The organism is Tenacibaculum sp. ZH5_bin.1 (genome assembly GCF_042865525.1).
Taxonomy (GTDB): Bacteria; Bacteroidota; Bacteroidia; order Flavobacteriales; family Flavobacteriaceae; genus Polaribacter; species Polaribacter mesophilus.
On the sequence record NZ_JBEGIO010000006.1, the window covers coordinates 115,343 to 173,013 of the forward strand.

Sequence of the window (57,671 nt, forward strand, 5' to 3'; positions counted from 1 at the left end):
TTTCTAAATCTTTTAATTGACTTAAATCGGCATTTAAGATGGTGATGTTTTTTACTTTGTCTTTTTCGGTGTTTTTGTAGAATAAAGCTACTGATCTATAAGAGGTTTCTAGTTCTTTTGTTTTTTCTAAGGTTTTCTTAAGATTGTAATTTAAAACACTTTCTATGTTGGTAGATTTTTCTTTTGCAGTATCACACATTGATTCGATACTGTCACTACTTTTAAGAATTTCTAACCAAACAGAAAGTCTGTTTTTTAAGTTTTTTCTTTCTCCTTTCCACTGCTCGTCGTTTAAAAATAGACTTTTTCTAGCTTTTCTTTTTGGGTTCAAGTTAGAGTAACCATCAACGATGTTTTCGATAAAAGAGAAACCACCGTACTCTTTTATGCCATCAATAGCGTTAGCTACTTCTTGACTAGGGGATTGTTGTTTAACTACTTCCGATTGCTGCGTTTTTACTTTTGTAGACATAGCTAATTATGTTTTTTTTGGTTTTATTGTTCGGCTTGCTCGATTTCTTTAATTGACTCTTCTAAAATTTTGATAAAGGTATCTTTTGTTTCAGGGTTACTAAGTGCTTTCATTAGCGCTCTGTTAGAAGATAGTTGTCTTGAAATTCTTAGATACTGGTCTTTTTCTATATCTAGCTTATTTAAAAAAGAGCTATTTGCCTTAATGTTCTCAACATTAAAATCACCTAAATTGTTGAAATTTAAAGATTCTTTAACGTCGGCGCCATTTTCATCGGTGTGTTCAAGATTCACTGAAGGTGAAAACTTCTCGAATACAGCTTCGATTGTGTCTAAACCATAGATAGCTTCGGGGGTTGCAGGAGCTTCGTCGGTAAGTTTTTGGATTAATAAAGTTTTGTTGGAAGAAATGTTTGCGATTGATTCATTAGCATCAACTTTAACTTCATTGCCTCCAATTCCGTAATTGTACATTGCCATAATAATTTTTTTTATTCTGCTACGAATCTATTAAATATTTGATAAAAAAAATTATTTTTACAGAAAAAAATTAAGGAAAAATGAATTATTTGAAGATCCCCCTAGACTTTTCCAGTATAACAAAAAGAAATAAAGAAAATAATAGATTGGGGTGTACACTTGAAGAATCCATAGCTCAACACCTCATGATAATTGCTACTTCAAAACAAGGTGAGGTTTTTGGAAGACCGAATTATGGTTCCGATATTTGGGATTTAGAATTTAACCAATTGGTTAAAATTAATAAATGGGAAGAAAAAGTTAAAGATTCTTTATATTATGCCTTTGTTGAGTATGAGCCAAGACTCAAGGATATTAGAGTTAGTGTAAGGTTATCTGAAATAGATGATGATGCTGAGACTACGGATGTTCATGTAAGAAGAAAAGCAGAAATTAAAGTATTTGGTACAATTATAGAAACCGATGCGCCATTTAATTTTGCTACACTTTTTTACATTAGTCCTTTATCACAATAAAAAAAATAAAAATAGCAATGAGAGACGAATATTTTATGAAAATTAAAAATCGAATGCTATTGCGTTCGATGGAATTATGGGGCATTAAAGATAAAAGGAGTGTAGATCCTATTTTAGACTTGCTTTTACATACTTTTGCTTATGAAATATCAAAATTACACCAACAAATAGATGTTTCAGATAAAGAATTATTAGATAGGTTATCTAGAATTTTGGTAAGTAACAAGTGGTCCTTACCATCACCTTCACATGCTTTATTAAAAGCTCAGCCGGAAGACGATACAACACAATTAAATGTTTCAGATCATTTTTATTGCTCAAAGAGAAGATTTGGAGAAGATAAGTTAGATGTTTTTTTTACTCCAATTATTACAAAAAAGCTAATAAATGCATCTGTTAAATATTTAGGGTACGATGATAAGTTGTTGGTTTGTGAAAACCGATTTGGTAACATGGAGGATGCTCTTTATTTATCTGAAGAAAAGAAAATTAAAGATTACGAACTTTGGTTTGGTGTTGAAATTTTAGATGATTTATTGGAAGAAACTAATAATCTATCTCTTTGTTTTATACTAAAAGATACTTCGCTTTTACCTTTTTTAAAAACAATGAAGGTGTATGATGTTGATGAGAATGAAATGTTTCTAGATAAGGAAGTTTTAATAAATAACAACAAAGAAGTTCACTACTTTGAAGATGTAATTTCTTTTTATGAAGACTGTTTTTATACTTTAAATTTAAATGAGTCTTGTAGACAACAAAAAACAATAAATGAATTATTTGGAGAGCAAACTGATTTTTTTATTGAGCCTGAAGATTTAGATAAAAAGCTTTTATGGTTTAAAGTAAAGTTACCAGAAGTTTTTTCTAGAGAGAAACTACAAGGAATAGAGGTAAGTTTAAATACTTTTCCAGTAGTTAATAGAAAGTTAGAGTATAAACAACATAACTTTAGAAAAAATGGAAGGATCTTATCGGTACTGAGTGAAGGTGAAAACTACTTTTTAAATATAGAAAGTTTAAGTGATGATAAAGGAAATAGTTATAGTAACGTTATAGAAAACTCTACAGAAAGTCTTGAAGGAGGTTATTCTCTCTACTTTGGAGACATAGGAAGGTTTGATACAAGAAGTGCTAAGATGATGTTAAGTAAAACTTCTCAAACTGTAAGAGAAGAGGGTAGTGCTTTTTCTGCTATAGGGTATGATATTATTCAAGCATATTTAGATGATTTGCATGAAAAACTAGATGAGATTGATAAGAAAATTCATTTAGAATTTGGTGAGGTTAATGCAAATAATAACAAAACATTTTTGTTAACCTATCCACATAAAGATGCCTTTAATTATGAATTTCAGTATTGGCTAACTAATGCAAACCACGCAAATGATATTAATACTAGTTATACTTTTAATCAGTATAGAACAGGTAAGTTTATTGATAGTAAAATAAAACTCAAAACAGATACAATAGGTGGGCATATAAGAAAAGAGGAGCACGACAAAATAAATGGACTGCGCTATGGGTTACTTACTAGAGAAAGAATTGTAACTAGAGAAGATGTTAAAAGTTTTATAAACAATAAAATAGGGCATTTTGTTGAGAGCCTTTCTATAAAAGATGGTGTTGCAATATCAAAAGAAAAGAAAAAAGGATTAATTAGAACTACAGATATATACATAAAAACTAAGAGAAAGTTAATTTCTGAAGAAAAACAAAACCTTTTCAGTTATTATCTTGAAAAAGAATTAGAAAAAAGATCAATATCAAATATAACATATAAAGTATTTTTTATAAAAAAATGATAGAAAAAGATTACAGTTCAAGTGCTTTATCAAGCATAAAAAGAGCTAAAAGTATTGCTTACAGAGAAAATCAAAGTACCTATGGTGTTAGTCATTTAATAACATCGCTAATTAATGAACCAACTGGTTTAGAAGAGATTATTGATAGCATGGGTAAAGATGCTAACTATATTCTTGAGTGGTTTGAGGTAATGAAAGAAATGTATAAGTCAACTCCACTAAAAGCTTCTGGAGATGTAAATCCAGACCATGAAGTTGCTAAGGTTTTCGAAGAATCTGAACGTTCAAAAATTAAATTAGGAACGGAAAATATTGATGCCTTATGTATTTTTACAGCAGTTGTAAGAGAGGGAGTTGTGTATTCTGGACAACAAATAGAAACATTAGGTATAACAGAACAAGATATTTTAAATCATTACAATGCTAATACTCCCACTTTTTTAGAATCAAACGTTAAGGAAAATATTTCTGCAATAAGTTCCTATATCGAAGACCTTCAAACAGAAGAGGTAATACAAAAAGGAAACTTAATCTTAGGTAGAGAAAAAGAAGTTCGATTGATTTTAGAAAATTTTGAAAGATCAGAAAGCAAGGGAGTTATTTTAGTAGGAGATTCAGGTATAGGAAAAACAGCAACAGTAAACTACTTTGTAAGAGAATTGAGTAATAGTACAGATGAGTATTTGAAAAGTCACTTAGTATTCAAACTCAATGTCCCAAAATTATTAGCAGTAGCAAGCTCTGAAAATGATGTAAATAAGAAAATATCAGAACTATTTGAGAAATTAGAGTCTATTGATGCTCCTTCCATATTAGTTATTGATGATCTTCATGTATTGCTTGAAAATGCATCAGGAAAAACCAATGCTATTGTTAATATCTTAAACGCTCAATTAAGTGAAGGGCGAATTAATATGATTTTTACAATTAATTCAGATTCATACAGGAAAAATCTTGAAAGACACCCTATAGATGGTAAATTAGAAATATTGAAGCTAGAGGAATTAGGTAGCCTAGAGATGTTAAAGTGTTTACATAGACATAAAAAAAGGTTGGAACTACATTTTGATATTAAAATTTCAGATAGAGCAATTGAGGAATCTATACATCTTTCAAAAAGGTATTTTAAGGAAAAGAAGTTACCTTATGGTGCAATAGATTTAATAGATAAAACTGTAGCAGCTGTAAAGATGAGCAACGCTACGGTATTAACAGAGGTTAGAAAAATAGAAAAAGAGTTTAATGAAGTTAAGGACTCGGAAAAGTTTGAATTTTCAGATTTACAATTAATATACAATACTATTTACAGAAAAGTTAGTGTTATTCAAACCTCAAAAGTTACCAAGTCATTTAATTTAGTATCTGATAATCCAGATTTACAACAAGAAATATCGAAGGTTGATGAATTCTTATCAATGTTAAAAGAGCTAGCTAAGACGCCTATTGATATTGTAAGTGAAATGAATATTGAAGCTGTTGTATCAGAAATTACAGGTATTCCTTTAGGAAAAATTCAAACAGAAGAAAAAGAACGTCTTTTAAATATTGATAAAAAGTTACAAGAAAGAGTTAAAGGGCAGTCAAACGCTATTCAAACACTCTCTGATGCTATTATTGAATCGCGAAGTGGACTTAGTAACCCTAAACAACCAATTGGTTCTTTCTTCTTTTTAGGACCTACTGGAACAGGAAAAACTGAATTAACTAAATCATTAGCAGAGTTACTATTTGATGATGAAACAGCAATGATTCGTTTTGATATGTCTGAATTTAAAGAGGAACATTCAGCAGCGCTACTTTATGGGGCACCTCCAGGTTATGTAGGATATGAAGAAGGAGGGATGTTAGTAACAAAAATTAGACAGCGTCCATATTCAGTAGTTTTATTTGATGAAATTGAAAAAGCTCACAGTTCTGTGTATGATGTTTTTCTACAATTAATGGATGAAGGAGTAATTCATGATAAATTAGGAAGAGAAGGAGATTTCTCTAATGCGATTGTCATTTTTACATCTAACATAGGTAGTCAATGGATTGCTGAGCAAATAACAGGAGGAAAAATTCCGACCTCAAATGAGTTAATAGAGGTAATGGCACAACACTTTAGACCAGAATTTTTAGGGAGGTTAACAGAAGTAGTTCCATTTGCGCCAATAAATCAAAAAGTAGCACAAGATATTTTAGTAATACACTTTAATAAACTAAGAAAGCAATTAGAACAACAAAAACAAATAGTGTTAGATATTTCTGATGAAGCTTTAGAGTTCTTGTCAAAAAAAGGATTTTCTCAAAAGTATGGAGCTAGACCCATTGCAGGAGTTGTAAGAACATACGTGAAAAAGATAATATCTAAAATGATAGTTTCTGAACAGGTAAATAAAGGAGATCATGTACTATTAGATTATAAAAACAATAATCTTGTATGGGAGCTAGTGTAAATGAAAATGATACCGTTATAGACGAGCTTGTTCGTAATATGACATCTAACTTTATAGGTGAGGTTTTTATTGAAGAATTAGAGTTTTTATTAAAAAAAGATGTCTCAGAAGTATTAATTGTGAAAAATCACGGTATGAATACTAGAGCTCAATCTAAAGATGTTTTGTCTATTAATTCAAATTTTATTGCTAAAGACACAGGGTTTGAAGAGAACTTAGTAGTAAATTTAAGTAGAAATAGTATATATCATCAGTTACCAGAAATATTATTTTACCCTCTTTCCTTAGGGGTTAATTCAGATAATAAGAAGGAAGTAGTTGATACAATTCGTAGAAATAGGGAAAAAGAAAAAGGAGATATTAATTTTTTTACACTATTTGATACAGAAATATTTAAAGAAAGAGTTAGGATTAATAATAGAAGCTTAAACTTTTTTTCAGACAAAAAATCAAAACAAAACCTATTAAATATTTTTAAACAAATTATAGGTTTTGATATAGAAATATCAGATGAGTCATTGTATAAACTATTTCTTAATTTATGTAAGTCTGAGTTTTTTAAAGAGAATTTAGTCGAGTTAGAAAAACTAATACAAATTGTTTTAGGCTTAAAAGTAGAGCTTAGTTATATACCTTGTGCTATAAAAGAATCTCCTTTTTTAAGTTTAGGAGATGCTGTTTTAGGAGTTGATCTGGGTTTAAGTGGTGAGGTTTATAGTGAGATAGATGATGTTAAAGTAGTTGTGGTATTAGAAAAAGAAGTAGAAAACTTTAAAGTTTTAGAAAAAAGTGTTTTACAAATAAAGGAAGTGTTAAACTTCTTTTTAATTTCCTCAAGAAAAATTCATATTACTTATAAAACAAACTCTGATCAATCTTTTGTTTTATCAGAAAGATTTTTAGGGTATGATTCATATTTAACTAAATAAGAAAAGAAAAAGTTATGAACATAATAATAGTATATTTTTTAAAATTTCTTTTAGCACCATTAATAGCTATTGTTTCTTTAATGGTATTAAATAACATAGTAAAGGCAAAAAAATCGTTTAATATAAAAAAGGCAATAGTCTTGGTTTTATTGCTAACTATAGTTCTAGTAGCCCCAGTTTTAATTAGTTTATTAAAATATGAATTTGTTTGGGTAGGGTTGATACTCACAGTTTTGTGTTATCTTTTTATAGGTGTGTTTTTCATGCTTTTTCAAAATACAAAGTTTTACAAATCTATAGGCCTAGATAATAAATTCCATACACTATTTTTTGCTTTTATAGTAATGCTTCTTTCAGGGTGGCTGTATTATCTAATTTTTGAAAAAATAAGTAATTTACCTTACGCACTTTGGGCAATGTTATCAATAATTTGGTTTGTGTTACCATTACTATACACAATGTCTTTAGAATACTTTTTAAACATATCAAAACCATTTTATAAAGCCTGGAATGTTTCAGATAATGGAGTTAGTGATATGTATTGGGATAATGTAGACGTTTTTAAATTAATACAAGTAACAGTAAAAATTAAAAGAAATCCAGAAGATAAAAACTACAGTTCTTTTTCAGTAAAGTTACCCATGGAGGTATCAGTAGGTATGTGGTTTAATCGATTTATAGAAGATCAAAACTTTAGATTTCCTGATAGAATGATTGATACTTATTTGGAGGGAGAGCCAATTGGTTGGATTTTTTACACAAACAAATGGTTTAATTTTCCTCTTTTTACAAAAGTCTTAGACGCTGAAAAAGACGGGAAGTTTAATAAAATAAGGAATAAACAAACTATATATATAAGAAGAACTGCATTAAACACCATTGAAGATGAATAAGAAAAATAATAAAATGAATTACTTACCAATAAATTGGACTGACGGAGTAAAAATATCTGCAGAACATTTTTTTAAAAATTATAACAACACAATTGAAACCATAAAAGACTACAATTCGGTTTCTCTTAAAAATTATGAATATGGATTAGTTGATGGAGGAACTAATTTTGAAAACCTACAATTAGATGTTTTAAACGATGGAGATAACTCTTTAGTAATAAAACTGAAATCTTGTAACGCCATCACAGAAAAAGGATACAGGATTATGTATCACCGAGATTTGTATGGGGCAAATTCACCATCAGTAACATTAAAAACATCTGATTTTGATAAAACAGAAAGCGAAGAATTTTATATAATGCTTTCGCTATCTCCATTTGAGTATTTACCAGTAGGTATTCCAGACCCTGAAGTTATACCTTTACATCATCCTAATGTATTACCTAAATTAGAACTACATACACTTCCAGTTTCAAAAATTAATACTAGCTTTTTAAAAGAGCACTTTTTGGTCATAGGAAAGGTGTTATGGACAAATGGATTGTTTTCTATTGATGAAAGTTATGTGCCTCCTGTTGTTAATTTAACATCTAATGAAAGGTTAGAAGGATTTGGAAAAGGGTTATTACAAATGCTTATTAAGTCTAAAAACTATTCGATTAAAATTTTCAAAAAAAATAATGGGCAAAAAAGCAGTAATAAATTAGTAGCCAATACCTTTTCAATTTGCAGTAAACTGCAAGAGTACTACAGTGATAATATTTTTAATTTAGAAAATATTTCTACTAGTAGATCACCTATGTATTTGGTTGATAGATTAGTGGTGTTAGCAAATAAGCTTTCTATTTGCTTGAGTATTATGGATGATAAAGAGAAAGAGCAATTACTACAATATTATTATCAATGGACAGACATTAAGCCTTCTGTTTTCCTTGATGCAATAGTTGATGCTGTAAACGTTAAGTACAACCATATTGAGATAGCAGAAACGTTTGATGTGCTAAATAGGTTTGTAGTTATGTTGGAGCGCGTATTTAAAAAGATGAGTGAACTAGAGTATATAGGACAAAGAAAAGATAATATCGTAATTAATGAAGAGTCTGGAGCGCAATTCAATAGAAATAGAGGTAAAAATAGTACTTGGAGTATAATTGATTAATATAAATTTCTTATGAAAGCTTTAAATCACAAAGAAAGGAGAAAACAAATACTTAAGTTTTTTGCATCATTCTCTTTAACAGCAGTAGTCGTATTCTTTTGTTTATATGTCACTTTAATTATAGCAGAAAAAGGAGTTGTTTTAATTGAGAGTAAACAATCTCATTACAATGAAGTTTTTAAAAAACAAGCTATGTTAAATTTTAAAATGGAAGAGCTTTTTAAAAACCTATATAGTTTAAAAAATAAAAGAAGGAATATTGGAGAGTATAGGCAAATGCAGAAGATTATAACTAACACCAGAGTAGAAATAAGACAAAGTATAGATAGTACAAAAAAAGAAAACAACTATTACAAAATTTACGGTGAGTTTTTGTCTGAAATAAGGAATATACAATCACTTCTTGAAAATTATAACAAAGAAGTTAATACAAGAGAAGCCAATAAAGAACAATTAGAAAAGTGCAGAGAGAAATATAAAGATTTAAATAAAAATTTAAATAAAGAGTAAGCTATGGATAAACATGAGATTTTTTGGGAAAAAATAAGGTTTTCTCTTTTGTTTATAATAATTTCTACAGTAGTGTTTATAATACTAACTAAATTTATATTTAAAGTGCCTGTAGTAGAAAGTAAAGAGCTGCTAAATAGTATTGACGCTTCAGAAGAAATTTTTGATATTCAGGAAGAATACACAAAAAAAATAAAAAATACACATAAAAAAATTCAAGAAATACCTTTTGATGTTATTCAAATTCAGGTATTAGACGAGTTAGATAAGGAAATTCAACAATACAAAAAAATTTATAGAGATAACGATATGAATAATAGATATATATTCGGAGTTCAATCATCAAAAACGCTTAAAATGTTTTTCGATTTGAGTGAAGAATACAATGCTTTAAAAAGGAATAATAAAGTTCTGAAAGAAAATCTAGAAGAATGTAAAGCTAATATTTAAATAAAAGAATATGTCTAATAAATTTAAATTATCAGCTTTAATTTTTATAGCTTTATTAGTATTAATACTGGCCATATTTGCACCTTATAAATCAAGACTCAGTAATTTAGATTTTTACGTGTCTGAATCTAATAGTAACTACCAGTTTGAAGTTGGTGAAAAACTGTTTTTCCTTTTAAATGATACGAGTTTAGTTGAAGGAAGAAAAGTGGTGTGGCATATGGGAAATGGAGATTCTATAGTAAAACCAGGAAATATCGATTATAAATACCGTAAAGAAGGTAAGTATTTAGTATCAATAAAAATAAACGATAAGTTTACTGTTTCAAAACAAATAGGTATAGTTTCTTTACCAAAACTATCACCTAGAGACTCTTTGGTAACATTGCATGGCGTAGATGAAGGTTATGTAGGAGAAGAATTAGTGTTTTTTACCGAGGGAAAAGGAATAAATACCTGGTATTGGGAGTTTGGAGAAACAGGTACAGTTGATGCTTATGAAGAACAAGTAATTTACAGATATAGTAAACCAGGAGACTACAGGGTAAAACTTCAAACAAATACATTAAAATACCCAATATTTCATAATATAAAGATTTTACCAAGATTTGAAAAAGTTGAGGAATTAGAAAAAGTAGACTCTTTAGGGGTTGTGCAAAATGATATTAGAAAAAGACTTCAAGCAATAGCAGATAGCAAGGTTACAGATAGAGGAACTTTTTATAAAAACTTAAATTATATAAAAAATAACTATACATGTAATCAAGCAGAAGACATACTTGTAATTGTTAATGGAGGAAGGTATAATGACTTTTTTAGTTACTGCCAAGGTTTACACTATTTAGAAAATAAGAAAAGAAGCAAAATAATTATAAATAAAGTTGAAATAGATACAATTAAATGTTTCAAAAGATTAAATGTAACACAAAGTTTACTAAGATAATAATGCAAAAAAAAATAACACTTTTTATTTTTTTGCTGTTGCTATATTCCTTCCCTATTGTATCACAAACTATAGGGAAATATGAGAAAGTAAAAGAAGTAAAAACTGATAGGTTTAACTATCTAAAAAAAGCAAAAACGAAGCACGATGCTTCGTTAAAAATGGTCTTTTCAGATAGAGAGGAAAACTCTTTTTATAAAGGACCATATGTGCAAGAAAAGTTTAAGAAAAAAGGATTACTTACTCCGTTGTATGTAATTAATGAAAAAGAAAACTCGTATGAAGTAGTAGTAGCCAACCCAGATCAAATAGGAAAGCCCAAAGGATTGTTTTCTATGTTCTATGGAGATAAGTTTAACTTTAAAGATTCAGAGCAAGTAGAATATTTAGGATGGATTCCTGCAAGTAATGTAATAGAGTATAATCATTCGTTTTTAGAAACATGTAATAATAAACCTATAAAATATAAGGTAGGAACAGATAAAACGTTACGACTTTTTGATTTGAAACCATATATGGAAGTAGACTCTGTAAATGTGTTTAAAGATCCCTTTTTTAGAACAAAGTCAAACAAAAAATTAGTATCCAATCAAATAGTATATCCTTATAAGTATGATGAAAAAGGGAAAGCAGTATTTGTGTCAGATAAACCCGTTTTAAAAGACTCTATTTCTCAAACAGTAGGTTGGATACCATCAAACTTAATTACACGTATTGGACAAAGTCAAGTATATGTTATAAATGACACTGATAGTTTATTGGCAGTTAGTAATAAAGATACAATTCAACTTACAGGTGAAGATGTATTGTCTAAATACTTATATACAGGATATAAAAACTTAAAAACAGATGTTACTAAAGACTTGATAGCTCCAGTACATGTTTGGAATCATGATAAAAATAAACTTATTAATGTAAAAGGAAATAGCTTTTATACAAAAGAAATAAAATTTATGAAAGAGGAGTCGAAGGTAGTAAACTTCCATTTTATTTCTAAAAATGAGGAAAGCGAACATCTAAAAAAAATATTGAACTCATTACAAAGTTTATACATAACCTTATTTCAAGAACCTACTGAAGCTCAATACAGTTTTTCTGCAATTTTAGTCGATAGAAAAGGAACAGCAATATTAGAAAAAACAAGCTCTTTTTCAGAGTGGATTAGCTTTGTTGAATCTTTTATAGAAAGTAATCAAAACAATTTAGCTGTAGAATACGTTGAAAAAACAATGTCTATTCCCAAAGCAGTAAATTATGTAATAGATAATTTTTCAGATGAAAATAAGCGTTTTGAAAACAATTTCTTCATCATTGCTTCAAGCAAAGAAAACACGAATGATATTAAAAGGCAAAAAGATACTTTTTTTGAAAAAATAGCTAAAAAATCACCTAAAATTATTTTTGCACAATTAGACAATAATCAAAGTGTAAGATCTCAGAATTATATATTAGGAAGCAAAGAGTTTTTGTATAAAACAGGAAAATATTATAATGAATTTATCAAGAATTTTATTGTGGATAATGAAATTATAGTAGAAAACAATATCCTAAAAAAGATACCTGCTGATGAAGATAATATTTATGTGTACGATGCTCCAGATAATAGCCTTTTTAATGGAGGCGTTATTTTTCCAAGAATAGAAAGTTCATTAACTCCTCTATCTTTAGAAAAAGCGATAGATACTGTTTTAAAAAGATCTACATTAACAAATAATAAGCTTATATCCTCGTTAAATTATTTTAATAAAAAACTAGGAGTTTTAAGAAGTGAACCAAGCACAACGATAAAAACAAGATATAAAGAGTTAAATACAGACAGCTTACGTCTTTTTCAATTAAGCAGAAACAATTTACATGAAGTATTGTACCAAAAAGTATCATTACTTAACGATAGTATAATAAAAAAAGGCTATGTCTTAGATAAAGATGAAATTATAGAATTAATAGAAAATTATCGCAGCACATTTCCTCAAATGGCAAAACCCATTACAAGAAAAAAGCGAAGAGTAATAAAACGATTGTACCAAAAACAAATAAAAATATTAAACAAAGCTGCCTATAGATATGTTTTAAGTAGAAAAGCAACAATAGCAGATTTATTTTACTTTAAATCAGGAATTCCTTTAAATCATGAAGGATATTACTGTTTAGGAATATATAAATTGCCAAGAAAAAGAGTAGGAAAAAATGGTTTTGAAAAGTTTTATTTTCAACAATATGAAAAAATAGATAAATTAGAGGAATTATTTTTAAAAAATAAGTTGCAAAAAGTAGAAGAAGGTTATAGAAGTGAAGTGTACTTTATACCTTTAGAACTGTTGCCCTAGTTAATAGTTAGGAAGAACCCCGAAAATTGCCTAAAAATGAATGTTAAAGCAAAGCTATTTGTATGTGGAGAAGAACGAGAACTTTTCAATACAAATTTAAATTACAATCGGCTTATTGATTGGAACGGAAAACCTACCTCTGCCTTAATGGGAGGAACCATCTCGGTTACATTTGAATCGCAAATGTATGATGATAGTTTTTTAGAGTGGATAATCGCAGACAGAACCGAAAACAAAAAAATACCATATCCTTTTGACTTATATCAGTTAAGAGACGGTAAAATTGTTTTTTATCAAGATGATTATGACGGATTAGAAATTTTTGAATACAACTTTCAAGATGGTACACTCATCAATTACCATGAAAAGTTTTGTAATCAGTCAGGTATGCAGGTAACTCTAACCATATCTCCAGCCATGCAAGACTACCGATTTTTTAACAACTCTAGCTGGAGTAAGAAAAGTACCACACGTTATATAAAGCACTGGCAAGAAAGTTTTATACCAATAAAAGAAGCTGCACCATACAAAGCTAAAGAAGATACAACACCGCGCTTTACCTGTTATTATACCGACCTTGAAGGTAATAAACAAGCAGAACCACATACAGGAGAAGAAGTGTACTTAGTATTGAAAACAGAAAATGCTATAGGACAAACAATAGATATTGATTTAAGTAACCACACCAAAGATTTTGTATACAACGATAAGGTTATAGAAAACGATATTATAAAAGATTTTAAGGTAACTAGTAGTGAACATAAATTGAAGTTACGTGTAGTTGTTCAACAAGAAGGAGAAAGAGAAGCAATACAAAATTAATTAGCTATGGCAACATTAACCGTAAAACCAAGTAATACTCTGAAAATTAAAACCCAACGAGTAAAAAAAGCTTATTTGGCAAAAAAAGAGATTAAAGGTACTGAAAAAACAGGAGAAACTGAAAGTTATACTTTCAAAGGGAGCAATAATACAAGTACAAAAGCTCGTAAGGAAAAGATAGCAACAATTATTTATAAAAACATTAAGGGAGGTTTACAAAAAAAGCAACAGCAGACAACAGTTGCTCACATAGTAGAGGTACTTAAAAAAGACTCATATACAAAAGGAGATTGTATTGATATTCCTTTAATTCTGCCAAAAATAGAATTTACAAAACTAGCTAATGCTAATTTAGGAGATGAGGTGTATATGGTAGTTGAAACCGAAAATATGGCTAATAAACGCATAAAGTTAAGTTTAAAACAAGCTGAAAAAGATTGTTTAGTAGAAAAAGATAGTTCTATTGTTTTACAACAGGATGGTAAAAAAACTAGTGTTGTAGAAACGTATGTAAGCAGATTTGCAGAGCAAAATAAAAAGAACATATCAAATGCCGAAGATTATAGAAACTTCGCAATAGACGCAGTTACACTATCACCTAAAGAAGAGAAAGATCAGAAAAAATATAGAGAAGCTTTAAATAAAACAACTGATAAAAAAACAAAGTTGTTTATGGTTGTTGATGCAGAACCAGTAGGAGCTTCTTGGAAAGAAGTTTTTTATGATGAGGTATTTGACTTAACACCAAACCAATGGTATTATGGAGAAAAAAATTGGTTTGAGTTACAAGTTTCAGAGAATGCAAATATTTATGAAATTCACTTAGGTAAGAACAAATATGAAAAAATTAAAAGTTTACCAGAAAACAAAAAATTTATTTATAAAATATATAATTCAGGTAAATTATTGAAAACACATGAGCTAGAGGCCAATGAGCACAACTTATTAGATTTTCCAAAAGAAGGAGATAATTGGGGAAGGTATGGATCTAGAGATAAAGGAGGTGATAATTGGATAAATGAAGAAGCTGCAGCTGGTTTTTTTGGGTTTTTATATACACTTAAGAATAAAGGGATTAAAGAGAAAGTTTATTATAATGATATTTCTGCAAATGATAAAAGAAATATAGGGCATAAGACTCATAGAACTGGACATGATATTGATATAAGATATCCAGGAGCAGATAATTCTCCAGGCGGAAAATTATGGGCAGTTTCTAAAAAATATTATAAAACTGAAGAAAAATTTGTAGAAGCCTTGGAAGAAATATTATCCATTTCCATTGACTGGGGCTTTATGAAAAAGTATAATTATGCATACAAGAAAGATATAAAACATACAAAAGGGAAAGCAATTTCCGTGCATCAAGATCATTATCATATAGGATTTAAACGATAAATTATGAAATACATAAAAATAATATTAATCTTAATCATTATATTTTCTTGTAAAAGAAATGTAAAGGAAAAAATATCAAGAGAAAATCTTAAAACTAAAGAAGTTGTAGATGAGAAACAAGTTTTAACTTCTGAAAATGGAAATTATAAATTACCAGAATATTATAATAGAACTTCAAAACTAGGTATAGGATTAGTTAAGACTAAGAAAGATACTTTGTTTTTTAAAAATAGTATTAATAGTTCTTTTCAAAAAGAAAGTATTTATAAGCCTAAATCGATTATTCCAATCTTTTTTAAACCAGATTATAATATTTTTTATACGGTATGTGTCGAAAAAATTAATAAAACGTATAAGATTTTATCAGCGAATTCGAAATATTTTTTTGTTCAAGAAAGAGATTTTGAATTTATTTCTTGGGAAAACTTTTTAATAGAAACAGTAGGGATAGAAAATATGGATTGGGGTAAAAACCCTTTAAGAGAAAAACCTAATTCTAGCTCAATTAAATTACCAGTTAAATCAGAAAATGATTTTGTTATAAATGAAACTCAGGGAGACTGGATTGAAGTAGAAAACGAAGACAAAGATAGAGGGTGGATAAAATGGAGAGAAAATGAAAAACTTCTAATTGAAATATATCTATTAATGTAATCATTAGAATAACGAGAATCTTTGATTGATGGCTTTAATCTTCCGCTCATGATGAAATTAATTGCTGTGATAAATATAAAAAGACATTATGATTCAAGACTATGACAAAAAGTTCATTAAAGAGAAAAAGTAGTTTAATAATACTACTTTTGATAGTTTTTATCTCATGTAAACAAAATAATAAAAGTTTCTCAACTAGAGAAAATATAAAAAATGATACCCTTTTCTTTAAAACAGACAATATTTATGGGGATGAATGGTTGTTTTCTGATAGAGAAAGAGCAAATATTTGTAGAGTTTCTTCAAGAATAAATGATACTCTATTTGAGGCTAAACATTTTATCATAAAAAGTAATAAGCTTTTATCAAAAGGGAGACTTCGAAATATTGAAGGGGCTACACCTTTAAGTTCTAGTTATGAAGGTACTTGGTTTTATTATGGAGATGCAGATATTGGATTATATAAAGTAGGAAATTATAAGAAAGGAATAAAAGAAGGGAGTTGGTATGTGTCTTATGAAGATACCATTCCTGAAATATTTTATTATGAGAATGATAATATTATAGAGTATAATGATAGTATTGAGATTTTTGATGATGGAAAAAAAATAATAGCGAAGGGAAAAGGTGTAAGTAGTAGTGGTTTGCCTAAGAATACATGGTGGTTTTATTTTTTTAATTCTAATATTAAGTCACAAAGAGTTTTTTCAGAAGAAGGCGATAAGGTAAAAGTAGTTTACAGAGACTTTGAAATTACAACTAATAAACTAATTGAAGAAGGAAGTTTTGAAGAGGAGAGATAAGTTAAAAACTACTTAAAAAAGTAACAATGAAACGAATTACATTTTTAATCCTCTCAATATTATTAGTATTATCTTGTAAAAATAATACGTCTACCTCAAAACAAATAGTTAAGCCAAAAATAGAAGAGAATGACTTAATAAAAAACGAAAAAAAGTATGAAAGTAATTGTTTTGAAATTACAAATAGGTTCTTACCACTTCCTATTAAGGGGGGTGATGAGCTAATGACCTTATTAATTGAAAACGATATTGAGTCAGTTGAATATAATTGTGATTTTGATGAAGTTCTAATAAAAAAACTATGTAATACAGATAGTAAGTCATTGTATTTTCTACCTAAAAATGAAAAATTCACTCTTGCTATCTTATCAGATGAGTGCGGAGATAATAATCATTATTTACTATTGTCGTTTAAAAATACTGAATTAGTAGACTACATATCGGTTTACCAGTATTATGAAGAAATGGAAGAGGAGTCTAAGAGAATTATTACTGATTTTAAAGTTACTGAAGACTTTAAAATATCAGTTTGTAAAAAGAAGTTTAAGGGAAGAGATCTTAAATCTGAAATAAAAAAAATGTATGAAATTAACTCTTCAGGAAAGTTTATAGAAATATAGAGTATAAAATTGTTGTTTAAATATAAATACATATCATTTTATATAATAATACTGCATTTTTTTATTAATTGTAAATTAGGAGAAGGACAAACAAATTTAAAATCACCTGATAATATAAATGCTACTATTGAAAATGACTCTATAATAAATATAGATAAAAAGAAGAATGATTTTCAAAAATGTATTGGGAGTATACCTAACTATAGTAAAATTAAACTAGAAAAAAGTATAAGAAATTATACAAGAGAGGATGATTCAGGGTACTTTTTAAAAAAAGATAGCTTAAATATTTATGATAAATGTGTTCATTCTTTTTTTAATAGTAATAAAACAGAACATGATAACGGTAACTTTTTTTATAATATAACAGAGAAAAAGTACTATCCTTTCTTTAAACAGGTAAAAGATGATTACATTACCATAGGAAGTTTTGTCCAATATTATGGAGAAAATGATATTCCAGGAGTTAGTTTTCAGTTAAACATATTTAACCACGATGGAGAACAAATAGATTATTTAATTGTTTATAATCGTTTTAGTTTTGAATTGGTTTTAAAGTACGATTTTATATTTAATGATAAATTATCTGAGATAATAATAGATAAAATAGAAGAAAATTGGCTGTTCTTAGATGAAGAAGGAGAAATAATAGGTGAAAGAGATACTCCAAAAGTAAAAAAAGAAAAAGAGACTTATAAAATTAGTAGTTCAGGATTCATTAAGTAAAATAGCAAAAATAAAAGCAGACAATGACTTAATCAGCAATACAATTTATGTGGGAAAAACTCTAAATATTGGCTCACAACCTAAAAAAGAAAAAACAGGAAATAAAGTGACTTTTAAAAAGTTAAAGTCAGCAAATTTAGGTGATGAAGTTTATGTAGTTGTAAAAACATTAAACTTAGCAAATAAAAAAGTTAGGCTAAATGTAAAGCAAGGAAAAGGGGAGAAGACAAAACTAGAAACTAAAGAAAAAGGTTTAATGTTACAGCATGATAAAGGTACAACTACAGAAGCTGAAGCAGTAGTTGGAGCTTATGCAAAAGATAATAAAATAACCAACAAAACTGATTTTAAAGATTGGGCAATTTTTAAAATAATCTTAGGGGATAAAGATACCAGAAGAGAAAAAGAAGAGTTAGATAAGCTTAAGGATAAAAAGGCATTTATGCACTTATTAGTTGATGCCCACACTCCTAATGATATAAAGGTAGTGTATAATGGAAGAAATCCTGATAAAAACGGAGAACCAGATAAAAGAACTACTCCTAAGTATTGGCTTGATATAGATGGTAAATGGTTTGAGTTGGGGAAACAACAAAGAGCTCCCTGGATGGAGTTTGCAGAACAAGAATATGAAACCTTTAAAGGTATAAATGAAAATAAATCACCATTAAAAGAACTAATCAAAGATTATTATCATAAAAGTACAACATTAGGGAAGTCGCATTACGGAAAGAAAACAGAGTGGACAGATGTAGTATCATGGTGTGCTTCTTTTGTAAATTGGTGCTTTGAACAAACTAAAAACTATAAAGGAACTAATGAAAGTAAAGGAGGAAGTTATAATTCATTAGCCTTTGATTGGACACCAAAAAATTGGGAGAATGGAGAATAATGCGAAGCTTTTTATGGAGCAGTAATAACATTAAAGTATTCCCATACAGCTTTTATAGTTGGTAAAAACACAAAAAAGAATAAGTATGTTTATTTAGGAGGGAATCAAGGAGGTAAGAGTTCAGGAGAACAACAGATTAGGTATGGTACTGTGACTATTGGTAAAGAAAAATCGATATCAAAACCCAAAAATTATAAAGTCACAGATGAAGAAAAAAAGCTTAAAGAAATGACTGTAAATGCAGATGGTTCATTTAAAACAACAAGATAAATATATTATGAAACTCCTATTGTTAATTTTGATTTTTACATTTTTTTCTTGTGGAAAGAAAGGAAAAGAGAGTATAGAAGTTAAAACTTCAAAACAAGTTGAAATAGAAAGTTCTATTGAAAAAAAAGCAAATAAGAATAATTCAGATTGTTTTCAAAGTAAGGACAGTGTAAAAATATCTTCTCTTTTACAAAAAATTAGTAAAGAATATTTAAAAAAGGATATGTCTGAATACTTATCTGAAAATTATATAGAAACATTTGAAAAGTTTCCCAATGAACTTTTTGAACAGGCTTTAAAAAATGATGCTAAGCCAATCTTTGAAATAAAAGAAGATGATGTTGACTGTAACCTATTGCCTGTTTATTATAATTATATGGTTAAGATTATAGATGATGGAGAAGAATACTCTAGTGAAAGCACATTGATTTTTTATTTTATTAAAACAAAAGAGGGAGAGATTTTATTGGAAGGTATGGGGGCAGCTGGTTAATTGTACTATTGCATAGTATGACCTTTGCTTTAAAGTAAGTTAGGGTAACTTTTTATAAAAATTCTAAAATACTTATTTAGGTACAAAATAGGTGTATTATTTTATTACTCACTTAACTAAAGGGTAGACAACTAAACTCGAACATTTTTTAATTTTACACAAGTATATTATTAGTAATTGCTGTCAGTCAATATAAAAAACTTACTATTTTTGTGTAACTGCTAAAAAGAAGAATAAATCTAACATTCTTATATTTTGAAGAAGAAAAAGAGCTACTATAAAATTACAATATGGTAGTAACCAAATTAAAATTTAATACAACTCTTTCTTCATTATAATTATAAACGTGTTAGTAGCAGTTTTTCAATTAAATTTACATGTATGATTTTTAAACTGATATTTAGAAAAAAATTAAAAGAATTAAAAAAGAAAGAACAAGGAATAGAGCTAGAAAGAAACCGTTTAAAAAAAGTTAAGTATTTATTAGATGAACGAGTAGGTAAAGAAGTAAAATGTGTAATAGAAACAACTAATAAAGGTGTAGAAGTGTTAGTAGCAATAAACTCTAAAGAAAACGAAATAGAAGTTTTTGATATTGATACTATGAACACGCCTCCAGTTAAAGAATCTGGGTTATGGGTGAAGATGTGGGACAAAATGAGAAGTAAAGAAGTTTTTTTACAAGATAGAAATGGAAAAAACAAGGGCTTCGAAGAAGTTGCAATGATGCATTTATTTAACTTGATTGATAAAGCCACAAAAGAAAAAGTTAGTTGGAAAGTAAAAGATATTAAAGATTATAATGATAAAGATAAACTCATTACTTTATATGAAAATATGGGGTTTAAAATAAAACACTTTTCAAAAGCCCAATAACTTTAAAGAGCGTAAAGTCAATTTAATCAGTAGTAGTCTTTGTTTAGCTAAGATTGTTAAGGTTCCTTGAGAAAATACTTTAAGAAAAGTAACAATTTATTTACATAAAAATTTGGTAGTAAGAAAACTATAGTATAAATTTACACCACACAAGGCAATATTTGTTATCTTCTTTCTTCTTTTAGAATGGCGCCAAAAATAAAAAAAGAGAAGGTTTTATATTGTTTAAAGCTTTCTCTTTTTTTATTGAGAAAGCTCTAAAAAGTATTTTAAAATTAATTATTAAACCCAAAAAAAAGAAACTATGGGATCATTTAGAGCAAGTTTCGAATTCGCAGGAAAAGAATTCGACGTATTAGAAGCTGAGTACAGCTTAAACAGAAACACAGACACAAAAGGTAAGCCATCTTCAAGTGTAAACGGAGGAAGAGTTACTTTAACTATTGAATCTACATCAGATACTTCTGTTATCGAGGCAATGGTAAATAGCCAGTTTAAGTCTGTAGATGGAAAAATTGTTTTCAAGAAAACAGATGAAGATTCAAAAATGAAAGAAGTAGAATTTAAAAACGCTTACATCGTTTACTTCAAAGAAGAATTAGATGTAAACAACGAAATTCCAATGAAATTAACAGTTACTTTCTCAGCTGAAGAATTATTAATTGGTAACGCTAACTTAGATAACCGTTGGCCAGTAGCTTAATGAGAAGGACTAAATAACATTTAGTTTTATATAATTTATTTATTAAAGACCTTCTCTTTATTACAAAGGAAGGTCTTTTTTTGTTTAAAAAATAGCATTGAAAATTATTCTAACAAAGAAAAAATACCCCCATGCATAAGATAAAAGAAGAAGCATTAGATAAACAAATTACTATAGATGGTAATTTTGTAAAGAGCTATAAAACAATTACAATAAACCAATTCTTATACCAACACCATACTTTTGAAGTCGTGGTAGACATAGAAACTGTAGAAGAAGCAGGAAGTTACACCTTGGAAAAATCAAAAGAATGGTTAGGAAAACAATTAACAACTAATGTTTCTGGTAAAGCATTTATAGGTGTTGTGTTAGATGTGTCAATGCGCCATAATGAAATAGGTTTACACGGTGAATTAATACTTAAAGGGTTATCTCAAACAGTTTTACTAGAAAATGGAAAACAACAGAAATCTTGGCTAGAAAAAGATTTGGCAAGTATTATTTCAGAGATCATGGATACTACCGCTATAAAAAACAAGATTAATCCAGCATACACTTCAGTAATTCCTTACCAATGCCAATACGCAGAGAGCGATTATAAGTACCTACAAAGATTAGCATATCAGTATAATGAATGGTTTTATTTTGATGGAGTAGACGTTATTTTTGGAAAGCCAGAATCACAAGGTCAAAAACCAATAGAGCTAGAATATAGTAAAGACTTAAAAGAGCTACAAATAAAAACGAAAACGTATAATCCTACTTTAGCAACTTATAGTTACGATTCATTAAATGATCAGTTTTTTGAAGGAGATTTAAAAGTAACTAACGAAGGATTAAACGATTTAGCAAATACAGCACTTAAAGCATCAGAACAAGTTTATAAAGAAGTAAAAGACTTTGGTGTAAGTGATGTGTTTTTACAAGACAAATCATCATTAGATGAGTATTTACAAAAACGATTACAAGGGTTAAGTGCAGGAGGTAATGTGCTTAAAGCAAGTGGAGGAGCGAAAGGACTAAGTTTAGGGAGCGTAATTAAAGTAAGTGCAGCAAAGTATGACGAAGGAAAATATACTGTAAAACAGTATGGAGAATATATTATAACACAAATAAGCCACTTTGCAGATGTAGGAGGAGCATATTCTAATACTTTTGAGGCAATTCCAGCAAACACAAAAAGCTTACCATTAAACGAAAATATAGCACCAGCTGTAGCTAATAATCAAGTAGCAAAAGTAGTAAGTAATAAAGACCCAGAAAGTAAAGGACGTGTACAAGTTCAGTTTTACTGGCAAGAAGCTATTGGAGCAAAAACAGATTTTATTCGTGTAATGACCCCAGATGCAGGGAGCAGTGATCTTACTAAAACTAATAGAGGTTTTGTTTTTATTCCAGAAGTAGGAGACCAAGTAATGGTAGGTTTTGAGCATAATGATCCTAACCGTCCCTTTGTAATGGGAAGTATGTTTACAGGTAAAAATGGAGCAGGAGGAGATGAAGAAAATGTAAGAAAGAGTATTATTACGCGAGGTGGACACACTATTGAGTTAGATGACACAAAAGATAAAGAGAAAATAACCATAAAAGACAAAGACGGAAGTATCATAACCTTTGATACTAAAGAAAAATCATTGTTTGTTCAGTCTGCTGAAACTATGGAGTTTTCTGCAAAAAATGTAAAAATAATTGCTGAAGAAAATATCGAACTACAAGCAAAAGGAGAAATAAAAACAGCATCAGAAAAAGACACTTCAATCTTATCTCAAGGAGCAATTAAAGCTCAGGCAGATAAAGACGCTAGTATTACAAGTAGTGCAAATGTAGCCATTGAAGCAAGTAGTAAAGCTACCATTAAAGGGCAAAACACAACTATTGAAGGTCAAGCGGCAGCCGAGTTAAAAGGACAACAAACAAAAGTACAAGGGCAAATGACTGTTGTACAAGGAGCAAGCGGTAAGTTTGATATAATGTAATCTTTTTAAAAACTAAAATATATGCCAGGACCAGTAGCAACAGTAGGTAGTATGCATGCATGTCCTATGTGTAGTGGAACAACCCCTCATGTTGGAGGACCAATAGCACAAGGAGAAGCAAATGTATTAGCCAATGGTAAACCCGTAGCCACCATAGGTAGCATGTGTACCTGTGTAGGACCACCAGATACCATAGCACAAGGATTTCCTAATATTTTAATTAACGGAAAACCCGTAGCATGTTTGGGAGACCTAACAGCTCACGGAGGAACAATAACAGCAGGAGAAGCTAATATTATAGTGGGTAGTGCTGCGCCAGTTCCATCGGTTAATATGCCAGTAAATAAAATACCATTTCCTAAAATTAGTATTGTAGATAGATTGGCTCACAATAGTAAAATAAAAGAAGCGGAAGAAAATCAAGAAAAGCTAAAAGAAGAAGAGCAAGGAGAACCGCGAATTTATAATTTACAATGGCTAAAAGAAAAAAATATAATACGGAGGTCAAAAGTGTTAAAAGAAGTAACACTTCGAGCTTATGTGTATAATATACCAGATGGAGAAAGTATTACGTTTAAAGTAAAGAAACCTGTTGAAACTACCGATGAAAATGGTAGTACAACCACAAATGAAGAAGAAGTGGTTGAACTAACAGGTACGGTACAAGATAAAAAAGTAGAAGTTACTTGGGAAGTTGAAGATGCTTCGGAAGAAAAGGAAAGTACCAATAATGAAGGTAGTAATTCAAATTCTAATACAAAAGAAGCGTGTAATTCAACACCATCACCTAGTAATCTAATAGTACCAGCTTCTGAAGAAGAAAAAAAAGACCGTTTTGTTGAAGTAGAAAAAGGAGAGGTTAAAAAAGGTAGTTGGATTATAGAAGAAGGAAACACAATTATTGTTAATAGGAATGGAAATAGAGCATATGATTGGGAGTATGCAGATGCTCCCAGTGAAGCTAAAATGAAGAAAAATGGGATGTCAGATCATGATATTTTTAATGTGAAGTTAACAAAATCTTACCCAGAAGCATATTTAAAAGCAGAAATGAAAGTTACTCTTTGGTTGTTTTCTGATCTGGAAGATGGTTTTGGAGAAAATGGAATACAATTAGCTAATCACTTTTTTTCTGGAGGAGGAAAAGATTTTGAATTTAATCAAAATTCAAACCCTTCAAAAGAAATACGTGATTCAAAAAGGTTTAAGTCTTTTTTGTCATCTTTAAAAAAGGAACTTAAAGAGAAATATAATAAAGATGGTGTTATAGATAATGATTCTACAAAGAATACATCTTATAAAATAAAAACTTCACTTCCTTACTATGGAGTATCATCATCATTAAACCCAAATATGAATGAAGCAGCAACATTTATTGGAGGTATTCAAGGTTGTTTGGCAAAATATAGAGTGTTAAAAAATGAAAAGACCAATGAAGTAAAAGTTGAAATAGATAGGGTGATATTTCTTGATACTTTTGGAGCAGGATGGGAAGATGGAGGAGCTAATGGTATGGCTAAGCAATGGGTGCCAGGTTTGGTGGCAATGTTCTGTTTACAACATTTTAAAAATGTAAATAATCCTGAAAAGTATAGACCTTTTACAGTGTTTGTAGATATTAAACCTTCGGAATCATGAATTTAATTTTTCTTTCTCTAGTTGTTATTGTTGTAATTTTCATTCTTTTTTTTATTAAAAAAAAGAAGTCAATAAAAATCGTACTGTCTCTTTTGTTACTTTCAACTGCTTTTTGGGTATATCTTTTAAGTGAGAGGGAAGTAAAAAATAAAAACTCAACTTTTGAAATAAAACATGTTACAATAAATGATTATTATGCAGATTATGTATTTAACTTTAAAGGCAACTCTGATCAAATAGAAAGCATATTTAATTATGTTTATGATGACATAAAAAATAGAAAACTAAAACAAAAAAAGAAAGTCCAAGAGAAGATTATATCGGGAAGTGCAATGGCGGATAAGTCAGCTAAAAATGTAGTTAATAAAGCTTCAGTAACTAAAGAAGAAATAGAATCAAGCTTTTTTGATTATGAGCTTTTAAGGCCTGTTGAAAATGCAAACCCCAATGATAGAGAGAACTTAATATTTAAGTTTATAATAGATAAGGAAAAAGGAGATATAGAAAGTATTATATCAAAATTTACGAATACGGAGATAAAAAAAGAGGAGTATAAAATTGAATCAGTAAATGATACTTTATCTAACATATATTTAGAAGATACATTATTAAATTATAATTCATTTTCTAAAAGCTTAGAGTTGGCAAAAAAGAACAAATCTCACTTTACTTCGAATATTTACAATTACGATGTTTTATGCAAAAACAAATTTATTTTCAGAATAAAATATTTTGAAAGAGGAAAACATCTTAAAGTACTTTTTAAAAACAAAAATTAAAAAATGGCTAACGATATTTTAGAAAAAAACCAACTAACAGAATATAATGAGGTAGTTGCTAGGTATTTTTTTGAATGTACAGGAGGTGGTGTTACGGAACCTGTAAAGAGTCCAGAAAAAGAAGCTTTAAAACCGGGTATTCGTTTACATTTTTTACGTTATGGTTTATTTGATAGGAATTCAGAAAACCAAACAGAAGAAGATGTAAATGCACCTAAATATAACGATCCGAGAATAACCAAAGGTGTTTTAATACAAGATGATAAAGCAGTATGTAAAAATGTAGCTACTTGTAATTCTAATACCCAGAATACAAATGCAGCAGAAAACAGTACGCTTGAGTTAGAAGAAGTAGAGGTGTTGTCACTAAAAGAATTGCCTCAAATTAATAATTTTTATGTAGCCCGAACTGCTCTAAATAAAGGATATATTTATCTAATTAACGATGAAGATCAAGACGATTACCACGAACTATATGTTGATGAAAGTGGACAGCTACAGCATATTATATGGGCATACAACAAAGATGAAAAAGGAAACTATAAAGATATTCGAAAACCATCTGGAGACAAGAGTGAATATAAGTTAATAATAGAACCAGGAAAAAAATATTGGGTAGCATACTCTCCTGTACAATGGAGTAGAGATTATCATAATGAGCTGAATACGGATGCTAATAAGCGTAAAGAACGTATGAAGTTGATAGACTGTAGTGGTATAAAAAAAGGAGAAGAAGAAAAACATGAAAATGTTATACCATTTACAAACGTAAGAGCAACGTTTCCTGGTAATCATCCAAGGGCAGGTGCACTTGAAAAAATGCTAGATTCAATATTATCAGATGAAAAGAAGCAAGATGAAAAAGGAGATAATGAGGTTTTTGAAGATATGTTTGTTACGTTGCACGACCCTGTAGGTTGTGCAAATGATGTAGGAGTAGAGTTAGCTGATAAAATAGCAGATTTAGAAGCTTTAGTAGAGTCGTTAGGTACTGGTAAAGACCCTGTTGAAATAAAAAAAGATATTCTTGAAGGAAAACCAAAACAAGAAATAAAGAAAGGTTCAAGAGAGGAACAAATATCTACATTATTAGCAACAGCATTAACAACCTATCAATTAGTGTATAATGATAAAGAAATGATTACCGATTATGATGGAGGAGAAAGTGGTAGTGGACCAAAATTTACAGGCATAAACATTGGGGCAACTCCAATGATATATTGGGATGGCAATGGTATCTTGCAACAAAAATTAATAGACATACTAGCTGTAAAAGAACGTAAAAAAATACGTGAATCAATTGTGAGTTATCGACACGATTTTACAATTATTTTAGGTAGTGATTATTATACGCAATATTTTGAAGATTTTAATGAAAATGGTTTTATAGGACTGTTAGAAGGAAAGCATATTACTACATCTCATATGCGTTTATTAAGTATTGCTCCAGGGGGTATAGATCATTATCTAGACTTAAAAAAACATCGTGATAACTACAAAGGAGAACTGAAAAATAAAAACAAAGAAGCTAAAGAATTCTACATAAAATACGTAAAAGGGAGTAATAAAAAAGTACACGAAGTTTTAGAAAAAGAGTTAAATCTCGATTTTTTTGATGAAAATGAAAATGTTTTAAATAACAGTTTGTTAACTGATTTAGCTAACAAAGTAGCAGGACATGTTAGTAATGGTTTAGAAGCTTATGTAGGGCTTAGTAATGCAAAAAAAATAAACTTAAACCTTACTTTTGATAGACTCAAGGTGCTTACGCATAAAGGCAAACCAGTTTTTCAAACACGAACAAGAACTCTTGAGGCTTTATTAAAACAAAATGGAGCCACTTTAGATGAAAGTGTAAAGTTGGTAGACTTTAAAAAAGGACATCGAATAGCTAAAATATTAGACGTAGAAGAAATATATTTGGTAAATGAGTATAACCCCAAAGGAAAAAACACCTTAAATGTACCAGCAAAAATACCTGCAAAAAAAACAAAAGCTCAAGTGCAAGGAGCCCAACGGGTATTAAACAATATTCATTTTGCTAAAGGCTTATATTACTTGCAAATTTTAAATATATCTTCTGCAACTTATCAGGTGTATGAAAACAAAGGGTCTTATAAAAGTATAGCAAATTTGGTGGGTATTGGATCTGAGTTGACAGGAGCCTTTTTAAATGTGAAAAAAATAAACGCAGTAGCATTAAATAGAGAAAGCAAGGTGGTTAGTAGCCTTGGTAATAGAGCAAAATTTTTTAATAAGGTAGGAGCAGGATTTACAGCAGCTGTATGTTTTTGGGAGGCCATTGATGCTTTTAGTGACAACGATAACGATGCGGCTTTTATGTGGGTAGGCGCAGGAGCGTTGTTTACAACGAGTATCTTTGTGTTAGGACCCGCCGGTTGGGTCATTGGTGGGGTAGCCATAGGTTTGGTGTACTTAGCAAACTATTTTAAAGATACACCACTTGAGCGATATTTTAAGCATTATTGGTTAAGTGATAGGGTTGCTTTATCAAGAAATAATAATGAAGCTCCTTGGCAATATATCAACAGGGTGTATGAAAATCGCAGCACATTAATAAAGGATAGAGAAGAATATAAAGATTGGAAAGATTTACGTGTTTGTCATCAACAACTGTTAGATTTAATGGTGTGCAGTGCAATGTTTGTAAAAGAAATTAAATTAAGTTCAGAAAGGGCAATTAGTATAGGTGGAGAAGATGGTAGAGCTGGTGCTTCTTTTGCTACAAGCGATGTAAGTAAGGTAACCATACAAACAAGTTTTCGCCAATTTTTGTGGTTTAAAGACCAATTGCAGTATAAAGTTTTTTTGGTTAATACTAGAACAGGAAGTTATGAAGAAATAGCTGAAGAAGAATTAAGAGGAGAAGTTAATTTAGAAGAAGATAACAAAGGTAAAATAATAGCCACAAACACCACTATTAATATCCCTAACAGAGTTCACAGAAAAAGACATAACAATCAAACTACTATTTTTCAGTTGTTGTTTATTTGTAAGTTAACAATAGATGAAGAAACAAATAAGTATTACCCTCATACGTATGTGGGGGAGGAACGTTTTATGGGAATAAAAATAAAACTGTTTGAAAGCAAAGTTACAGGCACTAAAAATATGGATGGTTTGTTATTTAAACCGCAACCAACAGAATATAAAGGGTTTTATTATAAAAATGTAAAGGTGGATACGCTTAATAATTTATTAGTGTGGGCAAAAGATCTGATATTGAATATATAATTTATGGCAAAAATTAAAAAAAGGTACGGTAAATGGGGTGGATATTTAGAGAAGCTTATTTATGAAAAACCGAAACGAAAGGTAGAAAAAGAGAAAGTAAACGATCCTGATTATTATGTAAGAGTAGATAATCAGTTTTTTATAATGAATAATGGTCTTATTGGTAATATATATATATATACAGGATTGGCAGGGTATTTCTTTGTGTTATTTACTGTTGTAGTAAGGCTATTTTTCAATAAGAGTCTTAGTTTTATTTTCTTGTTTTTATTATTTTTGTTAGGTACTTTTTTTATAGTATATCATTATACTCGCCCCAAAAAAGAGCTAGTATTAAATCGTTTAGAAGGGCTTATAACTATACCAAACACATTATATTTTAAACCATATACAATGCCTTTTAAAGACGCTTTAGCAGCATGGTCAGTAAAAAATTCTGGTATCAACCCTACAGGTCCAAGTTTGTCTCTTCTTCACCCAAATGGGTTTACAAGTACAGATGTTATGGGACATGAAGTAATAGAAGATTGGAGTTTTATAGTTTGGTACATGGATAAAAATAGACCGTTACCACCAGGAAGTGCTTTTGATGAGTACAGACAAGCGGATTTTGAACGAAGAAAAGCAGCAGGTTTTCCTATGCCTTTATACCCAAGTAGTATACCAACACCCGAAGCTACGCAAGAACAACAAGCAGAACGTAAACGTATTGGAGGATGGTAGATTTTACCCGAAAAATAACCCATGAAGAATATAAAAACGTAGAAAAACTTAAAAAATATTACCATCGAGTTGTAAAAAAAATACATACAAAACCAAGAAATTTTAAGAAAAGAAATTACAAGAAATCACAATATAGATTAGTAGATGATAATTTTGTAGCTAGTAAATCTGGAAGTATAGCTACTCCTCAAATAGGTGGGGGTGTGTCTTTGTTATTATTATTAGGAACATTATGGTATCTTATCAGAGATGGATTGAATAATGAAATTTTATTTTTTATGATATTATCAGCTTTTTTAACTATCTTTTTTGTAATCTATGGTTTTACAATGCCTAAAAAGGAACATATTTTAAATCGTAAAGATGGTTTAATCACGATGACAGGCTTTTTTTGGCAAAAAAATATCACGATGCTATTTGAAAAAGTAGAGTTTGCCTATAGCACTGGTGGTGAAGATGGTGTAGGTGGATTTATGTTACAAACTATTCGCCCAAATAAGTGGAAAACATTTGATATTTATACAATATTTGGAGGAGATTGTTATGAGGACATGTCTTTTATAACATGGTATATGGATAAAAACCGTCCACTACCTCCTGGAGATGCTTTTGATCCATATCGTCAACAAGATTTTGAACGTAGAAAAGCAGAAGGGTTCCCAAAACCCCTATATCCAAGCAAAATTTCCACGCCCGAAGCTACAAAAGAACAACAAGCAGAACGTAAACGTATTGGTGGATGGTAAACTATACTTAGATAAATAACAGCTTTAATGGAGTACTTATCAAAGATAGTTAAAGAGAAACCACAAGAAACAACACAAAAAAGTGTAGAGAGCAATAAATATTTTATAGAGGAAGCTAATGACTTTTTTACAAAGAGAAAAGAACAGCGAGAGGTTGGATGTCTTGGATTATAGGTGTTTTTTTTATTTTGATGTCTTTTTTTGGGTTGATTTCTGAAGATTTCTGGACAAGAACTATCATATTAATAACTTTTGGGATTCCAGGAGTTTTAACAGTTATTTATGGTTTTGTAGCTCCTATTAAATACTTAATTTTTGATAGGATGAATGGAGTTATAGTCATGCCTAGAAATTTTAGAAGTACAGTAACTATTCCTTTTAGTACAGGTTTTTCAAGGGTTAAACATATAAATTCTAGTCCAGGAGTTATTAGTGGTATGTTAGCTTTTGTGTCTAGTAAGAGTAAAGATAGAGTTGGAGGTTTATTAGCAGAGTATAACATAAATAACTATTGGTCATTTACTGTTTGGTATATGGATAAAAACCGCCCATTACCTCCAGGAGATGCTTTTGATCCATATCGTCAGCAAGACTTTGAACGAAGAAAAGCTGAGGGATTTCCGAAGCCTTTGTACCCAAGCAAAATATCAACGCCAGAGGCTACTAAAGAACAACAAGCAGAACGTAAACGTATAGGTGGATGGTAAAGAGATAAAATTAAGTAAGCTATGTTATGAGTTATTGTTTTACAAATAATTTTTAAAAGAGTAAAAGCCTAAGGTTATGAAATGTAAAGTTTTAAAAATTTGTACCTTTGCAAGGCATGAAGAAACATTTTTCTAAAATAACAGCTATAACCTTAGCACTAACAGTGTTGCTATCTACATTCTCTTTTAATGTAGAAAAACATTTTTGTGGTGATTTTTTAGTAGCTGTTTCTTATGTAGGAAGTGTAGCTAGCTGTGATGATGTAGAAGAGGATAGCTGTGAGAGTAAAATAAAAGAGCCATCGTGTTGTAAAGACGATGTAGAGCTTATAAAAGGGCAAACTCAAATTCAGAAATCGTCTGTAGAAAAAATAACCTTTATAAAGGTTGCTACAGCGGTTACTTCATATGTTTTTAACAGTCTGTTATTTCAAGACTTAGAAAAACAAATTATTCCACATAAACAGTATGTACCACCTAAGTTATTTTTTGATATACAGGTACTTCACGAAGTCTTTATCATATGATTTACAATTCTTACTAAAAAAATAAGAATTGTATAATATAGTATGATGAAATAAATAATGAAAAAAAACTTCATAATCAGTATTTTTTTACTGATTTCTCTATCACTTTTTGCTCAAAAAGAGTTAAAAGGAGTGATAAAAGATAATAATAATTTAGAAATATTTGGGGCGAATGTATATTGGTTAAATACAAATACAGGAACGACCACCAATGAAACAGGAACTTTTAGTATTCCGTATAAAAAGGAGTATAAAAAATTAATAATAAGTTTTGTTGGTTATAAGACAGATACAATAAATGTTAGCAGTACAAAACCAATCAATCACTATTTAACAGAAAGTAATACGTTAAATGAGGTTGCAGTTTCTGCAAAAAAAAGTTCAACACAAAGGTCGTATTTACAAACACAAAACTTGGTAACTATTAATAGTGATGAGTTGTTAAAAGCCGCTTGTTGTAATCTGTCAGAAAGTTTTGAAACCAACCCGTCAATAGATGTTAATTTTTCTGATGCGTTAACAGGTACAAAACAAATTCAAATGTTAGGATTAACAAGTCCATATTTGTTAATTACCCAAGAAAATATTCCGTCAATTAGAGGAGCTGCACAAGCATTCGGATTAACATTTACACCTGGAACTTGGGTTGAAAGTATTCAAATAACAAAAGGAGCAGGAAGTGTTGTAAATGGTTTCGAAAGTATTTCAGGTCAAATAAATACAGAGCTAGTAAAACCATCTACCAATCATAAGTTTTACCTGAATGCTTATGGAGCTTTGGGAGGTAGATTAGAGTTCAATACCCATTTCAATCAAAAAGTGAGCGAAAAGTGGCAAACAGGGTTGTATGTACATGGAAACTATAGAGGAGAAAAATTTGATAAAAACAAGGATAACTTTTTAGACAACCCATTAGCAGAACAAATTAATGTGATGAATCGTTGGCAATATACCGATGCCGAAAAAGGTTGGGTAAGTTTTATCAATTTTAGATATTTAGACGATTCAAAACAAGTAGGAGAAGTTGGTTTTGACCCAGAAGTAGATAAAGGATCAAATACTGTTTGGGGAAGCGAAATTAAAACTAAACGTTTTGATACTTCTGTAAAAGTAGGTTATGTGTTTCCTGATATGCCATTTCAAAATATGGGCTTTCAAGCAGCATATAGTAACCACAAACAAGATTCGTATTTTGGATTGAGAGATTACAACATTCAGCATCAAAGCTTTTATAGCAGTTTTGTGTTTAGCTCTATTATTGGAGATACTCGTAATAAGTTTAAAACTGGTGCTAGCCTTACGTATGACAATTACGAAGAGTTTGTTAGTGAGCTGCTGTCTCCTAATTTTAATAGAAAAGAGAATTCTGTAGGAGCTTTTTTTGAATATGCTTATGACAATGCAGATAATCTTAGTGTTACAGCAGGCGTTCGATTAGACCATCATAACTTGTTAGGAACTTTTGTAACACCAAGATTGCACATGCGTTATGTTCCTTGGGAAAGAGGAGTGTTAAGGGCTTCTGTAGGAAGAGGAAAACGAAGCGCGAATATTTTTGCAGAGAATCAACAATTTTTTGCTTCATCACGAGCAATTACTATTGAAAGTTCAGGTGGAAATATTTATGGCTTAGACCCAGAAGAGGCTTGGAATTACGGAGTATCGTTTTTACAAGGATATAAACTATTTGGTAGAAAAGGAGATGTAACATTCGATTTTTATCAAACAAATTTTTCAAATCAGGTAGTAGTCGATTGGGAAAATCCACAAGAAATTTCTTTTTATAATTTAGAAGGAAAGAGTATCGCAAATAGTTTCCAGATAGAAATGAATCAAAATATAATCCCTTATTTTAATACTCGATTCTCTTATAAGTTTTATGATGTTTCTACAGATTATAAATCAGGAAACTTAGCGAAAGCTTTACAAGCTAAACATCGTTTTTTTGCCAATGTATCTTACGAAACTAAAACAGAAAAAAGCGATGCCAGTTGGAAGTTTGATGTAACCTATAACTGGATAGGAGAGCAACGACTACCTAATACAAATAACCAGTTACCAACATATTCAGATAGCTATAACTTATTAAACACGCAAATAACAAAAGTGTTTTCAAAAAAGTTTGAAATGTATGCTGGGGCTGAAAATATTACAAATTACAAACAAAAAAATCCTATACTGGGAAGTGATAATCCATTTGGTGCAAATTTTGATACTACTATTGTATATGCACCAGTTTTTGGAAGTAACTTCTATGCAGGGTTACGATTTAAAATAGATTAATTCAATAAATTAAAAATCAAGAACACATGAAAAATATATTTTTATTAGCAGTTGTTTTATTATTAAGCACATCAACATTTGCTCAGAAGAAGAATGCAAAAGTATCTTTTGAAGTAGACGGTGTTTGTATGATGTGTAAGCAGCGTATAGAAAAAGCAGCGTTAAAAACTAAAGGAGTGAAATTTGCAAAATGGGATGTGAATACTCACGAGTTAAGTTTAATTATTGATGAACGCAAAACAAGTACAGAAACAGTTAAAAAAACTATTGCTGGTGTAGGTCATGACACAAAAGAGTTTAAAGCAACAAAAGAAGCTTATGATAATTTACATGAATGTTGTAAATATCGTGATAAAGAAGTGCAAGAAGATCATAAAAAACCAAAGAAGTAATAAAAAAATCCCGAGTATTAACTCGGGATTTTTATGTTATAACATTTGTAAAGTGTTAATTTCTTGTTGTGTCAATTCACGCCATCTACCACGAGGTAAATTCTTTTTAGTTAAACCAGCAAAAATAACACGATCTAATTTTTTTACATGATATCCATAATGTTCAAAAATTTTACGAACAATACGGTTTCTACCAGAGTGAATTTCAATACCTACCTCAGTTTTCTTTTCACCCTCTACGTAAGAAACGGCATCAATAAAAACTTTTCTTCCCTCAATAATTACATCACCACGTAATTTTTCTAAATCAGCAATGGTTAATTTTTTATCTAAAGAAGCATGGTATAATTTACGAACGTTATGCTTAGGGTGCGTTAATTTTTTTGCTAATTCACCGTCGTTAGTAAATAATAATAAACCAGTAGTATTTCTATCTAATCTTCCAACAGGGTAAATTCGTTCTCTAGTGGCGTTTCCTACTAATTCCATTACAGTTTTACGACCACGGTCATCTTCCATAGTAGTAATGTAATTTTTAGGTTTGTTTAATAAAACGTAACGTTTCTGCTCCATAGAAATTAAAGTTCCATCAAAACGAACTTCATCAGTAGGCTGCACTTTGTAACCCATTTCCGTAACTAATTTCCCGTTTACAGAAACACTTCCGTGTTCAATATACGTATCTGCTTCTCTACGAGAACAAATTCCTGAATTAGAGATAAATTTGTTCAAGCGAATTCCTGTATCTTCAGTTTTTTTCTGAGTAGGTTTATTGCTTTTTGGTTTTCTGAAATCTTTTTTGAATTGATTTTTTCCTTGAGGATTGCTGTTGCGTCCAGCTTGTCGTCCTCTCGACGAGTTTTTTGAATTCATAATTAAATTTTAAAAGTTTGCAAATTTACGGTAATTATTTGGTTTTTAATCTAAAACCTCAACTACTTTATCTACAATTAAAGATTTATCGATAAATAACAAGCTAAAGACTCCTATTAATAACAAGACCTTTAAAATGTTGTGAGCTAATCTATATTGATTGTTTTTTGTTGATTCCCATGTGTAAAAACCAACAAATATTAAGGTAATGGCAGCTAAATAAAAATAATATTTCATGTATTCTATAGCAGGGTAGTTAAATAAAACTCCAATAGGTACTAAAGTTAATACCATTAATAAAATAATTAGCTTTTTAGTATTTCGTTCTCCATATTTTACAGGGAAGGTGTTGTAATTATTAGCAATCGCTCCTTTAATATTTTCTAAATCCTTCATAAGTTCTCGAATCATGATGACTAGAAAAAGAAAGATTGCGTGTATGAAAATTACTTTTGAAAAATTTTTGTAGTGTACAAAAATTACAAAAAAAGGAAGTATGGTTAATACTGTGGCTGTTATTAATCCTATTAGTGGATGTTTTTTTAGTTTATGAGAGTAAAACCAAATGCCAAATATATATACAGAGAAAAAGAATGCTGCTCGCCATGAAACTAACCATCCGAAGAAAAAACCAATAAAATTTAGTGTAAAATATAACGTTAGTTTTGTTTCTTGCTTTACATAAGAATCTAAGCCTGTTTTTATAGGTCTGTTAATAATATCAGCTTTTTTATCGTAAAAATTATTGATGATATATCCGGAAGCAACTACACAAACGGTAGCAATAACTAAATAAAGTAAATGCCAATCAAAAACTACAGGTTTAACTGATTTTGCATCAGAGAAAATAAAAATAGCAGCCAAATATTGGGCTGCTATTAATACTAGAATGTTATAACCTCTTATGACAGATAAAAGGCTAAATATTTTTAAGAAAAATGTATTGTTTTTAAATGTACTCATAGTAGCATTTTAAAAGCGATACACTAATTCTAATTTATAATCTTTTAAACTGTTTTTTGCTTTTTCGTAATCTTCAGTAAATCCTAAGATGTAACCTCCACCACCAGAACCACAAAGCTTTAAATAGTAATCGTTGGTTTGTATACCTTTTTCCCATACTTTATGAAAAGCAGTAGGAATCATAGGTTTAAAGTTAGCTAATACTACTTTTGATAGTTTTTTCACGTTACCAAATAACGATTTTACGTTTCCTTGTAAAAAGTCTTCAATACAAGCATCTGTATGTGTTGCGAACTCTTCGCTAATCATTTTTCTGAAACCTTCGTTTTTCATCTTGTTCATAAAGATGTTTACCATTGGTTCAGTCTCCCCAATTTGCTCAGAATCTAATAAGAAAACAGCTCCTTTTCCTTCTTTTTGAGAAGGGATTCCTGCTGGTTCAATATGTTCTTTTGAATTGATTAAGATAGGTAAACTTAAATAAGAGTTTAAAGGATCTAACCCAGAGCTTTTTCCATGGAAAAAAGACTCCATCAATGAAAAAATTTGTTTTAAAGTTAAAAGCTTGTCTCTCGTTAGGTTTTCTAAAATTGTAATTTTATCATTAGCGTACTTATCGTAAATAGAAGCTACTAAAGCGCCAGAACTTCCAACTCCGTACCCTTGAGGTATTGAAGAATCGAAATACATTCCGTTATCAATATCACTTTTCAAAGAATCTAAATCAAAAGATACTAATTCAGAATTTAAGTTAGTCAAATAACTATAAAACTTCGCTAAGCTTTGATTTGACTTCTCAGCTTCTCCAGTTAAGTTTTTTGCAGATTTTAACGCTCCTTTATAAGAACTAAAAGGTATTGCTAATCCTTTAGAGTCTTTGATAATTCCATACTCTCCAAAGAGTAATATTTTTGCGTAAAATAAGGGTCCTTTCATAGGTGTTTTAATTACGGTGCAAACATACAAGTAAAACTACTAGTTTACAAACTAGTACACGTTTTTGTAAAAAGTTTTCCAAACGCCCACTTTTTCGTTATCGCGGTATTTACCTTTTGTTTCTATTTTACCATTCTTATAAAAAGTTTTCCATATACCTTCTCTTTCACCTTCTTCATACTTTCCTTCCTCTTTTAACTCACCAGATTCATAGTATACCTTTCGAATTCCGTGAAGTTTTCCGTTTTTGTAATTGGCTCTATGAAAAGGTTTGCCATTGGTATGGTAATATAGTACCAAACCATCAAATTCTTCTTGGTTAGGAGTTTTTACAGTACTAAAACCCTCCATTTGTACTTGACCATTTTTGTAGTAATCTACAATCCAAAAGCCGTCATTCATTCTTTTAGGAGCAGGTCTATAAAACTCATGCTCTCCTTTAGTTGTTTCTTGCCAGTTTTTATCAAACCAAATAGTATCTTGCGCATTGACTGAATTGGTTATAAAACCAATAAAAAGGGCAATTATTAATGTTGAAGTTTTCATAATAGTAGGGAATTTAGGTTAAAATAGGTCTCGCGCCAAAACCCACACTATCACAAATATAATGATTTTTTTGGCAGTATGCAGCTAAATTATTCTTAATAAATACTTCAATCTCAGTCTTTTCCGAATTAGGGTATAATACATGTACATTCGCGCCTGCATCTAAGGTAAAGCAAACATTGCTATCATTTTCTTGTCTGTATTCCCATATTTTATTGATGATTTCTAACGTGTTCGGTTTCATTAAAATGAAATATGGACTACTTGTTAACATCATTGCATGTAATGTTAAAGCTTCGCTTTCAACAAGGTCAATAAATGCTTTAATATCTCCATTTTGAAGGATTTTTGAAAGTTTTTCTAAGTTTTCATTGGCCTGATTAAAACGATTTTCAGCATACGGATGATTATGCATTAAATTGTGACCAACAGTACTTGAAACTTGCTTTTCACCTTTATCAACTAATAAAATAGTATCTTGGTAGTCTTCAAAAATAGGATGAACTTTATAAGGGAATTTTGTACCGAATAAATCTGAACTTCCTTTAATCTCAGGATGATTTCCCCAAACGACTAATGGTCCTTCAATACTTCTACTAGCACTTCCTGATCCTAAACGAGCTAAAAAAGAAGCTTTTTTATTAATATATTCATCAGTTAAATTTGGATTTAATTCTTTTTCCAAATTCATTAAACACATAGCAATAGCACTCATTCCACTTGCAGAAGAAGCAATACCACTACTGTGTGGAAATGAATTTTCAGAAGAAATAACCATGTTATACTCTAAAATATAGGTACAGTATTTTTGTATTCTTTCAAAGAATTTGGCTATTTTAGGTTTAAAATCATCTTTCTTTTTTCCTTCAAAGTACAATTCAAATTCTACTTGGTTTTTTGGTAATGTCTTTGTGAATTCAATTTTTGTAGTTGTATGGCAATTATTCAATGTAAAGCTTATTGAGGCATTTTTAGGAATTTGAGGTTCGCTTTTTCCCCAGTATTTTACCAAAGCAATATTACTAGGTGTCTGCCATGTAACGGTTAAGTTATCTACTTTTTTATCTTGAGAAAGAAATAAGAAATCTGATGTATTCAACGTGTAAAAAATTTGCTGTAAAGATAGAACTTCGCTTACACTTGTGCTAATTTTTGTAAAACGCTTTCTTTATAGCTTCTGCTTATTGAGATTGCTTTTTTAGTAACTTCAATATATTCGTTAGTATATGAGGAAATTTTAGAAACTGAAACAATGTAAGAACGATGTACTCTTATAAAACAATCACTTGGTAATATGGCTTCAAAATTACTAATGGTTTCTCTAGTAACTATAGTATTTCGTCTCAAGTTTTAGCGCCAGCATTTGGATTGTTGAGGGCTATTCGATATTATCTTGTTGTGGAAAAGAGATAGCTAATCTAGATTTTTTATTAGTTAATCTTTTTAATACCTATTTCTAACATAGAAATGGGTATTTTTGTTGTATGAGAAAAATTAAACTGATTTGGGACTTTAAAGGTCCTGATGGATTGGAAACAGCAAAACATCACTGTATACATTTAAAAGAATTTACGCAGATAGATGGTTTGCCATATCATGAAGTAAATTTTGTATCTTTAAACGAAATGCATACCATCGCTTTTATTGTGGTTGATGAGGAATATATGAAAACCTTTAGAGATGCATTGAAACCTCATAGAGGAGAATTAGCATAATATAACACAAAAAAAATAGATCTATGTTTTTAATTAATGCCTTAGCAAAACCAAAAAAATCTTCTGAACATTATGATCAAGTTATAGGAGCTTACGTAAGCTTGTATATTGATTATAAAGATATTGAAGGAGCTATGCGATTAGCGAAATTTTATATCAAAAATGAAGATTGGAAAGTAGTAGAAATAGAGGACGAATATTTTACGTTAGATTCTGTAGATGATGTAGAAGATAATGAGCAAAAAGAATTGTATGAAGAAGCTGTAGAGTATGGATACTCTATTATTTTTAATTGCTACGAAGAAGAAGGAGAAGACGAAGATTAAAAAAAGCATGTCATTTCGAACGGAGTGAGAAACCTCAATTATTTTCGTTCGAAATGATATTTTATTTATTCAGCAATTGCATTAGCACAAATAAAACCACTTGTCCAAGCATTTTGAAAGTTGAAGCCACCAGTAACGGCATCAATATTTAATACTTCACCTACAAAAAACAAGTTTTTGTGTTTTTTACTTTCAAAACGTTTAAAGTTAATTTCTTTTAAATCTATACCACCAGCAGTAACAAACTCCTCTTTAAAAGTAGTACGTCCATTTGCATTGAATAATCCTTTGGTTAACTGATCTGCTAAGTTTTGAAGTTGCTTATTGCTCAAATCAGCCCAGTTTTGGTTGTTTTTTATTTCTGAAGCCATTACCAAACGTTCCCATAATCGGCGAGGAATATCACTAAATGGAGATTTTAAACTAACTTGTTTTTTAGTTTGTGATTTTTTTAACTCTTGTAATGTTGAAAAAACTGAATCGGTATCTTGTCCTAACCAATTTACCAATACGTTATATTGATAGTTTTTATCAGCTAAAATACGAGCACCAAAAGCGGATAATTTTAAAATAGCAGGACCACTCAAGCCCCAATGGGTAATTAGTAATGGACCAGAATTTTCTAAATTTGTTCCAACAAGTGTAACTTCTGCATTTGGAACTGATATTCCGCCTAAATCAATAATTCGCTTGTCTTTTATATTGAAAGTAAATAAAGAAGGAACAGGTTCAATAATTGTGTGATTTAACGTTTTACATAAATCCCATACTTTTTTACTACTTCCTGCGGCAACCGCTACGAAATCAGCTTCAAAATCTTGATTTTTTGTGTTGATAATCCATTTCTCATTTTGTTGATAAATGGAGTTTACACCATGGTTTTTTAACACGCTAATTCCAAGGTTATCAACAGCGTTTTGAAAACAATCTATAATCGCTTGTGATGTATTTGCTTCTGGAAATACTCGATTGTCTTCTTCTATTTTTAAAGGAACTCCGCGATTTTCAAACCATTCAAAAGTATCACCCGTCATGAATTTATGAAAAGGACCTAATAACTCCTTTTTACCTCTCGGGTAGAATTTTGTTAGTTCTTTAGGTTCAAAACAAGCATGTGTAACATTGCAACGACCTCCACCAGAAATTTTTACTTTTTGTAAAACCTCTTTTCCTTTCTCAAGAATAGTAATGTCCAATTCAGGATTAATTTCTTTTGCATTAATCGCAGTAAAATAACCTGCAGCTCCACCACCAATAATAATAACTTTTTTCATCTTTTTTATGTCAGTTCGAGTAATTTTCGGTAGAAAATTGTATCGAGAACTTTTTTAAATTATCTCGATACAAATTTATTTCATTCTTCAATAAATTCACTCGATGTAACAGGCTTAATTTTATAAAATCATTTCTTTATAGGTGAGGATAGTATTGAATCCTTTTTGTTGAAAATAGCTTGTAGTGTCTTCATTTCCTGCAACTAAAATAAAATCACCACCCCAAGCACCTAAACTTTTTACTTCACCAAAATAGTCAGAAAATAACCTTTGTTTTACAGTGTCTTGTTTTATAATTGAACTAATGATTTGCTCATGCTCAATAATGATTTTTTCTAAATCTTTAGAAGTGTTGGCTTTTAAAAACTCTTGAGTTAAATTGTCAATTTCAGGGATTAAGATCTTAGCTTCTTCTTTGTGTTTTTTATAGTGAGCAATTCCTTCTCTGCTATTTTGTTTTTGGTTTAAATGCACAAAAAATAATTCTTCAGAAAAATGTGGATTGAAATTTACTTCTTGAATATGAGGTTGTTTTTCTTCTAGCTTATATAGAATCGGAGTGTTATGTTTTGCACAAGCGATATCGTAACCACTTCCAGAAAAAGCGTTCCAAAGTAAGGTAAACGGATTTACATTTGCCCAAGTAGCTATATTATTAATTAAGGTTGAGGAACTTCCTAATCCCCAGTTTTGAGGAAATGTTAGATTTGTCTTTACAACGAAACCGTTTTCAGTAGTTAGAAATTCAGGATTTAAACGTTTCGCTTCTTGTAAAATATCACGTAGTGTTTCAGCAATAAACTCAGCACTTCCTTCTTTATCAGAATTAAACGTAGCTGAGGTTAAGCGTAGTTTGGGTAAATCAAAAGAAGCCTCGAACCAACATTCTCCAGTATGCGTAAAACTTCCCCAGATAAGTTGTGATTCTTTAATTGGTTCAACAATTAAGTCTTGTCCAAACTTAGTAGGAACAGCTAACGATGTTGCACCATCTAAAACAACATATTCTCCAGTGAGTAATAATTTTCCGTTAGAATAGTGTCGCATTATACCAGTCCGAATTGTTTAAAGTGATGTGTAAAATGTTTTACTTGGAATTTTTTCCAATATTCATAATCTAACTCTCCAAAAAATGGATGTACAACTGTTCGGTTTGGATTTTCATTAAAAACAGTTTCGAAGTGCTGCACTTGCTCAATCAAATCAATAACAGCTTCGTTTATAGAACTAAACTTTAACGGAGTTGGAGCTTCTGATAAAAATGGAGCTTTAAATCCAGTTTGTAACTCATTATCAGAATTTAAAAATGGTTTTCTTCTAGCTGATTTCTCATCAGAAACATAGGTGTCAACTTTCCAGTTTCCATTTGCTATTTGAGTAACCAAGCTTAAATGTTCTACCATGTGTTGTCCACTCATTTTACCAAACAAAGGTTTTGCATCGGCTTTTAAACTTAAAAGAGTATCACGTACTTCTTCTTCATTTAAAAAGTCTACCCATTGTACTTTTGGCTTACGAAGCTCATTTAGTTTTTCAACCACGGCACTATGAGAGGCTGTTCTGTCTTCAAAATAGGAGGCTACAATTTCTTTTTCTTCATTGGTAGCTTTGTGTTGATTTAAAATGTTCATCAAGTGCATTTTCATATGCCCATGTTGAATTCCTTTGGTTGTTAAAGCACGCAAAGCAGCAAAATTTTGAGCTAAACCAGCGGCAGCAATAATTTGCATTAAAGTGCGAGCACTAGGTTTTTGCATCATATCTAACGATAATTTTGCCATTGGGTGTAAGGCAGTTAATCCCCCCACAGTTCCTAATGCTAAAGGAATTTCAATCCAAAATTTAAAAATACCGTCTTTTACTTCACAGTGAGTTAAGCTTTTGTATTGTCCGTCTTTTGAAGCATACGCATGTGCACCCGCTTCAATAGCTCTAAAATCGTTTCCAGTAGCTAATACAACAGCATCTATTCCGTTCATAATACCTTTGTTGTGCGTAACTGCACGGTACGGTTCTACCTCTGCAATTTTAACAGCTTGTTCAAACTTTTGAGCAAACTTCTCAGGATTCTTCCCGCCCAATTCGGCTACTTTACAACTTACTTCCGCTCTAACTAAACATTCAGGAACGTAGTTAGAAAGAATGCTCATAACTATTTCAATATCGTCTTTTCTAAAAGCTTTAGCAATAGCTTCTAAACAAGAATTAATAAAGTTAGCCCCCATACTATCTTTTGTTTCAAACGTAACATGTAATTGATAGTAGTTTGCAAGCTTATCTGTTTTATCAACTAGTTGAATATCTAATATTCCGCCACCACGTTTTTCCATGTTTTTGGTAATAGATGCGGTAGCTGCGTATAATTCTGTTTTTTGTTGATTAAAATAGGTTTCTAACTCTTTTTTGTTACCAGCATACATAAAATGTACCTGACCAATTTTTGTAGTAGAAATTACTTCTGTTTTAAATCCTCCACGAGTACTCCAAAACTTGGCAACTAAAGAAGCAGCAGCAACAACAGAGCTTTCTTCAACCACCATTGGTATTACATAACTGCGTCCGTTAATAATAAAGTTAGGAGCAATGCCGTAAGGCATATAAAAATTAGAAATGGTATTTTCAATAAAATCATCATGCAATTGTTGTAACTTCTCGTCTACATTCCAATATTGCATAATAGTTTGTATAATTTCTGGTTGATTGTTAAAGTAAGTTTTAGCCAACCAGTCTATTTTTTCTTCTTTGGTAAGTTTAGAAAAACCAGAGATCGTTTTAGACATTCTCAATTCATTTTTGATGGCTCAAAGATACGTGAATCATGTTAAAATGCTTGTGTTATTTGGTTTTTATGATTTTTTTGAGCGGGTTTTTGGCTATTTTTCCGTAAACTTGGCAAACTTTTTAGATAAACAACAACTTAACATGAAGAAATTATTATTATTGTTTATAGGGATATCTTCGCTAGTACAAGCTCAAAAAAAAGATATTTCTTTAGAGGATATATGGCGAAAAGGCACATTTAGAGCTGATTATATGAACTCTTTAAATTCTATGAATGGAGATTTTTATTCGTTATTAAATTATGAGAATGGAAGTTCTACTGTAGATAAATACAGTTATGAAACTTTAGAAAAAGTTGCAACGATTGTTGATAGTAAAGATTTAGCAGGATTGAAATATTTTCAATCATATAGTTTTAATAATGATGAGACCAAATTAATTTTAGGAACGAACTTTAAGCAAATTTTTCGTCATTCATATTTAGGTACTTATTATGTGTATGATATTGCTAAAAAATCATTAGACTTAATTGGTACAGATATTCAAGAACCAACTTTTTCTCCTGATAGTAAAAAAATAGCATACGCTAAAGACAACAATTTATTTATTAAAGATTATTCAGATGCCAATGTGGTAATTCAAATTACCAATAGTGGTAAAAAGAACGAAATCATTAACGGTATTACTGATTGGGTTTATGAAGAAGAGTTTGGTTTTGTAAAAGCTTTTGAATGGAGTAAAGATAGCAAAAACTTAGCTTATTTACGTTTTGATGAAAGTAAGGTTAAAACTTTTTCAATGGATGTGTATGGAAAAGAAAAATACCCAACACAACATGTATTCAAATACCCAAAGGCAGGTGAAGAAAATGCTAAAGTAGCTTTACGTATATTTTCATTAGAAACGAATAAAACTGCAGAAATTAGAGTAGGAGATTATGAATATATTCCTAGAATTAACTGGACAAACAATCCAAACATATTAGCTGTTAGAACATTGAACCGTCATCAAAATGATTTAAAAATGTATTTTGTTGATGCAACTACTTTTAATAGTTCTATCGTTTTAAACGAAACAGATAAAGCATATGTAGATATTACAGACGACCTAACTTTTTTAGACGATAATAGCTTTATTTGGACAAGTGAAAAAGATGGATACAACCATATTTACCACTATGATAAAGATGGTAAGTTATTGAATCAAGTAACGAAAGGAAATTGGGAAGTTACTTCTTACTATGGATATAATGCTGATAAGAAAACTATTTATTACCAATCAGTAGAAAACGGTTCTATTAATAGAGGAGTGTATAGCATTTCTTTAGACGGTAACAACAAAAAGCTATTGAGTAACTCTACAGGAACAAACAACGCTGCTTTTAGTAAAAACATGCACTATTTCATCAATACTTTTTCTGATGCAAATACACCACCAGTGTACACGCTAAGAAATGATGAAGGTAAGGTATTAAAAACTATAAAAGATAACGTAGCTTTAAAAGAAACTATTGCAGGGTATAATTTAAGTAAAAAAGAGTTTTCTACTATTAATGTTAACGGTAACGACTTAAATATGTACACTATTAAGCCTGCAAACTTTGATGTAAATAAAAAGTATCCAGTTTTAATGTATCAATATTCAGGGCCAGGTTCTCAAAATGTAAAAAATAGTTGGAATGGTTCAAATGATTATTGGCACCAAATGTTAGCACAAAACGGATATATTGTTGTTTGTGTTGATGGTAGAGGAACAGGTTTTAAAGGTCGTGATTTTAAGAAAGTTACTTATATGAACTTGGTGAAGTATGAAACTGAAGACCAAATTTCGGTGGCTAAAGAGTTAGCAAAATTACCGTATGTTGACGCGAATAGAATTGGTATTTGGGGATGGTCATTCGGTGGTCATATGAGTACGAACTGTTTATTAAAAGGAAATGATGTATTTGCAGCAGCTATCGCTGTGGCACCAGTTACTACATGGCGTTTTTACGACACAATTTATACAGAACGTTACATGCGTACTCCAGAGGAAAACCCGGCAGGGTATGATGATAACTCGCCATTGAATTATCCAGAATTATTAAAAGGAAAATATTTACTAATTCACGGAACAGGTGATGATAATGTACATGTTCAAAATGCTTATAGAATGGCAGAGGCTTTAATTCAAGCAAATAAGCAATTTGAGTGGGGAATGTATCCGGACAAGAATCATGGTATTTATGGAGGAAATACTCGTTTACACCTGTATACCAAAATGACCAACTTTATTAAAAACAACTTATAAACTAAAACAATATATTATGGCTAAAAATGTAGCAACCGAACGGGAAATATTTGGACATCCAGTAGGATTATTTATGTTGTTCTTTACAGAAATGTGGGAACGTTTTTCATACTACGGTATGAGAGCTCTACTGGTTTTATATTTAATTAGCGAAGTAGCAAGTGATAATCCGGGTTTAGGGTGGACTAAAAGTGATGCTAGTAGCTTATACGGTTGGTACACAATGCTTGTTTACATTACTCCAATCATTGGCGGGATTATTGCTGATAAAATTTTAGGATTTAGAAAAGCCATTATTATAGGAGCTGTGTTAATGACATTAGGGCACATATCGTTAGCTTTTGAACCGATGCCAGCGTTTTACTTAGGACTTGGTTTATTAATTATAGGAAATGGTTTTTTTAAGCCAAATATATCTTCAATTGTAGGGCAATTATACCCAGAAGGAAGTGATAAAAAAGATTCAGGGTATACTATTTTTTACCAAGGAATTAACGTAGGAGCTTTCTTGGGGTCAATTTTATGTGGTTATTTAGGAGAAACTTTAGGTTGGCATTATGGGTTTGGATTAGCAGGTATATTTATGTTTATAGGATTGATTCAGTTCCATTTAGCACAAAAAATGTTTGGAGAAATTGGATTAGCGCCAAAGAAAGAAGTTTCTAAAGAAACTACAGAAATAGAAAAAAAGCCATTAACAAAAGTTGAAACTCAGAGGTTAATAGTTGTTGGTGTTTTAGCATTTTTCTCTATCTTTTTCTGGGCAGCTTTCGAGCAAGCAGGTTCGAGTATGAATATTTTTGCAAGTGAATATACTGATAGAAGTTTAGAAGGGACAGGAGTAATTGTATTTAAAATTTTTGGAGCTTTACTATCAGCTTTACCAGTAATAATTTTAACATGGTTATTTGTAGGAATGTTTAAAGCAATTGGTAAAACGTATGCTACAGCAATGATGTTTATGGCACTAAGTGTTGTTATTTTGTGGGGAATTATTGGATATATGATTTATAATCAGTTTTTTGATGAAAACCCGGAGGTACCAGCAACATGGTTTCAAAGTTTAAATGCGTTATTTATCTTCACTTTAGCGCCATTATTTTCTTGGGTTTGGCAAAAATTAGCAAAAACAAAATATAACCCTAACGGACCTCAAAAGTTTGCTATTGGATTAATATTACTTGGATTAGGTTTTATACCAATGGTACTTGGAGCAGCAAATGTTGGAGGAGATTCCATACAAAAGGCTAGTATGATCTTTTTAGTTTTAGCTTACCTATTACATACTATGGGAGAGTTAAGTTTATCACCAGTTGGTCTTTCTTATGTAAATAAATTGTCACCAAAAAGATTATTAGGTATTATGTTTGGTATTTGGTTTTTTGCATCTGCCATGGGTAATATGATTGCAGGAACTTTTTCAAGTTACATGGAAAAGATAGCTCAAGAATCTTCTATGTCTGATTTCTTTAATATCTTAGTTTGGATTCCAATAGGAGGAGGTATAGTATTATTTCTTTTAAGTTTCCCACTTAAAAAGTTAATGCACGGAGTAAAATAATAAGGAGCATTTAACCTCATGATAATCTTTATCATGAGGTTTGTTATATATAAACGATAAATAAATATGAGTTCAGTTACATCAAACGATTTTTTCAAATCAAAAGTACTAGGCCATCCATCAGGGTTGTTTGTGCTATTTTTTACAGAAATGTGGGAGCGCTTTTCTTTTTACGGAATGCGTGTTTTATTAGTTAACTTCTTAACAGCAGCAGCTATTGGAACTAACCCTGGTTGGGAATGGTCAGCAGAAAATGCAGGTGCTTTATTTGGTACTTATGCAATGTTATTGTATTTAACCCCAATTTTAGGAGGAATTTTAGCAGACAAATTAACAGGATATCGTTGGGCAGTTGTTATAGGCTCTATTATTATGACACTAGGACACGCTGCTATGGCTATTGAAACTGAGTTTTGGTTGTATGTAGGTTTAGCTTTATTAGTAATTGGTACAGGTTTCTTTAAACCTAATATGACATCTATTATTTCTGAGATGTATAAAGACTTACCAGAAAAAAAAGATGGAGCATATACTATATTTTATATGGGAGTTAATGCAGGAGCTTTCTTTGGAATGATGTTGTGTGGATATTTAGCTGAAAAGATAGGTTGGTCTTGGGGGTTCGGTTTAGCAGGAATTTTCATGTTATTAGGTACTTTACAGTTTTGGTTAGCAAAACCATTATTTGGAACTATAGGAGATGTTCCTTCAAAAGAAGAAAATAATGTTGTTGAAACTTCTGGTTTAAACTCAAAAGAAGAGGATAAAAGAAATCCTTTCACAGGTTTAGATAAAATATTAATTGTAATTTCCTCTGTTATAGGTTTAGGATACGCTATTAACGATCCTTTATCAAAAATTGGAGGTATAGATGTTTTTGGAGCTCTTAAAATAGGAAATTTTGAAGGACAATATGTAGCTGTACTGTTTGGGTTAATAGTATTTTTAGTTTTAACTATTTCTCGTATATCTCGTTATGCTAAGGTTGTACGAGATAGAATGATTGCTGTAATTATATTTGCTTTTTTTACTGTTTTCTTCTGGATGAGTTTCGAACAAGGAGCTTCTTCTTTAGTGCTTTTTGCTCGTGATAATGTTGATAGAGTTTTAACAGGTAATGCACAAACAATTTTTAATATTGTAAATACACTATTAACTGTAATTCCTTTAGCTATTATTACTTGGGTACTAATTTTATTAGGAAAAGAAACAGGAAAAAGAATTCCTGTATCCAACTTTGTATTAGCAATATGTTTTCTGGGAGTTTGGGCATTGGTAGGTTGGATGTTATATCGTGAGTTTTCAGCAGAAGCTTCTGAAATAACGGTATCATGGTTTTCAATATTAAACTCATTTTTTATTATAGCCTTTGCTAATTTCTTTTCTAAATGGTGGGATTCAAAATACAACCCGTCTGCAGCTGTAAAATATGGATTAGGACTAATCATAATGGCAGTAGGTTTTGGGTTGTTAGCATTTGGATCTTATGGAATAACCGATGGAGTTAAAGTGAGTATGGTATGGTTAATATTAGCATATTTGTTTCATACCTTAGGGGAGTTATGTCTTTCTCCAGTAGGTTTATCATATGTATCTAAATTAGTACCTGCAAGAATGATTGCATTTATGTTTGGTATGTGGTATTTAGCAATAGCAATAGGAAATAAAGCAGCAGCTGTTTTAGGAGGTCAAATAGAAAACATAACAAAAGAATATAGCCTATCAACATTCTTTTTAATTTTCACAATAGTTCCAACATTAGCAGGATTGTTAGTAATAGCTTTAAATCCGTTAATTAAAAAACTAATGCATGGAGTTAAATAACTCTAAATAAAAGTTAAAACAATATTTTTAGAACCTGTCAATTTTAAATATTGGCAGGTTTTTTTGTAATTTTGGAACACTTATTGAGACTTAAAGAGTATGAAAAAAATAATATTAATAGTAGTTTTAACCTTTATTTCATATGGAGTAAAGGCACAAGACAAGGTAAATTGGTTAAGCTTTGAAGAAGCGATGGAAATGAGTGAGAAAGACCCTAAACCAATTTTAGTAGATATTTACACCGATTGGTGTGGTTGGTGTAAAAAGATGGATAAAACCACTTACAAAAACAAAGTAATTGTTGAGTATATCAATACACACTATTACCCAGTAAAGTTAAACGGAGAAGCTAAACATGATATTACATTTCAAGGAAAAACCTTTAAATACCAGTCTCAGGGAAGAAGAGGTTATCACGAGTTAGCGGCTGCTATTATGAAAGGACAATTAAGTTATCCTTCAACAGCTTTTTTTAATACTGATAAGCAATTATTACAAAACGTACCTGGCTACTTAGAAGAAAAAAGATTTGAGAAAATACTGGCGTATTTTAACAAAGATAATTATAAAAATACACCTTGGACAGAGTTTGAAAAGAACTTTAAAAGTGCCATGTAAAAACTTATTCTTTTATAATATAAGCACCATTTTGACCAGTATACCAAAATGGTGTTTTTTGTTTATAACAAGTTTCTTTCCACCCGTTAATGTACGATTTGTAATTACTTCCATCAGCAATGATTTGCTTTGGTTTTAGCCAAAAAATAAGTCTGCTTAAATTTATTTTTGGGTTATTTTTTAAAACCACTATTGGGTTTTTAAGTTTTTTTATTTGATACATCCCTAAACTATCTACAATTAAAATTTGTTTGTTATTGAAAGAAGCAATGTATGATATCGAATCAATATTTTTAGAAATAATGCCTTGAGCAACTCTGTAAGATTGTAAAATTTTTTCTTGCAGAAGAATAGAGTCATTTAGTGAACTAAAAACGTTAAGCTCGTTCCTGTTTCTTTCTCCTAAAATTGAATACCTACTTTTATGAAATACAATAAATTCACTTTTGTTTACTCGCTGGCTTTTTTCATATAAATAAACCCCTTGTAAAATAATAGTTGAAGTTAGAAAGAGTACAATATTATTATAGGTTTTACGAAACCAAAGTTGAAATAAGAAAATAATGAATATGTACCAAGCTATCATTGCTTCAAAAGACATAGAAAGTTCTTTCAGTAAAAACACTTCTTGTTTCGAAACCCAACTAACAAAATAATTCATCAAAGAAATAATTGATCCATATATATTCGCCAAGAATTGAGGCAATATATTAAACGTTGCTAGTATAATAATTACAATTCCACCAAACAAAATTGTACCTAAAAAAGGAATGATAATTAAGTTAGATAGGATAAACAACCCTGGAAACTGATGAAAGTAATACAAGCTAATTGGTAAAATTCCTGCTTGTGCAGCTATAGAAACTGTAAATAATTGCCAGCCTTTGTTGAGAAATCGTAATTTAGGTGTCCAAATACTGTAAAGTAAAGGTTGTACCCAAACAATACCAAAAACTGCTAAATAACTTAATTGAAACCCAACATCAAATAAAAACATCGGTTTTATTAAAAGTAAAAATAGCATGGAGCTTATTAAAGAAAACTCAATAACCTTTTTTCGTTTAAAGGATAACCCGATAGCTACAAAAGTAAACATAGTTACTGCTCTAACTACTGAGGCAGATAAACCAGCTATAAAAGCAAATGACCAAAGTAAGAAGATAACACAAACGACTTTAATGATTGTTCCATGCGGAAGGTTTTCTAAAGGTTTAAGTAGATAGGAGAGTAGTAATAATAAAATTCCTACGTGGAGTCCTGAAATGGCAAGAATATGAATAGCGCCTGCGTTGGTGTAGCTTTCTAATAACTCTTTTGAAATTTCTTGACGTTGACCAAGCAATAGAGCATTAATCACAGCAAATTCATCGTTTGTAAAATGATACTTTTTTAAGGAAGCTTGTATTTTACCTCTAATATGAGCAGATAAACTGATTAAAGAAAGCTTTGAGTTTTCAAGTTTTTTGAATTGATGATTATCTATAAATACTTGATGATAAACATACTGTTTTGCTAAATATTGTTTGTAATCAAATTGATGTGGATTTAAAGGCGGAATTAATTCTTTAAAAGGAGTTTTGATAAATATTCGATTACCCACCTTTAATATAGGTGATAAACTGTCCTTTTGAATATTTAGAAGAATATATCCAGTGGTTTTAGTAGAATCTACTTGTGAAACTTTAACTACATATTTTGTATAGTAGTTCCCTGGTTTTAATACTTTTTGTACATCAAGTATATAAGTAGAATTCTTAATTAATTGATGTTTATAATGGCTTACATAATTCTTTGGATTGTGAATATAGGTGGTGCTAACCCCGATAAAAACAAAGAACAATAATGTGACTATACTAAAAGCTTTTCGCGCTTGAGTTCTTTTTAAGAAATAAAGAATGACAAGAAACCCTATTAAAGAATAGAACAAGTATATAAAGTTATACAGCCAAACCTGTGTGTAAAACTGAAGTGTTATACCAATAATAAGGCACAACAAAAAGTGAAAAGGAGGATACTCTAACAATTTTTTCATAGCTCTTTAAAGATATGAAAAAACTTTGAGTTTAAAAGAGTTTAATAGCTGGTCTCATATAACAGACGGTTAATAAGTATAAGTTAATAATTTTAGATAAGGATTTAGAGTAGATTTGAACTAGATTTAATTTATTATAATTGGGGAGTTATATAGTTTTATATTCTCCATTCATAATTATCCTCTAAGCTCAACATTTTATAGATTTGAAACCCAAACTCAGATAAGTATATTATGAGTCTGTCAAAAGTTTTGTAATCAAAATTTAATTGTATTGATTCATTTTCGAGCTTGTTTAATGGTAACAAATGCTCAAAAAGAGATTTGTAATATTTGTCATTTGGGATTTTAGAGGTTTTTAGTTTTCCTTTTGAATGAGTAATAGAATGCCTAAGTTCTGAAATTATTTTGAAAAGTTCGCTGAGCTTGAAGTTGTTATTATTTTCCTTAGAATATTTAACAAATCTTTTTCCACAAGCTTTTTTTATTAGCTTAAAAATGTCTTCACCTCCTTTTAACTTTTCCCTTGAGTAATCTTTATCGGATTTTAATTTTTCTCTGAAATTTTTATCAGTTTGTATTTTCAAATAAATAAAATCTTTTAAAAGAGTTTCAAAAGCTTCATAACATTGTGAGAATGCTAGTCCAAATTCTCTAGATAGTACTTTTTCAACCTCTAAAGCGTAGTTTTCTTTAAATGTTGATTTTGTAATTCCAGTATGAAAATTTATTTTCCACCCATTATCAGTTGGTCCAGTCCAATCACCTATTATAAGAGATGTTCCTGAAATAAACTTAGCCTGTTCAGTTGTGTACTTCTCAACATCTTGTAATAGAACTTTATTCATTCTATTTGCTGTATGTTTGAAATCTGTTATTGTTTCAAAAAAAATATCAAGATGTTTCTTATAGGGATTTTTCATTTTTATATTGTACACAGTAATGCTATTGATAATATGAGTTCAATTTGATAACTCATATCCGTTAGTAGCTAAGTTATTTAAAATGGTAGAAATATCAAACAAAAAAAACAACCTTACTGGTTACTGAGCGTAGCCGAAGTAAGATTGCTTTTTAATTATATTAAGTTTCAGAAATAACTTATACAATTTCTACAAATAAACCTTCCGCTGTTTTTTCAACTTTAGCAAGACTGTTTTTAGTTAGTCCTTTAATAGTTTTGTCCCACTTTTTATTAGATAAACCACTTTGAGTTTTTAACTCATTTAAACCTATTCTTTCAGCTTTTTCTAATAAAGTTAATACAGCTTTTTCATCGTCGTTTAATTCAACTGTAGGAGCTTTCTTTTCAGGTTTCATCTGTGGGAAGAATAACACTTCTTGAATTGAAGGATTGTTCGTTAAATACATAATTAAACGGTCCATTCCAATTCCTAATCCAGAAGTAGGAGGCATACCATACTCTAACGCACGTAAGAAGTCTTGATCGATAAATTCTCCTGCTTCATCATCACCACGTTCAGCTAATTTTAATTGTGCTTCAAAACGTTCACGTTGATCGATAGGGTCGTTTAATTCAGAGTATGCATTGGCAATTTCTTTACCACATACCATTAACTCAAAACGCTCGGTTAATTCAGGATTGTCACGGTGTTCTTTACACAATGGAGACATTTCTTTTGGATAATCGGTAATAAATGTTGGTTGAATGTAGTTTCCTTCACATTTTTCACCAAAAATCTCATCAATTAATTTTCCTTTACCCATGGTGTCATCTACTTCGATACCCATGTCTTGAGCAGCTTTACGGATTTCATCTTCCGATTTTCCGTTGATGTCAAAACCAGTAAAGTGTTTGATAGAATCTGCCATCGTAACACGTGCATACGGAGCTTTAAAATCTACCTTATGCTCTCCAAAAGTAGCTTCCGTAGTTCCGTTTACAGCTAAAGCACAGTACTCTAATAATTTTTCGGTGAATTCCATCATCCAGTTGTAGTCTTTATATGCTACATAAATTTCCATAGCGGTAAATTCTGGATTGTGTGTTCTGTCCATTCCTTCATTACGGAAGTTTTTAGAAAACTCATATACACCGTCAAAACCACCAACAATTAAACGCTTTAAGTATAACTCATTTGCAATACGCATGTATAACGGAATGTCTAATGCATTATGGTGCGTAATAAATGGTCTTGCAGCAGCACCACCTGGAATAGGTTGTAAAATTGGCGTTTCTACTTCAAAATATCCTGCATCGTTAAAAAACTGACGCATCGCATTGAATAATTTTGTACGCTTTACAAAAACCTCTTTTACTTGTGGATTCACAACTAAATCAGCATAACGTTGACGGTAACGCATCTCAGGATCAGTAAAACCGTCAAAGGTATTTCCTTCAGCGTCTACTTTAGGTAATGGTAATGGCTTTAAAGACTTACTTAATAATTTAAAATCTTTTACCATCACGGTGATTTCTCCAACTTGAGTTTTAAACAACTCTCCTTCAATACCTACAAAATCACCAATATCTAATAACTTTTTGTATACTTCGTTGTACAAAGTTTTGTCCTCACCAGTACAAATTTCATCTCTGTTAAAGTATACTTGAATACGTCCTTCACTATCTTGCAATTCAGCAAAAGAAGCTTTTCCTTGAATACGACGAGACATTAACCTACCAGCAATAACTACCTTCTTACCTTCCTTAAACTCCTGTTTAATCTGTTTGGAATTTGAATTGAATGGAAATAAATCTGCTGGATATGGATTGATACCCAGTTCACGTAATTTTGATAGTTTTTCTCTACGTACAACTTCTTGTTCTGATAATTGCATTGACTTAATTTTTAAGTAATTTTAATTTAAAGGTGCAAAGATACAATCAATTACAAAATTAGACAACGGTAGTATCACATAGATTTTATAAAAAAGTTATTTTTTATTTGTGAGTTTCTAAAAAGAATGTATATTTGCAGGCTGTCTAATTTTAAAAGGACAGCATTTAGTTGTGTTGTTAGATACTTTAAATAGTATCATGGTTTTGTTAACCAATGGAAAGCTTCCCTTAGATGGGTTGCTTTTTTTTTGCATTTTATTTACGTTTATTCTGAAGCTATTTCCCGGTTTCCGCACTCGCTCTCTTCGAGAAGCTCAAACAAATGCTTCAATCTGGGGACTAAGTGTAATTGCTGACTTCTTAAATCATGAATACCTGTCATTCCAAACGAGGTACGAGGAGGAATCTCATGATTGGAAGTAAAAAGCTTAAATATAACAAGCTTATTTCTAAAAGAAAGCAGCTTTATATTCCCAGAACTTAACAAAAAACAGCACTAAGAATACCATTGAAATTGAAAATTTAATGGTTGCAGAAGCTAAAAAACCTAAAAAAGCACCAAATGATGCCTTGATTGCTCTGTTAGTGTCTTTGCTATCATAAATCAATTCACCAACCAAAGCACCTACAAAAGCGCCAATTAAAATTCCGAAAGGAATAGGAGAGAGTAGTCCAATAATTAATCCGATAGTAGTGCCATATACTCCATATTTGGTGCCACCAAAACGCTTTGTTCCCAAGGCAGGGATAAAGTAGTCAAGAAAAAAGATAATGACAGCAATAGCTAAAGTGATTCCTAAAAATGTCCAATTTTGAGGAACAGCTTTTGTTAAATGTAATAATAACAAACCTACCCAGCTAGTAATAGGGCCTGGTAATACTGGTAAAAATGAACCAATAATTCCTAAACAAGCAAATACAAAACCGAGTATTACTAAAAATATATCCATTAACTTTTTTATTGATAAGACGAAGATATAAAAGCTTTGTTACATATTTATCAACTAAAAAAATAGTTTAAACTAATTTTTTAGTTATATTTGTTTCGGAAATATTTATAAAAAGATATCATGAGTAAACAATTAACGAAGGCAGAAGAGCAAATAATGCAGGTATTATGGAAGTTAAAAAAAGCTTCAGTAAAAGAAGTAATTACTGAATTACCTGAGCCAAAACCAGCATATAATACTGTTTCAACTATTATAAGGATTTTGGAGACCAAAGAGTTTGTGGGGCACGAGTCAAAAGGTAGGGGATATATTTACTATCCATTGGTAGAAAAGTCTGAGTATAGTAATGAGAGTTTACATAAGTTAATGAACGGCTATTTTGGAGGTTCGTTCAAGAGCATGGTGTCGTTTTTTATGAAAGAAAACAAAATGGATATTCAAGAACTAGAGAGTATTTTAAAAGAGGTGAATAAAAATAAAAAGTCATGATAAATTATATCATTCAAGTTGTATTATTCCAGGTGCTTTTTGTGGCGGTGTATGATTTCTTTTTAAGTAAAGAAACTTTCTTTAACAAAAATAGATGGTACTTGTTAAGTACTGCACTGCTTTCTTTTGTGTTGCCTTTGTTTAAAATTTCAACAGTTCAAAAAGCAGTACCGCAAGAATATTACACTTTGTTGCCAGAGGTAGTGTTGTCACCTCAAAAAGTGATTGAAAAAGCGGCATGGTATCAATCTTTCAATTATTTAGATGTACTATTTTGGATTGGGTGTTTATTGTTTTTTGTAGTGTTTTTAGTGAAGTTAGAACGGATTATTCGATTAGTTTTACAATATGGCGTTGCTAGAAAAGAAAATTATAAGTTGGTTTTATTGCCAAAAGAAACAAAGGCGTTTTCATTCTTCAATTATATTTTTTTAGGAAAGGATATTCCATCGTCAAAACAAGAAAAAATTATTCAGCACGAATTAGTACATAGCGAACAGAAACACACATTAGATTTGTTGTTTTTTGAGTTTTTGAAAATAATTATGTGGTTTAATCCAATGGTGTATGTGTATCAGAATCGTATATCGTTAGTTCATGAATATATTTCAGATGCTGTAGCCAGCAAATCAGATAAAAAAGAAAATTATATCAACCATTTACTCGCTGATATTTTTCAGGTCGAGCATATTTCATTCATTAATCAATTTTACAAACATTCATTAATCAAAAAACGAATTATTATGATGACGAAAACACAATCAAAAAAAGTAAAACAACTAAAGTATTTGCTGCTAATTCCATTACTAGGAAGTATGATTTTATATACTGCGTGCTCAAGTGTAAAACTTAGTGAGAAGAGAAGTAAGAATATTATAAAAGAAAACATGAGTGAAGTGGAAGATGTACCATTTTCTAGTTTGGATAAAGCTCCAACATTTCCTGGTTGTGAAGAAGGTGATAGAAAATGTTTTAATTTAAGTATGATGAAGTTTGTGAAAAAGAATTTTAATGTAAAGTTAGCAGACTCAATAAAGGAGATTTCTGGAAAAAAAAGAATCTATGCTTTGTTTAAAATTGGAATAGATGGGAGAGTATTTGGTTTTAAAGTTCGTGCACCGCATCCAGAGTTAAAAACACACACAATTGATATGCTAAAAAAATTACCTCAAATGAAACCAGGAGAAAAGAATGGTAAAATTGTAAGAACTGGGTTTGTATTGCCTATCACATTTTAATGTATAATTAACTATATTGCCAGCTTAGATAACTTATGAACAATACCAAAAATAGAAACGTGAGAAATAAAATTTTACTTATTGTTTTTGTAATAGGAATTTTAAAAGTCGAGGCACAAGTTTCGACTTTTAAAACTATTGATAGTTTAGTGAATATAGGACGTTACCAAACAGCATTAACAAAGTTACATGAGTTAGATACTACTTTTCAATCAACCTCAAAAGTAGCATCTATTTACGCTTCAATTGATGA

General features: G+C 30.3%; 55 protein-coding genes (2 of these 55 running past the window's edge). 40 read left to right on the top strand and 15 right to left on the bottom strand.

Annotated features, from left to right (window positions below; all coding sequences use genetic code 11):
• Positions 1-472, bottom strand: partial view of a DUF5458 family protein gene (locus ABHQ57_RS14245; protein ID WP_167712375.1) — the 5' end (the start) only. Its footprint begins 893 nt before the window's first position; 472 of the gene's 1,365 nt are visible here — the first part of the coding sequence; the start codon lies at positions 470-472; the stop codon falls past the left edge of the window.
• Between the two features lie 23 nt (positions 473-495).
• Entirely contained in the window at positions 496-951 is a 456-nt protein-coding gene (locus tag ABHQ57_RS14250; protein ID WP_047790407.1) for a hypothetical protein, read from the bottom strand.
• Between the two features lie 80 nt (positions 952-1,031).
• Here ABHQ57_RS14250 and ABHQ57_RS14255 point away from each other — a divergent pair, with 80 nt between their 5' ends.
• From ABHQ57_RS14255 to ABHQ57_RS14405, 31 genes are all read left to right on the top strand, one after another.
• Complete coding sequence (locus ABHQ57_RS14255) at positions 1,032-1,466, top strand: GPW/gp25 family protein (RefSeq protein ID WP_047790408.1); 435 nt, start codon at positions 1,032-1,034, stop codon at positions 1,464-1,466.
• A 17-nt stretch (positions 1,467-1,483) separates the two neighbouring features.
• On the top strand, positions 1,484-3,271 hold the full coding sequence (locus tag ABHQ57_RS14260; protein WP_167712374.1) for a type VI secretion system baseplate subunit TssF: 1,788 nt from the start codon (positions 1,484-1,486) through the stop codon (positions 3,269-3,271).
• The gene (locus tag ABHQ57_RS14265) at positions 3,268-5,709 is read left to right on the top strand and encodes an AAA family ATPase (RefSeq protein WP_167712373.1); all 2,442 of its coding nucleotides are present in this window, start codon (positions 3,268-3,270) and stop codon (positions 5,707-5,709) included. The genes ABHQ57_RS14260 and ABHQ57_RS14265 overlap by 4 nt, the downstream gene beginning before the upstream one ends.
• Entirely contained in the window at positions 5,694-6,638 is a 945-nt protein-coding gene (locus ABHQ57_RS14270; protein ID WP_073184337.1) for a hypothetical protein, read from the top strand. Before ABHQ57_RS14265 ends, ABHQ57_RS14270 begins: the two co-directional genes overlap by 16 nt.
• A 14-nt stretch (positions 6,639-6,652) precedes the next feature.
• A complete protein-coding gene (locus ABHQ57_RS14275; protein ID WP_047790412.1) occupies positions 6,653-7,531 on the top strand; it encodes a TssN family type VI secretion system protein in 879 nt (292 codons plus the stop codon).
• Positions 7,524-8,690 carry a hypothetical protein gene (locus tag ABHQ57_RS14280; RefSeq protein ID WP_047790413.1) on the top strand — a complete coding sequence of 389 codons (1,167 nt, stop codon included), beginning with the start codon at positions 7,524-7,526 and terminating at the stop codon, positions 8,688-8,690. Before ABHQ57_RS14275 ends, ABHQ57_RS14280 begins: the two co-directional genes overlap by 8 nt.
• A gap of 12 nt (positions 8,691-8,702) precedes the next feature.
• Complete coding sequence (gene tssO / locus ABHQ57_RS14285; protein WP_047790414.1) at positions 8,703-9,200, top strand: type VI secretion system TssO; 498 nt, start codon at positions 8,703-8,705, stop codon at positions 9,198-9,200.
• Positions 9,201-9,203: 3 nt separating this feature from the next.
• Complete coding sequence (gene tssO / locus ABHQ57_RS14290) at positions 9,204-9,650, top strand: type VI secretion system TssO (protein WP_047790415.1); 447 nt, start codon at positions 9,204-9,206, stop codon at positions 9,648-9,650.
• A 10-nt stretch (positions 9,651-9,660) separates the two neighbouring features.
• Positions 9,661-10,593, top strand: coding sequence for a hypothetical protein (locus ABHQ57_RS14295; protein WP_047790416.1), 933 nt, complete (start codon positions 9,661-9,663; stop codon positions 10,591-10,593).
• A gap of 2 nt (positions 10,594-10,595) precedes the next feature.
• On the top strand, positions 10,596-12,920 hold the full coding sequence (gene tssR / locus ABHQ57_RS14300) for a type VI secretion system protein TssR domain-containing protein (RefSeq protein WP_167712372.1): 2,325 nt from the start codon (positions 10,596-10,598) through the stop codon (positions 12,918-12,920).
• Between the two features lie 36 nt (positions 12,921-12,956).
• Positions 12,957-13,742: a type VI secretion system tube protein TssD gene (tssD, locus tag ABHQ57_RS14305; RefSeq protein WP_167712371.1), complete on the top strand. Its 786-nt coding sequence runs from the start codon at positions 12,957-12,959 to the stop codon at positions 13,740-13,742.
• Between the two features lie 6 nt (positions 13,743-13,748).
• Complete coding sequence (locus ABHQ57_RS14310) at positions 13,749-15,140, top strand: hypothetical protein (protein WP_167712370.1); 1,392 nt, start codon at positions 13,749-13,751, stop codon at positions 15,138-15,140.
• Positions 15,141-15,143: 3 nt separating this feature from the next.
• Complete coding sequence (locus ABHQ57_RS14315; protein WP_167712369.1) at positions 15,144-15,794, top strand: hypothetical protein; 651 nt, start codon at positions 15,144-15,146, stop codon at positions 15,792-15,794.
• A gap of 149 nt (positions 15,795-15,943) precedes the next feature.
• Positions 15,944-16,597 carry a hypothetical protein gene (locus tag ABHQ57_RS14320; protein WP_167712368.1) on the top strand — a complete coding sequence of 218 codons (654 nt, stop codon included), beginning with the start codon at positions 15,944-15,946 and terminating at the stop codon, positions 16,595-16,597.
• A gap of 26 nt (positions 16,598-16,623) precedes the next feature.
• The gene (locus ABHQ57_RS14325; protein ID WP_167712367.1) at positions 16,624-17,217 is read left to right on the top strand and encodes a hypothetical protein; all 594 of its coding nucleotides are present in this window, start codon (positions 16,624-16,626) and stop codon (positions 17,215-17,217) included.
• Positions 17,218-17,229: 12 nt separating this feature from the next.
• Positions 17,230-17,943: a hypothetical protein gene (locus tag ABHQ57_RS14330; protein ID WP_167712366.1), complete on the top strand. Its 714-nt coding sequence runs from the start codon at positions 17,230-17,232 to the stop codon at positions 17,941-17,943.
• Between the two features lie 49 nt (positions 17,944-17,992).
• Complete coding sequence (locus ABHQ57_RS14335) at positions 17,993-18,835, top strand: hypothetical protein (RefSeq protein ID WP_167712365.1); 843 nt, start codon at positions 17,993-17,995, stop codon at positions 18,833-18,835.
• 244 nt (positions 18,836-19,079) lie between these two features.
• Positions 19,080-19,598: a hypothetical protein gene (locus ABHQ57_RS14340; protein ID WP_167712364.1), complete on the top strand. Its 519-nt coding sequence runs from the start codon at positions 19,080-19,082 to the stop codon at positions 19,596-19,598.
• Positions 19,599-19,979: 381 nt separating this feature from the next.
• A complete protein-coding gene (locus ABHQ57_RS14345) occupies positions 19,980-20,474 on the top strand; it encodes a hypothetical protein (protein ID WP_073184364.1) in 495 nt (164 codons plus the stop codon).
• 304 nt (positions 20,475-20,778) lie between these two features.
• A complete protein-coding gene (gene tssD, locus ABHQ57_RS14350) occupies positions 20,779-21,177 on the top strand; it encodes a type VI secretion system tube protein TssD (protein WP_073184365.1) in 399 nt (132 codons plus the stop codon).
• Between the two features lie 131 nt (positions 21,178-21,308).
• Complete coding sequence (locus ABHQ57_RS14355) at positions 21,309-23,153, top strand: type VI secretion system Vgr family protein (protein WP_159495468.1); 1,845 nt, start codon at positions 21,309-21,311, stop codon at positions 23,151-23,153.
• Between the two features lie 21 nt (positions 23,154-23,174).
• A complete protein-coding gene (locus ABHQ57_RS14360; RefSeq protein ID WP_167712363.1) occupies positions 23,175-24,791 on the top strand; it encodes a PAAR domain-containing protein in 1,617 nt (538 codons plus the stop codon).
• On the top strand, positions 24,788-25,570 hold the full coding sequence (locus tag ABHQ57_RS14365; protein ID WP_047790823.1) for a hypothetical protein: 783 nt from the start codon (positions 24,788-24,790) through the stop codon (positions 25,568-25,570). The genes ABHQ57_RS14360 and ABHQ57_RS14365 overlap by 4 nt, the downstream gene beginning before the upstream one ends.
• Positions 25,571-25,573: 3 nt before the next feature.
• Complete coding sequence (locus tag ABHQ57_RS14370) at positions 25,574-28,825, top strand: toxin VasX (protein WP_167712362.1); 3,252 nt, start codon at positions 25,574-25,576, stop codon at positions 28,823-28,825.
• A 3-nt stretch (positions 28,826-28,828) separates the two neighbouring features.
• Positions 28,829-29,548 carry a hypothetical protein gene (locus ABHQ57_RS14375; protein ID WP_167712361.1) on the top strand — a complete coding sequence of 240 codons (720 nt, stop codon included), beginning with the start codon at positions 28,829-28,831 and terminating at the stop codon, positions 29,546-29,548.
• Complete coding sequence (locus tag ABHQ57_RS14380; RefSeq protein WP_167712360.1) at positions 29,542-30,294, top strand: hypothetical protein; 753 nt, start codon at positions 29,542-29,544, stop codon at positions 30,292-30,294. The genes ABHQ57_RS14375 and ABHQ57_RS14380 overlap by 7 nt, the downstream gene beginning before the upstream one ends.
• Before the next feature lie 27 nt (positions 30,295-30,321).
• On the top strand, positions 30,322-30,468 hold the full coding sequence (locus tag ABHQ57_RS14385) for a hypothetical protein (RefSeq protein WP_167712359.1): 147 nt from the start codon (positions 30,322-30,324) through the stop codon (positions 30,466-30,468).
• The gene (locus ABHQ57_RS14390) at positions 30,453-31,001 is read left to right on the top strand and encodes a hypothetical protein (RefSeq protein WP_389864053.1); all 549 of its coding nucleotides are present in this window, start codon (positions 30,453-30,455) and stop codon (positions 30,999-31,001) included. Before ABHQ57_RS14385 ends, ABHQ57_RS14390 begins: the two co-directional genes overlap by 16 nt.
• Positions 31,002-31,117: 116 nt before the next feature.
• Positions 31,118-31,528 carry a hypothetical protein gene (locus ABHQ57_RS14395; protein WP_073184373.1) on the top strand — a complete coding sequence of 137 codons (411 nt, stop codon included), beginning with the start codon at positions 31,118-31,120 and terminating at the stop codon, positions 31,526-31,528.
• A gap of 57 nt (positions 31,529-31,585) precedes the next feature.
• Positions 31,586-33,811, top strand: coding sequence for a TonB-dependent receptor domain-containing protein (locus ABHQ57_RS14400; RefSeq protein ID WP_167712357.1), 2,226 nt, complete (start codon positions 31,586-31,588; stop codon positions 33,809-33,811).
• Between the two features lie 26 nt (positions 33,812-33,837).
• Positions 33,838-34,203 (top strand): heavy-metal-associated domain-containing protein, encoded by a 366-nt coding sequence (locus ABHQ57_RS14405; protein ID WP_047790554.1) that lies wholly within the window; start codon positions 33,838-33,840, stop codon positions 34,201-34,203.
• Positions 34,204-34,239: 36 nt separating this feature from the next.
• Here ABHQ57_RS14405 and ABHQ57_RS14410 read toward each other — a convergent pair whose 3' ends face one another.
• The 6 genes from ABHQ57_RS14410 to ABHQ57_RS14435 are packed head-to-tail and all read right to left on the bottom strand — an operon-like array spanning position 34,240 to position 38,868.
• Positions 34,240-35,076, bottom strand: a complete 837-nt coding sequence (locus ABHQ57_RS14410; protein ID WP_047790553.1) for a pseudouridine synthase — start codon at positions 35,074-35,076, stop codon at positions 34,240-34,242.
• Between the two features lie 45 nt (positions 35,077-35,121).
• Positions 35,122-36,039 (bottom strand): geranylgeranylglycerol-phosphate geranylgeranyltransferase, encoded by a 918-nt coding sequence (locus ABHQ57_RS14415; RefSeq protein ID WP_047790552.1) that lies wholly within the window; start codon positions 36,037-36,039, stop codon positions 35,122-35,124.
• A gap of 9 nt (positions 36,040-36,048) precedes the next feature.
• Positions 36,049-36,975, bottom strand: coding sequence for a mevalonate kinase (locus tag ABHQ57_RS14420; protein ID WP_047790551.1), 927 nt, complete (start codon positions 36,973-36,975; stop codon positions 36,049-36,051).
• A gap of 51 nt (positions 36,976-37,026) precedes the next feature.
• The gene (locus ABHQ57_RS14425; protein ID WP_053056775.1) at positions 37,027-37,521 is read right to left on the bottom strand and encodes a toxin-antitoxin system YwqK family antitoxin; all 495 of its coding nucleotides are present in this window, start codon (positions 37,519-37,521) and stop codon (positions 37,027-37,029) included.
• 13 nt (positions 37,522-37,534) lie between these two features.
• The gene (mvaD, locus tag ABHQ57_RS14430) at positions 37,535-38,620 is read right to left on the bottom strand and encodes a diphosphomevalonate decarboxylase (RefSeq protein ID WP_159494826.1); all 1,086 of its coding nucleotides are present in this window, start codon (positions 38,618-38,620) and stop codon (positions 37,535-37,537) included.
• 35 nt (positions 38,621-38,655) lie between these two features.
• Positions 38,656-38,868, bottom strand: coding sequence for a LytTR family DNA-binding domain-containing protein (locus tag ABHQ57_RS14435; protein WP_082118685.1), 213 nt, complete (start codon positions 38,866-38,868; stop codon positions 38,656-38,658).
• Positions 38,869-39,005: 137 nt separating this feature from the next.
• Between ABHQ57_RS14435 and ABHQ57_RS14440 the strand changes: the two genes are divergently transcribed.
• Positions 39,006-39,236, top strand: coding sequence for a hypothetical protein (locus ABHQ57_RS14440; protein WP_047790549.1), 231 nt, complete (start codon positions 39,006-39,008; stop codon positions 39,234-39,236).
• 23 nt (positions 39,237-39,259) lie between these two features.
• Positions 39,260-39,562, top strand: coding sequence for a hypothetical protein (locus tag ABHQ57_RS14445; protein ID WP_047790548.1), 303 nt, complete (start codon positions 39,260-39,262; stop codon positions 39,560-39,562).
• A gap of 65 nt (positions 39,563-39,627) precedes the next feature.
• On the opposite strand, the gene ABHQ57_RS14450 is transcribed toward ABHQ57_RS14445, so the two are convergent.
• The 3 genes from ABHQ57_RS14450 to ABHQ57_RS14460 all read right to left on the bottom strand — a co-directional run bounded on the left by ABHQ57_RS14450 (position 39,628) and on the right by ABHQ57_RS14460 (position 43,616).
• Positions 39,628-40,836 carry an NAD(P)/FAD-dependent oxidoreductase gene (locus ABHQ57_RS14450; protein WP_167712356.1) on the bottom strand — a complete coding sequence of 403 codons (1,209 nt, stop codon included), beginning with the start codon at positions 40,834-40,836 and terminating at the stop codon, positions 39,628-39,630.
• 120 nt (positions 40,837-40,956) lie between these two features.
• A complete protein-coding gene (locus ABHQ57_RS14455) occupies positions 40,957-41,883 on the bottom strand; it encodes a GYDIA family GHMP kinase (protein WP_167712355.1) in 927 nt (308 codons plus the stop codon).
• Entirely contained in the window at positions 41,883-43,616 is a 1,734-nt protein-coding gene (locus tag ABHQ57_RS14460) for a hydroxymethylglutaryl-CoA reductase, degradative (protein ID WP_167712354.1), read from the bottom strand. The genes ABHQ57_RS14455 and ABHQ57_RS14460 overlap by 1 nt, the downstream gene beginning before the upstream one ends.
• Before the next feature lie 142 nt (positions 43,617-43,758).
• Here ABHQ57_RS14460 and ABHQ57_RS14465 point away from each other — a divergent pair, with 142 nt between their 5' ends.
• The 4 genes from ABHQ57_RS14465 (at position 43,759) to ABHQ57_RS14480 (ending at position 49,909) form a co-directional block, all read left to right on the top strand.
• Positions 43,759-45,906, top strand: a complete 2,148-nt coding sequence (locus ABHQ57_RS14465; RefSeq protein ID WP_389864060.1) for a S9 family peptidase — start codon at positions 43,759-43,761, stop codon at positions 45,904-45,906.
• 16 nt (positions 45,907-45,922) lie between these two features.
• A complete protein-coding gene (locus tag ABHQ57_RS14470) occupies positions 45,923-47,467 on the top strand; it encodes a peptide MFS transporter (protein ID WP_047790544.1) in 1,545 nt (514 codons plus the stop codon).
• Between the two features lie 66 nt (positions 47,468-47,533).
• The gene (locus ABHQ57_RS14475; protein WP_047790543.1) at positions 47,534-49,291 is read left to right on the top strand and encodes a peptide MFS transporter; all 1,758 of its coding nucleotides are present in this window, start codon (positions 47,534-47,536) and stop codon (positions 49,289-49,291) included.
• 99 nt (positions 49,292-49,390) lie between these two features.
• Positions 49,391-49,909 carry a DUF255 domain-containing protein gene (locus ABHQ57_RS14480; protein ID WP_047790542.1) on the top strand — a complete coding sequence of 173 codons (519 nt, stop codon included), beginning with the start codon at positions 49,391-49,393 and terminating at the stop codon, positions 49,907-49,909.
• Between the two features lie 4 nt (positions 49,910-49,913).
• Here ABHQ57_RS14480 and ABHQ57_RS14485 read toward each other — a convergent pair whose 3' ends face one another.
• The 4 genes from ABHQ57_RS14485 to ABHQ57_RS14500 form a co-directional block, all read right to left on the bottom strand.
• Entirely contained in the window at positions 49,914-51,941 is a 2,028-nt protein-coding gene (locus tag ABHQ57_RS14485) for a ComEC/Rec2 family competence protein (RefSeq protein WP_389864063.1), read from the bottom strand.
• A gap of 158 nt (positions 51,942-52,099) precedes the next feature.
• The gene (locus ABHQ57_RS14490; protein ID WP_159494833.1) at positions 52,100-52,864 is read right to left on the bottom strand and encodes a hypothetical protein; all 765 of its coding nucleotides are present in this window, start codon (positions 52,862-52,864) and stop codon (positions 52,100-52,102) included.
• Between the two features lie 178 nt (positions 52,865-53,042).
• Positions 53,043-54,740, bottom strand: coding sequence for a lysine--tRNA ligase (lysS, locus tag ABHQ57_RS14495; RefSeq protein ID WP_389864065.1), 1,698 nt, complete (start codon positions 54,738-54,740; stop codon positions 53,043-53,045).
• Between the two features lie 450 nt (positions 54,741-55,190).
• Positions 55,191-55,691 carry a DUF456 domain-containing protein gene (locus ABHQ57_RS14500; RefSeq protein ID WP_389864067.1) on the bottom strand — a complete coding sequence of 167 codons (501 nt, stop codon included), beginning with the start codon at positions 55,689-55,691 and terminating at the stop codon, positions 55,191-55,193.
• A gap of 120 nt (positions 55,692-55,811) precedes the next feature.
• On the opposite strand from ABHQ57_RS14500, the gene ABHQ57_RS14505 reads away from it, so the two are divergent.
• The 3 genes in view from ABHQ57_RS14505 to ABHQ57_RS14515 are tightly spaced (at most 59 nt apart) and all read left to right on the top strand, a layout consistent with a single transcriptional unit that may run on beyond the window.
• Positions 55,812-56,180: a BlaI/MecI/CopY family transcriptional regulator gene (locus tag ABHQ57_RS14505; RefSeq protein WP_073184392.1), complete on the top strand. Its 369-nt coding sequence runs from the start codon at positions 55,812-55,814 to the stop codon at positions 56,178-56,180.
• Positions 56,177-57,418: a M56 family metallopeptidase gene (locus ABHQ57_RS14510; protein WP_389864070.1), complete on the top strand. Its 1,242-nt coding sequence runs from the start codon at positions 56,177-56,179 to the stop codon at positions 57,416-57,418. The genes ABHQ57_RS14505 and ABHQ57_RS14510 overlap by 4 nt, the downstream gene beginning before the upstream one ends.
• A gap of 59 nt (positions 57,419-57,477) precedes the next feature.
• Positions 57,478-57,671, top strand: partial view of a tetratricopeptide repeat protein gene (locus tag ABHQ57_RS14515; protein ID WP_231128353.1) — the 5' end (the start) only. 1,060 nt of this gene lie beyond the right edge of the window; the window shows 194 of its 1,254 coding nt (coding positions 1-194); its start codon is at positions 57,478-57,480; its stop codon lies beyond the right edge, outside the window.

Excerpts from the sequence above, each read along its gene's own strand:
- ABHQ57_RS14250 (WP_047790407.1), bottom strand. The coding sequence starts at position 951 with ATGGCAATGTACAATTACGGAATTGGAGGCAATGAAGTTAAAGTTGAT.
- ABHQ57_RS14255 (WP_047790408.1), top strand. The coding sequence starts at position 1,032 with ATGAATTATTTGAAGATCCCCCTAGACTTTTCCAGTATAACAAAAAGA.
- ABHQ57_RS14260 (WP_167712374.1), top strand. The coding sequence starts at position 1,484 with ATGAGAGACGAATATTTTATGAAAATTAAAAATCGAATGCTATTGCGT.
- ABHQ57_RS14265 (WP_167712373.1), top strand. The coding sequence starts at position 3,268 with ATGATAGAAAAAGATTACAGTTCAAGTGCTTTATCAAGCATAAAAAGA.
- ABHQ57_RS14270 (WP_073184337.1), top strand. The coding sequence starts at position 5,694 with ATGGGAGCTAGTGTAAATGAAAATGATACCGTTATAGACGAGCTTGTT.
- ABHQ57_RS14275 (WP_047790412.1), top strand. The coding sequence starts at position 6,653 with ATGAACATAATAATAGTATATTTTTTAAAATTTCTTTTAGCACCATTA.
- ABHQ57_RS14280 (WP_047790413.1), top strand. The coding sequence starts at position 7,524 with ATGAATAAGAAAAATAATAAAATGAATTACTTACCAATAAATTGGACT.
- tssO (WP_047790414.1), top strand. The coding sequence starts at position 8,703 with ATGAAAGCTTTAAATCACAAAGAAAGGAGAAAACAAATACTTAAGTTT.
- tssO (WP_047790415.1), top strand. The coding sequence starts at position 9,204 with ATGGATAAACATGAGATTTTTTGGGAAAAAATAAGGTTTTCTCTTTTG.
- ABHQ57_RS14295 (WP_047790416.1), top strand. The coding sequence starts at position 9,661 with ATGTCTAATAAATTTAAATTATCAGCTTTAATTTTTATAGCTTTATTA.
- tssR (WP_167712372.1), top strand. The coding sequence starts at position 10,596 with ATGCAAAAAAAAATAACACTTTTTATTTTTTTGCTGTTGCTATATTCC.
- tssD (WP_167712371.1), top strand. The coding sequence starts at position 12,957 with ATGAATGTTAAAGCAAAGCTATTTGTATGTGGAGAAGAACGAGAACTT.
- ABHQ57_RS14310 (WP_167712370.1), top strand. The coding sequence starts at position 13,749 with ATGGCAACATTAACCGTAAAACCAAGTAATACTCTGAAAATTAAAACC.
- ABHQ57_RS14315 (WP_167712369.1), top strand. The coding sequence starts at position 15,144 with ATGAAATACATAAAAATAATATTAATCTTAATCATTATATTTTCTTGT.
- ABHQ57_RS14325 (WP_167712367.1), top strand. The coding sequence starts at position 16,624 with ATGAAACGAATTACATTTTTAATCCTCTCAATATTATTAGTATTATCT.
- ABHQ57_RS14340 (WP_167712364.1), top strand. The coding sequence starts at position 19,080 with ATGGTTCATTTAAAACAACAAGATAAATATATTATGAAACTCCTATTG.
- ABHQ57_RS14345 (WP_073184364.1), top strand. The coding sequence starts at position 19,980 with ATGATTTTTAAACTGATATTTAGAAAAAAATTAAAAGAATTAAAAAAG.
- tssD (WP_073184365.1), top strand. The coding sequence starts at position 20,779 with ATGGGATCATTTAGAGCAAGTTTCGAATTCGCAGGAAAAGAATTCGAC.
- ABHQ57_RS14355 (WP_159495468.1), top strand. The coding sequence starts at position 21,309 with ATGCATAAGATAAAAGAAGAAGCATTAGATAAACAAATTACTATAGAT.
- ABHQ57_RS14360 (WP_167712363.1), top strand. The coding sequence starts at position 23,175 with ATGCCAGGACCAGTAGCAACAGTAGGTAGTATGCATGCATGTCCTATG.
- ABHQ57_RS14365 (WP_047790823.1), top strand. The coding sequence starts at position 24,788 with ATGAATTTAATTTTTCTTTCTCTAGTTGTTATTGTTGTAATTTTCATT.
- ABHQ57_RS14370 (WP_167712362.1), top strand. The coding sequence starts at position 25,574 with ATGGCTAACGATATTTTAGAAAAAAACCAACTAACAGAATATAATGAG.
- ABHQ57_RS14375 (WP_167712361.1), top strand. The coding sequence starts at position 28,829 with ATGGCAAAAATTAAAAAAAGGTACGGTAAATGGGGTGGATATTTAGAG.
- ABHQ57_RS14380 (WP_167712360.1), top strand. The coding sequence starts at position 29,542 with ATGGTAGATTTTACCCGAAAAATAACCCATGAAGAATATAAAAACGTA.
- ABHQ57_RS14385 (WP_167712359.1), top strand. The coding sequence starts at position 30,322 with ATGGAGTACTTATCAAAGATAGTTAAAGAGAAACCACAAGAAACAACA.
- ABHQ57_RS14390 (WP_389864053.1), top strand. The coding sequence starts at position 30,453 with ATGTCTTGGATTATAGGTGTTTTTTTTATTTTGATGTCTTTTTTTGGG.
- ABHQ57_RS14395 (WP_073184373.1), top strand. The coding sequence starts at position 31,118 with ATGAAGAAACATTTTTCTAAAATAACAGCTATAACCTTAGCACTAACA.
- ABHQ57_RS14400 (WP_167712357.1), top strand. The coding sequence starts at position 31,586 with ATGAAAAAAAACTTCATAATCAGTATTTTTTTACTGATTTCTCTATCA.
- ABHQ57_RS14405 (WP_047790554.1), top strand. The coding sequence starts at position 33,838 with ATGAAAAATATATTTTTATTAGCAGTTGTTTTATTATTAAGCACATCA.
- ABHQ57_RS14410 (WP_047790553.1), bottom strand. The coding sequence starts at position 35,076 with ATGAATTCAAAAAACTCGTCGAGAGGACGACAAGCTGGACGCAACAGC.
- ABHQ57_RS14415 (WP_047790552.1), bottom strand. The coding sequence starts at position 36,039 with ATGAGTACATTTAAAAACAATACATTTTTCTTAAAAATATTTAGCCTT.
- ABHQ57_RS14420 (WP_047790551.1), bottom strand. The coding sequence starts at position 36,975 with ATGAAAGGACCCTTATTTTACGCAAAAATATTACTCTTTGGAGAGTAT.
- ABHQ57_RS14425 (WP_053056775.1), bottom strand. The coding sequence starts at position 37,521 with ATGAAAACTTCAACATTAATAATTGCCCTTTTTATTGGTTTTATAACC.
- ABHQ57_RS14440 (WP_047790549.1), top strand. The coding sequence starts at position 39,006 with ATGAGAAAAATTAAACTGATTTGGGACTTTAAAGGTCCTGATGGATTG.
- ABHQ57_RS14445 (WP_047790548.1), top strand. The coding sequence starts at position 39,260 with ATGTTTTTAATTAATGCCTTAGCAAAACCAAAAAAATCTTCTGAACAT.
- ABHQ57_RS14450 (WP_167712356.1), bottom strand. The coding sequence starts at position 40,836 with ATGAAAAAAGTTATTATTATTGGTGGTGGAGCTGCAGGTTATTTTACT.
- ABHQ57_RS14455 (WP_167712355.1), bottom strand. The coding sequence starts at position 41,883 with ATGCGACACTATTCTAACGGAAAATTATTACTCACTGGAGAATATGTT.
- ABHQ57_RS14460 (WP_167712354.1), bottom strand. The coding sequence starts at position 43,616 with ATGTCTAAAACGATCTCTGGTTTTTCTAAACTTACCAAAGAAGAAAAA.
- ABHQ57_RS14465 (WP_389864060.1), top strand. The coding sequence starts at position 43,759 with ATGAAGAAATTATTATTATTGTTTATAGGGATATCTTCGCTAGTACAA.
- ABHQ57_RS14470 (WP_047790544.1), top strand. The coding sequence starts at position 45,923 with ATGGCTAAAAATGTAGCAACCGAACGGGAAATATTTGGACATCCAGTA.
- ABHQ57_RS14475 (WP_047790543.1), top strand. The coding sequence starts at position 47,534 with ATGAGTTCAGTTACATCAAACGATTTTTTCAAATCAAAAGTACTAGGC.
- ABHQ57_RS14480 (WP_047790542.1), top strand. The coding sequence starts at position 49,391 with ATGAAAAAAATAATATTAATAGTAGTTTTAACCTTTATTTCATATGGA.
- ABHQ57_RS14485 (WP_389864063.1), bottom strand. The coding sequence starts at position 51,941 with ATGAAAAAATTGTTAGAGTATCCTCCTTTTCACTTTTTGTTGTGCCTT.
- ABHQ57_RS14490 (WP_159494833.1), bottom strand. The coding sequence starts at position 52,864 with ATGAAAAATCCCTATAAGAAACATCTTGATATTTTTTTTGAAACAATA.
- lysS (WP_389864065.1), bottom strand. The coding sequence starts at position 54,740 with ATGCAATTATCAGAACAAGAAGTTGTACGTAGAGAAAAACTATCAAAA.
- ABHQ57_RS14500 (WP_389864067.1), bottom strand. The coding sequence starts at position 55,691 with ATGGATATATTTTTAGTAATACTCGGTTTTGTATTTGCTTGTTTAGGA.
- ABHQ57_RS14505 (WP_073184392.1), top strand. The coding sequence starts at position 55,812 with ATGAGTAAACAATTAACGAAGGCAGAAGAGCAAATAATGCAGGTATTA.
- ABHQ57_RS14510 (WP_389864070.1), top strand. The coding sequence starts at position 56,177 with ATGATAAATTATATCATTCAAGTTGTATTATTCCAGGTGCTTTTTGTG.